Below are 57053 nucleotides of genomic sequence, written 5' to 3' on the forward strand. Positions count from 1 at the left end.
ACATCGACCTGCCGGTGATCGCGTTCACGCCCGCACAGGCGGCGGAGCGGAGACCGGCGCTCGTTCGATGGACCATCGCGCACCAGGGCGCGTTCTTCTACCCGATCCTGCTGCTCGAGGGCCTCTCACTGCACGCGTCGAGCGTGCATCGGGTGCTGCAGCGCGAGCACGTCGCGCGGCGACCCGTCGAGATCGGATTCCTCGCGATTCGCATCATCGGATATCTCACGCTGGTGTTCCTCGTGCTCTCCCCCGGTGTGGCCGCCGTTTTCCTCGCGATCCAGCTCGGGCTCTTCGGCTTCTACATGGGGGTGTCGTTCGCGCCGAACCACAAGGGCATGCCGCTCGTGCCGGCCGGAATGCGGCTCGACTTCCTCCGTCGTCAGGCGCTCATGAGCCGCGACATCCGCGGCAATCGCGCGCTCGACTTCGCCATGGGCGGGCTCAACTACCAGATCGAGCACCACCTCTTCCCGTCGATGCCGCGTCCGCACCTGCGTCGCGCCGCCCCGTTGATCGCGCAGTACCTCCACGAGCACGAGGTGCCGTACACGCAGACGACGCTCTGGCATTCGTACGTCATCGTCTTCCGGTACATCAACCGGGTGGGCCTCGGCGAACGGGACCCGTTCGAGTGCCCGCTGCTCGCGCAACGTCAGAGTCCCGGCACGGAGCTGCGAGCGACGACCGGGCGGGTCATCTGACGAGGGCGAGAAGGATCAGTACAGCTGGAACTGCTTCGTCAGGTCGTCGTTCTCGAAACCGTCGACTGAGACCGACAGGTGGTACGACGCACCGCCCGCCGGAACCGTCTCACGCGCACCCTCGCAGGTGTCGGGCGTCGAGCGCGTGCGGTCCCACACGATGGGCGCGGCCGAGCTCACGGGCGTGCCGGGCGTCAGCGAGACCTCGGCGTCGACCTTGTCGGTCTGGCAGTCAGTGGAGATCCAGTACTGCTCGTCGCCGCTGGTCACCGTGAAGACCTGCGCGGCGGTGCCCGCGTTCAGCACGCAGACGTTGCGACCGATGTTCGTGATCGTGACCGAGAGTTGCGGCTGCTCGCCGGCCTCGTAGACGGTCTTGTCGGTGACCGGCTCGACGGTGATCTGCTCGGGCGCGCAGGGATCGCCGTCGGCCGCGACCGCCTCGGTCGGGATCGTCGTGGCCGGCGGGGTCGTCGGCGCCGAGCTGGTGGGCGCGGGCTTGTCGGTCTCGCCCTGGGCGCCGCCGGGCCGCACGACGATGAGCACGACCGCGACGACCACGGCGAGGAGCCCCAGCAGCACGACCAGGCGTCGCCGACGGTACACCTGCGGCGATTGCCGTCGTGCCGGTGTCTGATTGGTCGACATGGTCACAGGGTACGACCGGGCGACGGATGCCGGTGGCGCGCGCCCGGCGTGCCGAAATGCCCGATCAACGCGCCGTTCAGAGCGCCTTGAGCATGCGCGTGTTGCCGAGCGTGTTCTGCTTCACCCGGGCGAGGTCGAGGAACTCGGCGACACCGTCGTCGTGCGAGCGCACGAGCTCGGCGTAGACCTCGGGGGCGACGGTCTCGGCGCCCATGTCGACGAACCCGTGGCGGGCGAAGAAGTCGACCTCGAAGGTGAGGCAGAACAGCCGGCTGAGGCCGAGTGCGCGGGCGTCGTCGACGAGACGGTCGACGATCGCGTGCCCGACGCCGTGCCCGAGCCACGCATCGGCGACGACGAGCGTGCGCACCTCGCCGAGGTCCTCCCACATGGCGTGCAGTGCCCCCGCGCCGACGACCTCTCCGGTCTCGGCGAGCTCGGCCACCCGGAACTCCTGGATCGCGCCGTAGAGGTCGACGCGCTCCTTGCCGAGCAGGATGCGTCGGGCGACGAGCGGTTCGACGAGCGCGAGGATATGCGGCACATCGCTGGTGCGCGCGGCGCGCACGGTGACGGGGCTGTTCACCATGCAACCCTATCGAGCCGCGGCGACCGCGATCGTTCAGGCCTTCGCGGCCTGCTTCACCCGCTTCTTGGCGCTCTTCTCGACGAGCACGGGCACGAAGTCGCGCACGGGCTTGCCGTCGAGGTCGGCGTACTCGTCGGCGACGATGCGGGCGATCTCATCGCGGTCGACGCCCGGGTACTTCTCGGCGAGACGATCGACGACCTCGGTGACGGCGTGCTGCTCGGTCGCCTTCTTCTGCTCCATGTCTGGAGCCTATGCCAAACCATGGATCGCGACCCTGACCATCTCATGCGGATACGGCGAAGGGGCCGAACCCGAAGGTCCGGCCCCAGCACAGTGCCGATGCATCGGGCGGATGCCGCGGCATCCGCCCGATGGCGGTGATCAGTCCGACGTGACCGCGAGGTCGGGCGTCGCCGGCCCGGTGCCGATCGCAGCACCGGTGTTCACGCCGACGCCGACGGGCAGCGCCCGCTGGGTGGTCGTGAACACGAACTGGCCGTCTTGGAAGTCGACGTGCACGTGGTCGCCCGCGTTGAGCTCGCCGTGCAGGATCTTCTCCGACAGGGCGTCTTCGATCTCGCGCTGCACGGCACGGCGCAGCGGGCGAGCGCCCAGGGCCGGGTCGTAGCCGAGTTCGATGAGGCGCTCCTTCGCCGGAACCGTGAGCTCCACCGTCATGTCGCGGTCGAGCATGCGGTCGCCGAGGCGCTTCAGGAACAGGTCGACGATCTGCAGCAGTTCGGGCTTGGACAGCTGCGGGAACACGATGATCTCGTCGACGCGGTTCAGGAACTCGGGCTTGAAGTGCTTCTTCAGCTCCTCCTTGACCTTGCCGCGCATGAGGTCGTACCCGGTTCGGGTGTCGCCCTCGAGCGCGAAGCCCACGGGGCCGCTCGAGATGTCCTTCGTACCGAGGTTCGTCGTCATGATGATGACGGTGTTCTTGAAGTCGACCACGCGCCCCTGACCGTCGGTCAGTCGACCCTCTTCGAGGATCTGCAGGAGCGAGTTGAAGATGTCGGGGTGCGCCTTCTCGATCTCGTCGAAGAGCACGACGCTGAACGGCTTGCGACGCACCTTCTCGGTGAGCTGGCCGCCCTCTTCGAAGCCGACGAACCCGGGAGGGGCGCCGAACAGGCGGGAGACGGTGTGCTTCTCGCCGTACTCCGACATGTCGAGCGAGATCATCGCGGCCTCGTCGTCGAAGAGGAACTCCGCGAGGGCCTTGGCGAGCTCGGTCTTGCCCACGCCTGTGGGGCCGGCGAAGATGAACGAGCCCGACGGGCGGTGCGGGTCCTTCAGGCCGGCGCGGGTGCGGCGGATCGTCTTCGACAGTGCGGAGATCGCCTCCTCCTGGCCGATGACGCGCTCGTGCAGCGCCTTCTCCATGAAGACGAGTCGCGAGGACTCCTCTTCGGTGAGCTTGAAGACGGGGATGCCGGTGGCCTGCGCGAGCACTTCGGCGATGAGGCCCTCGTCGACGACCGCGGTGGTCTTGACGTCGCCGGCCTTCCACTGCTTCTCGAGGCGCAGACGCTCGCCGAGGAGGTTCTTCTCCTCGTCGCGGAGCGAGGCGGCCTTCTCGAAGTCCTGCTCCTCGATGGCCGTCTCCTTCGCGGCGCGGACGACGGCGATCTTCTCGTCGAACTCGCGCAGCTCGGGCGGCGACGAGAGGATCGACAGACGCAGGCGCGCGCCGGCCTCGTCGATCAGGTCGATGGCCTTGTCGGGCAGGAAGCGGTCGCTGATGTAGCGGTCGGCGAGGTTCGCCGCGGCCACGATCGCGCCGTCGGTGATGGACACCTTGTGGTGCGCCTCGTAGCGGTCGCGCAGCCCCTTGAGGATGTTGATCGCGTGGGGCAGCGAGGGCTCCTGCACCTGGATCGGCTGGAAGCGGCGCTCGAGCGCGGCGTCCTTCTCGAAGTGCTTGCGGTACTCGTCGAGCGTGGTGGCGCCGATGGTCTGCAGCTCGCCACGCGCGAGGAGCGGCTTCAGGATCGAGGCCGCGTCGATCGCGCCCTCGGCGGCACCGGCACCCACGAGGGTGTGGATCTCGTCGATGAAGACGATGATGTCGCCGCGCGTGCGGATCTCCTTGGTGACCTTCTTCAGGCGCTCCTCGAAGTCGCCGCGGTAGCGGGAGCCGGCGATGAGCGAGCCGAGGTCGAGCGAGTAGAGCTGCTTGTCCTTCAGCGTCTCGGGGACCTCGTTCTTCACGATGGCCTGCGCGAGGCCCTCGACGACGGCGGTCTTGCCGACGCCGGGCTCGCCGATGAGGACGGGGTTGTTCTTGGAGCGGCGCGACAGGATCTGCATGACGCGCTCGATCTCCTTCTCGCGCCCGATCACGGGGTCGAGCTTGGACTCGCGAGCGGCCTGCGTGAGGTTGCGGCCGAACTGGTCGAGGATCTGCGATCCGCCCTGCGGCTGCTGCTGGTCGTTCGCCCCGACCTGCACCTGCTCCTTGCCCTGGTAGCCCGAGAGCAGCTGGATGACCTGCTGGCGCACGCGGTTGAGGTCGGCGCCCAGCTTCACGAGCACCTGGGCGGCGACGCCCTCGCCCTCGCGGATCAGGCCGAGCAGGATGTGCTCGGTGCCGATGTAGTTGTGGCCGAGCTGCAGGGCCTCGCGGAGCGACAGCTCGAGCACCTTCTTGGCACGCGGCGTGAACGGGATGTGACCCGTCGGCTGCTGCTGACCCTGGCCGATGATGTCCTGCACCTGCTCGCGCACGGCGTCGAGCGAGATGCCGAGCGATTCGAGCGCCTTGGCGGCGACGCCTTCACCCTCGTGGATGAGACCGAGCAGGATGTGCTCGGTGCCGATGTAGTTGTGGTTGAGCATCTTGGCCTCTTCTTGGGCCAGGACGACGACACGACGGGCTCGGTCGGTGAATCTCTCGAACATGCTCTACTCCTCACGACCCCCTCTGGGCAGGGAGCGCCGATACATCGAGCGTAACCAGCACGAGCGCCCGATATGCGAGTGTTCGCCGTGGGCGCACGACCGGTTGTCGTGGGAGTGCGGGAGCTACTTGATCGGCAGCGTGAAGGACTGGTCGCCGACCTCGACGATCAGCGGCTGCGTCGTGGTGACGAAGACGGGGGTCCAGAAGACGGTGGTGTGGGGCACGAAGTCCATGGTGCACACCTCGTCGGCGGGGCGCTCGGCGACGTCGACCGAGACGCGGTTGCCGTCGGCGGCGGCGTCGACGACGTTGATGCGCGTGCCCACGACGGGGCAGGTCGAGCTGCCCGAGATCGTGATCGCGATCTGGCCGCCCTGGCCGACCCACGCGGCCGAGAGGCCCTCGGTCGCGTCGCCCTCGTCGGTGTGGCCATCGGCGTCGCCCTCGTGGTCGCTCACCGGCAGTCCGTCGAAGTTCTCGATGGCGCGGGGGCTGGGGTTGCATGCGGAGAGCAGGAACACGGATGCCACGGCCACGGCCGCAAGGCCTGCACGACGAAGAGTGAGGGAGGAGTGCATGCGGTAATGGTATCGGTTCGACCGCGTCCGGCGCGCCTCGGGACACGGCGGGCTGGGGCTAGCATGCGGGCATGAGCAATCTCGAGCGTGATCCCGTCGAGCTCGTGTCTCCGCCCGAGGCGTCGAGCGATGCGCTGATCGCGGTGCTCCAGCCGCGGGAGGTCCCGCTCGGTGGTCCGCGCGCGATGAACGTGCGGCGCACGCTCCCCCAGCGCGGGCGCACGACGATCGGCGCCTGGTGCTTCGTCGACCACTACGGGCCCGACGAGGTCGCGACCTCTGGCGGCATGGTCGTGCCGCCGCACCCGCACACCGGCCTGCAGACCGTGAGCTGGCTGTTCGAGGGCGAGATCGAGCACCACGACAGCACGGGCAGCGCGGAGTTCGTGCGCCCGGGCGCCGTGAACCTCATGACCGCCGGGCGGGGCATCGCGCACTCCGAGGTGTCGACGCCCGAGACTGCTCGGCTTCACGGCGTGCAGCTCTGGGTCGCGCTTCCGGATGCCGCGCGCGCCGTCGCCCCGTTCTTCGAGCATTCCGAGACCGTGCCCGTCGAGGTCGACGACGCCGTCGTGCGCGTGTTCGCCGGAGCGCTCCCCGGCGTCGACGCCGAGACCTCCGTCACCGTGTTCTCGCCGCTCGTCGGCGCGCAGATCGAGCTGCCCCCTGGCGGTGAGGCGTGGATCGAGCTCGACCCCGCATTCGAGCACGGCCTGCTCGTCGACCGGGGTCCGGTCACCGCGACGATCGCGGCGCTCGAGAGCGAGCACGACGATGCCTCGCCCGACGCCGACCCGCTCGCCGTCGCCGGCCACACGTCGCACCTCGCGCCGAACGAGCTCGGCTACGTGGCGGTCGGCCACGAGGGCGTGCGCCTCCGCGCCGACGAGCACGCCCCGGCACGCGTCGTCCTCATCGGCGGCGTGCCGTTCGGCGAGGAGATCGTGATGTGGTGGAACTTCATCGGCCGCACGCACGACGAGATCGCCGAGTTCCGGCGCGCGTGGCAGTCCGACGTCATCGCGCGCGGCGACGGCGACGGCCGGTTCGGCACGGTCGACGGGTTCGACGGCGACGCGCTGCCGGCGCCCGAGCTGCCGACCGTGCGGCTGAAGCCGCGGGCGTGAGCCGCGGCATCCGCCCCTGAACCCCGCACGCGGCCGACACGCGGAACGCCGCGGGCGTCGATGCTCGTGCATCGCGCCCGCGGCGCTCCGTCAGGTTCCTCCGACTACTCGGCGGACGCCCCGATCCTGCGTCGTCGTGCGATGAGCACCACCGCGGCGCCGAGCAGCAGCACGCCCGCGCCGATGCCGAGGGGCAGGGCCACCGGGAACCCGGTGTCGGCGAGGCCGTCGCCGGAGCCGCTGCTCGCCGTGCCCGAACCCGAACCCGAACCGGGCGCGGTCGGCTCCTCGGTCTCGATGGGCGTCTCGCCACCCGGCGTCTCGCCGTCGACCGCTTCGGTCACCGTGAAGTCGTCCCAGCCGAAGAGCTCGCCCGACGTGGTGATGACCGCCAGCCGGTGCACGCCGGGTTCGGTGTCGGCCGGGACCGTCACCTCGAACCCGCCGTCGAGCACGGTCTTGGTGCCGAGCTGCACGGGCGTCGAGAACAGCACGGCCTGGAACGCGGTGCCCTCGAGGTCGCCCTCGATGCCCACGCGGACCGTGGCGCCGGCCTCGACCGAGTCGGGCAGGCTCACGCCGCCGCGCGTCTCCTCGGTGAGGTCCTCCTCGATGACGGGCGGTACGACCTCCGCACCCTCGCCGGCGACCCAGTAGAGGCTGCGGGCGATCGCCGGGTACGACCCGACGGGGTGCGTGCGGAAGTTGACCGAGGTGCCGAGCATCGCGAGGCGCGATCCGCCGGCGGCCGTCGCGGTGACGACCGAGGCCTGGCCCGCGGCATCCGTCGTCGATCGACCGGCGCTGTCGGCCCAGTGACCGGCGACGAAGGTCTCGTCGCTCGCGTAGGACTGCTCGACCTCGGCGTTCTCGCCGAGTCCGGTGTACCAGACCGCCGGGTAGACGAAGGCGGTGTCCTGCGCGTAGGTCGACAGCAGGCCGCCGTCGGCGTCGGCGACGTGCACGATGCCGTTGGAGCCGCTCGTGCCGCTGTTGGCCGTGACGGTCGTCAGGCCGAACGCGTTCGCGAAGGCCGCGACGGCCGTGCCCTTGCCCGCAACGCCCTTGCCGGCGGCCAGGAACTCCTGCACCTTCGTCGCGCCGGCGGCGTTCGCCCCGGTGAAGGCGAGGTTGCCGCCGACCCAGAGCACGTCGGCCGTGGCCAGGTCGACCGCACCCGACGTGATGGTCGCGGCGGTCACCAGGCGGATGTCGGTGAGCCCGAGTCGCTGCAGCGTGACGCGGTCGTCCTGCGTGCCCGAGTACGCGACCGTCAGACGGTCGAGGCCGCGGCTCGGCTCCTCGCGGAGACGCAGTCCGTCGGATGCGGTGAAGGCCACGCCGTACGCGTCGGCGACGACCTGCGCCGCGTCGCGCGAGGAGCCGGCGATGATGACGCCGCCGTCCTCGAAGGCGGAGACCGGAACCTCGGCGTCGAGCAGCGCGTTGATCGCCTGGTACTCGGCCGCACCGGCGGTCGCGAGCTCGAGGTAGGCGCCCTCGGCGGGCACGGCACCGGTCGGTGCGGCCTCCTCGACGGCCTCGACGGGCATCGGCAGGTCGGCGTCGGTCGTCGAGCCGACGTCGATCACGTCGGCACCCCAGAGGAGCGCGAGGCTCCAGGCCGAGATGTCGTACATGTCGGGCACGCGCTCGGAGATGTCGGACCCCTCGTCGAGGAGCACGTTCGCCATGCCGCGGAGCGGCTGGTGCATGTCGACGACGTAGCTGCCCGCCGGGTACTCGACGCCGTCGACCGTGAAGGCGGCGGTCGCACGGGACACCTCGACGCCGTTGGCGATGAGCTGGTCGACCAGGCGTGCCGCGTCGGTCGCCGAGCGCTGCGCGGCGCCCATGGGGATCACGTAGCCGCGGGGGAACTCGGCGCGGTACACATCGGTCTCGTCCCAGATGTCGGCCCACTGATCGGGGCCGGGGATCGTCGTCGGGTCGGCGTCGGCCGCGATGGTGCGCAGTTCCTCGCCCGCGTCGCCGCGGCGGAAGATCTCGATCTGGTTCTCGAGCAGGGCTGCGGCGTTGTCGACCACGTAGTCGACCGAGGTCTCGATGACGAGCTCGGCGACCTCGACGTTGACGAGCGTGTTGGCCTGGTTCTGGGCGGCGTTGTTCGTGCGGCCGAGGGGCAGTTCGACGGTGTTCGTGATCGCACCCTGGTAGGCGATGAACTGGGGCGTGAAGATCGGGGGCCAGTCATCCCATCCCGAGCGGATGTCGCGGTAGGGGATCTTGACCTTGCCGGTGTTCTCCGTGGTCGCCCCGCCGTTGGCTGCGAGGTAGGTGTTGCCGGGGATGTTCGCATCGACCACGGCCTCCTCGATCGCCAGCGCTGCCTCGTAGGCGTGCGGCAGGAACAGGTCGTACTCGTAGTTCTCGCCGTGGGGCGGACCGCACGGTTCGATCTGCAGCACGTTGGTGTAGCCGTGCAGGTCGACGTAGAACGTGGGCTGGATGATGCCCGAGAGGTCGCGGATGATGCGCGCCTCGGGGGTGACGCCCGTGATCATGTCGCGGTTGGCGTCGAACCCGTCGCCGTTGGCCCGCTGGCCGAGCGCCCGGCCGTCGGGGTTGTTCGTGACGGTGAAGTAGAGGCGGTATCCGTCGAGGACGTCGGAGACCTCCTCGATCGGCGCGGTCGCGAGGTGCTCGATGTACGGCAGGACGCCGTCGGTGCCCTCCCACTCGTTGCCGTGGATGTTCGCGTTGAACCAGACCGGCACCTTGTAGCCGGACATGAGCTCGTCGTCGGCGGCCGCGCCGGCGGCGTCGTGCTTGATCTCGTCGCGCCAGGCGGCCTGCTGGGCGGTCTCGGCGGCCGTCTCGGGCGACGTGATGGTCACGAGGTGGATGTCGCGGCCGAGCACGGACTGCCCGACCACCTGCACCGAGATGCGGTCGCTCTGCGCCATGAGCGTGTTCAGGCGCGGCGCGATCTCGTCGTAGGGCACGGCGCCTCTGGCGATCGAGGCGTCGGCCGGGTTGTCCTCCGGAACGGCGAGGCTCGGCTGGCTCGGGTACGACGCGGGTGCGTCGACGAGCGAGGAGATCGGATAGCTGATGGGGAGTGCTCCGGGCGTCGGCGTCGCGGCGACGGCCGGTGCGGATGCGGTGACGAGGGTCGCGCCGACGATGGCGGCCACCCCGACACCGGAGAGGACGTGTCTGAACGTCATGGTGCTCCAGTTCGAGTGCGAGGGTCGAAGACACGGCGCTGGATCGCAGGCACGCGGTGGAACCCGCAGACCATCGAGGTGGCAATGATCGTGCGTGGGAACGAGTCAATCACGCATCAAAGGTGCAGATGGTTTCGTTTCCCGCATGATTCTTGCTGATTTGCGCACATCGGCTGCGTTTTGTTGCATGGCTTGTAGCACGCGAGCGCGACGAAGAGATCGCCGTGCGAGGGTGATCCGGCGAGCAACTCCTCAGCACGCTACGGACGCCGTGTTACACGGCGGTGACAGCCGGAATACGACGGAATACGTTTGCTCGACTACTGCAGCGCCGACGTGAGCCGCGCGAGGTTGTCGAGCACGGTCGACCGGATCGGCTGACGCATCCACTCCTCGAGCGTGAGCTCGCGGCTGTCGGCGCGGTAGCCGTCTTCGACGGCCCGCATCTCCTGCACGAACGAGCGGCCGCGCACGAGCAGCGAGACCTCCATGTTCAGCTCGAACGAACGGATGTCCATGTTGGACGAGCCGATGACCGCGACGTCTTCATCGATCGTGAAGTGCTTCGCGTGCAGGATGTACGGCGCCTTGTACATGTAGATCTTCACGCCGGCGCGGAGCAGCGCCTCGTAGTACGAGCGCTGCGCGTGATACACGAGCGCCTGGTCGCCGATCTCGGAGACGAAGAGCTCGACGTGCACGCCGCGCTGCGTCGCGCCGCTGATCGCATAGAGCATCGCCTCGTCGGGCACGAAGTACGGGCTCGTGATGATGAGCTTCTGCTTGGCCGCGTAGAGCAGCGCGAGGAAGAGTTTGAGGTTGTTCTGGTTCGGGAACCCCGGCCCGCTCGGCACGACCTGGCAGTCGAGGTCTTGGGCCTCGCTCGGCTGGTCGAACGCGTCGGGGATGTCGCGCGTGAGCTCCTCGCCCGTCTCGAGGTACCAGTCGGTGCGGAAGATCGCGTCGAGGCCCGAGACGATCGGCCCCTCGAGGCGCGTCACGAGCTCCTTCCACTTGAGCCCGCGACGGATGTTGCCGCGCTTGTTGTAGCTGCGGTCGATGAGGTTCTGCGATCCCATGAACGCGACCTCGCCGTCGACGACGAGGATCTTGCGGTGGTTGCGCAGGTCGGGGCGCTGGTACCGGCCCTTGAGCGGCTGCACCGGGAGCATCAGCTGCCACTTCACGCCGATGGCGTCGAGCCGCCGCAGCGTGCGCCGGTAGCCCTTCGACCGCAGCGAGGCGATGTGGTCGAGCATCACGCGCACCTGCACGCCGCGCTCGACCGCGTCGCCGAGGGCGGCGAAGAACGGCTCGGTCGTCTTGTCGAGCGCGAGGATGTAGAACTCGACGTGCACGTAGCGTTCGGCGCCCGCCACCGCGGCCGTCATCGCGTCGAGCGAGTCCTGGTAGCCGCCGATGAGGCTCGCGCTGTTCGACCCGATGAGCGGCATCGACCCGAGATTGCGGTTCAGGCGAACCACGCCCTCGAACCAGGCCGGCCAGCCGCTCGAGTCGCTGACCCGCTCGACGCCGTGCGTCGACTCGCGGATGAACTCGTCGACCTCGGCCTGCTTCTCGCGCCGCTTCTTCGGCAGCTTCGGATTGCCGATGAGCAGGAAGAACAGCACGCCGATGTACGGGATGAAGAAGATCGCGAGCAGCCACGCCATGCCCGCCGTCGGACGGCGGTTGCGGGGCACGACGATGATCGCGATCACGCGGATCACGAGGTCGATCGCGAGCAGCGTGAAGGTCACGATCGCCGTGACCGTCGCGGTCTGCTCGGAGTTCATCGAGTCAGTCGGCGGGACGCTCGGCGCTGCTGCGCGGGGCGCGAGCGGGCAGGCCGAGCCTGGCGCGTTCCTCGGCCTCGATCTGGGCGTACGCCGCACGCTCGGTGCGGTCGGCGCGCAGGATCGCGCGCATCACGAACCAGAAGATGAGTCCGATGAGCACCGTCGGCGCGAGCGACCAGATCGCATTCGCCCAGAATTCGTCCATAGGTCTTCAGGATACGTGCTTCTCCTGAGAATTCGGATGCCGCGGCGCGCCGCCATCGCTCGGGGGCCGCCCGCGGCATCCGTTCGGGTCAGGTCAGCAGGCCCCAGATGCCCGATCCGAGGAGATAGGCACCGACCGCGCCCACGATGATCCAGATGGCGACGCGCGTGTTCGACGGGCGCTTGGGGTCGGGGTCGGGCTCGAGCTCGCTCTTGGGGAGGTAGTCGTTCATCTGCGGCATCCGCTCGTGGAGATCATGGCCGGCCGACTCACTTGACCAGCGGGAACAGGATGGTCTCTCGGATGCCGAGACCCGTGAGCGCCATGAGCAGGCGGTCGATGCCCATGCCCATGCCGCCGGAGGGCGGCATGCCGAACTCGAGCGCGCGCAGGAACTCCTCGTCGAGGCGCATGGCCTCGGGGTCGCCGTCGGCGGCGAGCTTCGCCTGCTCGATGAAGCGCTCGCGCTGCACGACCGGGTCGACGAGCTCGGAGTAGCCCGTGGCCAGCTCGAAGCCGCGCACGTAGAGGTCCCACTTCTCGACGACGCCGGCGGTGCTGCGGTGCGCGCGCACGAGGGGCGAGGTGTCGAGCGGGAAGTCCATGACGAAGGTGGGGCGCACAAGGCCGCCCTTGATGTGGTGCTCCCACAGCTCCTCGACGTACTTGCCGGGCAGCGGGTGCTCGATCTCGATGCCGGCCTCGTCGGCGAGCTGCTTCAGCCGCTCGATCGGGGTCTCGGCCGTGATCTGCTCGCCGACCGCCTCGGACAACGTGCCGTACATCGAGATGCGGTCCCAGTCGCCGCCGAGGTCGAACTCGGTGCCGTCGGCCCAGGTCACGACGTGCGAGCCGCTCGTCGCGAGCGCGGCGTCCTGGATGAGGCGCTGGGTGAGGTCGGCCATCGTGGTGTAGTCGCCGTAGGCCTCGTAGGCCTCGAGCATCGCGAACTCGGGGCTGTGCGTCGAGTCGGCGCCCTCGTTGCGGAAGTTGCGGTTGATCTCGAACACGCGCTCGATGCCGCCGACCACTGCGCGCTTGAGATAGAGCTCGGGAGCGATGCGCAGGTACAGCTCGGTGTCGAACGCGTTCGAGTGGGTCACGAACGGCCGCGCCGAGGCGCCGCCGTGCATGACCTGCAGCATCGGGGTCTCGACCTCGACGAAGCCGAGGCCCTCGAACGTGCGGCGGAGGCTCGCGTTCGTCTTCGCGCGGTCGAGCACGTTCTTGCGCGCCTGCTCGCGGGCGATGAGGTCGAGGTACCGGCTGCGGACGCGGGTCTCCTCGTTGAGGTCGTTGTGCAGGTTCGGCAGCGGCAGGATCGCCTTCGCCGCGATCTGCCACGAGCTCACCATGATCGAGAGCTCGCCGCGGCGGCTCGTGATGACCTCGCCGGCGACGAACACGTGGTCGCCCAGGTCGACGAGCTCCTTCCAGGCCGCGAGGGACTCCTCGCCGACCTCGGCGAGCGAGACCATGGCCTGGATGCGGCTGCCGTCGCCCGACTGGAGGGTCGCGAAGCACAACTTGCCCGTGTTGCGCGAGAACACGATGCGGCCGGCGATGCCGACCTGCTCGCCCGTCGCGACGTCGGCCTCGAGGTCGGTGAACTGCGCGCGCACCTGCGGAATCGTCGTCGTGATCGGCAGTCGCACCGGGTAGGCACCGCCACCGAGGTCGTCGGATGCCGCGATCAGGCGTTCGCGCTTCGCGAGGCGAACGGCCTTCTGCTCGGAGATCTCGGCCGCAGTGGGCTCATCGGCGGGCAGGGCGGAATCCGTCTGGGTCTCGGCCATCGTTCTCTCTCATCGCGGGGCACGTGCCCGTCAAGCCTACTCAGCCGGGCTGGGGGGAAGCTCCGCGCCGGCATCGGCGGCGGCGTCCGCGCCGGGATCGGCCCCGGTGTCGGTGTCGGCGCCGGCGTCGGTGTCGGCGCCGGCGTCGGTGCCGATCTCGACGAACGCGTTGTCGATCAGGCGGGTCGTTCCGAGGCGGGCGGCGACGAGCACGAGCCCGCGACCGCTGAAGGCGTCGTCGACCGGCAGGAACGTGTCGGGGTCGACGACCACGAAGTAGTCGAGGTCGACGCCGTCGTGGTCGCCGAACGCCGCGACGCCCTCGGCCAGCAGCTCGGACACGCCGTCGACGGCCGAGGTGCGCGCGGCGTCGAGCGACTCGGCCAGCACGAGCGCCGCCACCCGTTCGCGCTCGTCGAGGAAGCGGTTGCGGCTGGAGAGCGCGAGCCCGTCGGCCTCGCGCACCGTCGGCACGACCTCGATGCGCAGGCGCAGGTCGAGATCGGCGACCATGCTCGTCACGAGGAACACCTGCTGGGCGTCCTTCTGGCCGAACACGGCGACGTCGGGCTGCGCGATCGAGAAGAGCTTGGCGACGACCGTCAGCATGCCGTCGAAGTGTCCGGGGCGATGCGCGCCCTCGTAGCGCGAGCCGACCGGGCCCGCGCTCACCTTCGTGCCGGCCGCCGACCCGCTCGGGTACATCTCGGCGACGTCGGGTGCGAACACGACGTCGGCGCCGAGGCCGGCCAGCGCCGCGACATCCGCGTCGAGCGTGCGCGGGTAGCGGTCGAGGTCTTCGGCGGGGCCGAACTGCAGCGGGTTCACGAAGATCGACACGACGACGACGTCGGCGAGTTCGCGGGCCCGGCGCACGAGCGCGAGATGGCCGTCGTGCAGCGCGCCCATGGTCGGCACGAGGGCGACGGATGCCCCGGCACGGCGTCGTTCGTCGAGCACGGCCCGCAGGTCGGCGATGGTGTTCACCGTGCGGGTGCTCGTCGCCACCTCGCTCGTCGCCACCTCGGTCACGTGGCACCTCCCAGAGACCGCTCGTCTGCGGCCCCGTCGATCGTACTCGCACCCTCGGGCCGCGGCCCGGGGTCGTGTCTGGCGAGGGCGTTCTCGACGGCGCTGCGCACGAGCGGCGCGAGCACGGCGCCCGGCCGCGGCATGCCGATGCCCTGCAGGATGCCGCTGGCCTGGTCGACGATCGCGCTCGAGAACGAGATCGCGGTGTCGATCGCCTCGCCGTAGGCTGCGCGGTCGGCCTCGGCGACGACGAACGGTTCGCCGCCCATCTCGACCACGAGCGCCTGGCCGATGGGCAGCACCGGCGTCGGCGCGGTCACCGCGAACCAGGTGCCCGGAAGCCGGGCCAGGTCGATGCTCGTGCCCGTGAAGGTCATGGCGGGGTGCACTGCGAGCGGAATGGCGCCGGCGCGTCGGGCGGGGTCGAGCACCGTGGTGCCGAGGCGGGCGTTCGTGTGCAGCACTAGCTGCCCCGGCTGCCAGACGCCCGCGTCGGCGAGTCCGGCGACGAGCGGGCCGAGCTCGGCCTCGGGCACGGCCAGCAGCACGAGCTCGCTGCGCTCGATGATCTCGGGCACGGACAGCACGGGCACCTGCGGCAGCATCGCGGCCGCGCGCTCGCGGCTCGACTCCGAGACGGCGGAGATGCCGGTGAGGGCGTGTCCGACTCCCGCGAGCGCCGACGCGAGCACGGCGCCCACGCGCCCCGCGCCGATCGTGCCGACGCCGAGCCGGCCTGCGCGGTCGCTCACGAGACGACCTCGGCGGTCGGAGCACCCGAACCGACCGGTGCACCCGGCTCGACCGGTTCACCCGGCTCGACCGGCTCGCCCGCGGCCAGGTGCTCGCGCGCGGCGCCCCAGTGGTGCGACTCGTCGGCTCCGGCCCACACGACGGCATCGCCCGCGAGGCGTTCGAACACGGTCGCGGCCTCGTCGGCGTCGGCCACGGGGAGCTCGACGGTCACCGGGCCCGCAAGGGTGTGCACGCGCACCGAGGCGAGCCGCAGCATCCGCCCCACCGGACCGCGGCCGAGCGCGACCGACTGCACCCGTGCCAGCGGCATGACGGCGAGCGACCGCGTGAGCGCGCCCCTCCGGAAGATCGCGACGCTGCCGATCGTGGCGAAGCCGATGCGCTTCCACGAGAACGGACGCAGCCAGGCCGCGCGGCGCGGGGTCGTCGAGAATCCGCCGGCGGCGCCCCGCCCGGTCAGGCCCGCCCCGAGCACGGGCTCGATCGCCGCCTCGGCATCGGGCAGCAGCAGCGCGAGCACCCGGCGCACGTCGTCGACCCGACCGACGGGGAGCACGATGGTGCGCTGCACGGCCTCGCTCGATGCGCTCAAGGACTGGCCGGCGAGGTTCACCCGCACCGCCCACCAGCCGAACGGCCGCCACAGGATCCACTGCGTGGCCTCGACCGCGTGCACGCGCCCCGGCGGGATCGTCTGGTTCGCCGTCGAGAGCAGGCCGTGGCCGATGCGCACCCCGTCGGGCGTGCCCGCGATCGAGTAGCGCAACGACTTCGTGATGCGCGACCACAGGTAGCCGACGAGACCGATGACGGCCGGGATGAACGAGAGGATCACCCATTCCTGACCCGCGGCGACGCCAGCGACGATGATCGCGACGAAGACGATGATCGAGATCGTCGTGCCGCCGAGCAGCGTCGATCCGACGACGCGCGCCACCGACAGGTGCACGACCGACTCGGGCGCGGCGAGGTTCGGGTCCAGCTCGGGCGCGAGGAACTCGTCGACCCGACGGCCGACGACGGCCGACAGCTGGGCGGATGCCGGTGGCGGGCCGCCCGCGGCCCCGGCCGTCGAGACGGGCAGCGGCGCGCCCGCGGCATCCGTCGCCGGAGCGCTCGGAAGCTCGACCCCGGGAACCGCAACGCCGGGCAATGCAGCACCGGATGCCGCCGGCCCCGCGGTGCGCGACTTCTCGGCGCGAGCACCCGAGGCGAGGCGCAGGATGTCGGCGCGCAGGCCGTCGGCGAGGGCCGAGCCGAGGTACGAGAGCTGCACGTTGCCCGACTCCCCCGCGACCGACACGTCGAGCTTCGCCGCGCCGAACAGACGGGCGAACACGGGGCGGTTGATGTTCACGCCCTGCACGCGGTCGAGTCGCGCCGAACGATGGGAGCGGAACAGGATGCCGCTGCGCACCTCGACCGCCTCCTGCGTGATGCGGAAGGTGTGCATGCGCCACGAGAGCCAGAAGCCGACGATGACGCCGATGACCACGACGGCCACCGCGAGCAGCGCCCAGCCGATCTGGCCGTTCGTGACGATCGCGCCGACCGGGTCATTCGCCCAGTCGTTCTGCCAGTCGCCGTACCGTCCGTCGAACTCGTCGCCGGCGCCGGGAACGAACACGAAGACGAACATGTCGAGCAGCCGCTCGCGCAGGTTCGCGAGCACGAAGCCGAGCACCGCGATGAACACGAGGCCGCCGCGCAGCAGCGGGCTCGCCGGGTGCAGCCGGTGCCACTCGCCGTCGGCGAGCGCGGTGACCGGCGCGACCGGAGCGGTCACAGCCCCGCCCGTCGCGTCTCGGCGAGGGCCACGAGCTCGTCGCGCAGCTGCTCGGCGTCGTCGATCGGCAGGCCGGGCACGGTGACGGCGGTCGCGGCGGCCGCGGTGACGAACTTGAGGTCGGCCAGGCCGAGCGCGCGGGCGACCGGCCCGCGGGTCACGTCGACGAGCTGCATGCGGCCGTACGGCACGGCCACCTGTCGCTGGAACATGATGCCGCGGCGGAACAGCAGGTCGTCGGCGCGCAGCCGGTAGCCGATCGAGCGCACGCGACGCGGCTCGAACGCGATCGCGACGAGCGACACGACGCCGACCGCGACGGCCGCCCAGAGCGCCCACCACCAGCCGAACCAGAAGTACGCGACGAGGAACGCCCCGACGAAGACGACCGTGCCGATGAGCGAGCCGACGACCTCGACGATCACGTACTTCGGCGAGACCCGACGCCAGTCCTCGTCGATCGGCACCGCATGCTCGGGCGCCTCGTGCTCGGGCGCCCCGTGCTCGGGCGCGACCTCGACGACCTCGGGACCGTCGGATGCCGGTGCACCACCGGCATCCGGAACCTGATCGGGTGCGGGCTCGACGTCGGGTGCGGCCGCCGCGTCGACCGTCGCCTCGCGCGCTCGGAGCGCGTCGGGCAGCTCTGCAGCCTCGGGAGCCGCCGCCTCGGGTCGCTCAGGCATGTGCGGGCTCCTCGTGCTCGGGGTCGGTGTCGTCGGGGGGCAGGGTGCAGAAGTGCTCGGCGACGAGGCCGCCGATGAGGAGCACCGCGCCTCCGACGGCCGTGGCGAACCCCGGCCACACCGTGCCGAACGGGGGCATGACGCTGCGGGTGAGCAGGAACGTCGCGACGCCGAGGCCGAACCCGAGCAGGAGCGCTCCGCTCACGGCGCTGGCCTTCGCGAGCACCGCCGTGCGCATCGCCCGGAACGGGTCGAGGTGCTTGGTCGCGCGCTGCTTGACCGCCCTGCGGATCGGCCACGCGAGCGCGACGACGATCGCGGCGACGCCGACGAGCGTGATCGCGAGCGAGATCGGCGGCACGATCGCCTTGCCGCCGGCCGAGACGATGAAGAGATCGACGAGGTAGCCGATCACGATGCCCGCGAGCACGGCGGCGACGATCGCGCTCGGGTGCGTGCGCTTCATCGTCTGGTCACCTCGTCGGTGGCCTGCGCGCGGAGGTCGGCGATGCGACCGCGGCCGGGGAGCACGGCGTCGGGTTCGAGGTCGAGCCACGGCTGCAGCACGAAGGCGCGCTGCCACGCCCGCGGATGGGGCAACTGCAGCCCGGTGTCGTCGATGACGAGTCCGTCGACGTCGATGAGGTCGAGGTCGAGCGTGCGATCGCCCCAGTGCTTCAGCCGCTGACGGCCGTGCGCGGCCTCGATCTCGTGCAGGGCCGCGAGCAGCGCGTGCGGGGTGATCGTGGTCTCGACGACGACCACGCCGTTGAGGTAGCCGGGGGCGTCGCGATCGACGCCGTCGTCGGTGATGGCCGGGGTCTCGTAGACGGGCGAGACGGCCGCGAGCTCGACGCCGGGCACCTCGGCCAGTTCGCGGACGGCGCCGGCGATCGTGGCCTCGCGGTCGCCGAGGTTCGCACCGAACGCGATGACGGCGCGGCTCACGGGCGCTCCCGGACGATCGTCACCGAGACGTCGGCGAACGGCACCGTGATGGGCGCCTGCGGCTTGTGCACGGTGACCTCGACCTGCTCGACCGCCGCCCACGAGAGCGCGACGGCCGCGACGCGCTCGGCGAGGGTCTCGATGAGGTCGACCGGATCGCGCTCGACCGCGGCGACGACCGCCTCGGCGAGCTCGCCGTAGTGCACGGTGCGCGCGAGGTCGTCGCCCGAGGCGGCTGCCCGCAGGTCGACCACGACCGCGACGTCGATGACGAACTCCTGGCCCCGCTCGCGCTCGAAGTCGAAGACCCCGTGATGCGCCGTGACCCGCAGGCCGGTCAGGGTGATCCGATCACCCGGTCGTCGATTGCGCTGCTCAGCCACGGCTTCCACTCTGCCACGCTCCGACGACGTCGAGGGCGCGGCGCGTGGCGCGCACGTCGTGCACGCGGACGCCCCAGGCGCCGGCCTGTGCTGCGAGGGCGCTGACGACCGCCGTGGGCAGGTCGCGTTCGGCCATGTCGGCGCCGTCGGGCAGCAGCGAGCCGATGAACCGCTTGCGCGAGGCGCCGATGAGCACCGGCAGGCCGAGTTCGGCGAGCACGTCGAGGCGCCCGAGCACCTGCCAGTTCTGGTGCCCGGTCTTCGAGAACCCGAGGCCCGGGTCGAGGATGATGCGGTCGGCGGCGACGCCGGCGGCCTCCAACACGTCGACGCGCTGCGCGAGCTCGTCGCGCACCTCGACGGCGATGTCGGCGTAGGTGTTGAGCACGTCCATGCGGTCGGAGTGGCCGCGCCAGTGCATCGCGACGTAGAGCGCACCCGTGTCGGCGACGGCCGGAACCATCGCGGGGTCGGCGAGCCCCGCCGAGACGTCGTTGATGATCTCGGCGCCCGCTTCGACCGCGGCGACCGCGGTGGCGGCGCGCATGGTGTCGACGCTGACGCGGATGCCGCGGCGCGCGAACTCGCGCACGACCGGCACCACGCGACGCAGTTCCTCGTCGGGCGCGACCCGTGCGGCACCCGGGCGCGTGGACTCGCCGCCCACGTCGAGGATGTCGGCGCCCTCGGCGACGAGCTCGAGGCCGTGCGCGATCGCCCGGTCGGCGTCGAACCAGTCGCCGCCGTCGCTGAACGAGTCGGGCGTCACGTTGACGACGCCCATGACGAGCGCGGCCCCGGCGTTCACGCGGCGACGCCCCCGATGAGGGCGATGATCTCGGCGCGGGCCGCGGGATCGGAGAGCGCGCCGCGCGCGACGACCGTGATCGTCGAGCTGCGCTCCTGGCGGGATCCGCGGGTGGTCACGCACCGGTGCTGGGCGTCGAGCACGACGAGCACGCCCTTGGGCTCGAGACCGGTCTCGAGGGCGTCGGCGATCTCTTCGGCGAGCCGCTCCTGCAGTTGCGGGCGGGCGGCGAGCGTGTCGACGACCGCCGGGATGCGGCCGAGGCCGACCACCCGGTCGCCGGGAAGGTAGGCGACGTGCGCCGTGCCGACGAACGGCAGCAGGTGGTGCTCGCACACCGAGCGGAACGCGAGATCGCGAAGCACCACGGCGTCGGAGGTCGCGGGGGCACCGGAGTCGGAGGTGCCGACGGGCACCGCATCGGCCAGGTGGCTCAACGGGTCGACGGCGAGACCGCCGAAGAAGTCCGCGTAGGCCTCGGCGACCCTGGCGGGGGTGCGCCGGAGCCCGGCCCGCTCGGGATCCTCGCCGATCGCGAGGAGGATCTCGAGCACGGCGCGTTCGATGCGCTCGGTGTCGACACCGGCCATGTGCACCCTCTCAGGTCGGCGCGGAGGCCGCGACGGCCTAGGCCGTCGCGGGTCGCGGGTTCTGACGCGGTGCGCGCTTTGAGGCGGGCTCCTCGATCGGGGTGTCCTCGGAGTCCACGCCGCCGTCGACCATGCCCTCGTCGATGGGCAGCTTGTCTTCGGGGAACGTGATCGGCGGGATGTCCGAGACGGGACGCTTGTCGCTCGAGAGCCACAGCGGGCGCTCGGGCAGCTTGCGCACATTCTTGAAGATCTCGGCGATCTGGTTGTGGTCGAGCGTCTCGTGTTCGAGCAGCTCGGCCGCCAGCCGGTCGAGGATGTCGCGGTTGTCGTTCAGCACCTGCCACGCCTCGTCGTGCGCCTGCTCGATGAGCGTGCGCACCTCGCCGTCGACGCGCATCGCGATCTCCTCGGAGTAATCGCGCTGGTGGCCCATGTCGCGGCCGAGGAAGACCTCTCCCTGCGCCTGTCCGAGCTTGACGGCACCGACGGTCGAGCTCATGCCGTACTCGGTGACCATCTTGCGGGCCGTCGACGTGGCCTTCTCGATGTCGTTCGAGGCGCCGGTCGAGGGGTCGTGGAACACGATCTCCTCGGCGACGCGACCGCCCATCGCGTAGGTCAGCTGGTCGAGCAGCTCGTTGCGACTGATCGAGTACTTGTCTTCGAGCGGCAGCACCATCGTGTAGCCGAGTGCGCGACCGCGCGGGAGGATCGTGATCTTCGTCACGGGGTCGGTGTAGTTCATCGCCGCCGCAGCGAGGGCGTGGCCGCCCTCGTGGTAGGCCGTGATGAGCTTCTCCTTGTCCTTCATGACGCGCGAGCGGCGCTGCGGACCGGCGATCACGCGGTCGACGGCCTCGTCGAGGGCGCGGTTGTCGATCAGCTGCGCGTTCGAGCGCGCCGTGAGCAGCGCGGCCTCGTTGAGCACGTTGGCGAGGTCGGCGCCCGTGAAGCCAGGCGTCTTGCGCGCAAGCACCTCGAGGTCGACGCCCTTCGCGAGCGGCTTGCCCTTCGAGTGCACCTCGAGGATCTTCTGCCGGCCCTTGAGGTCGGGCGCGTCGACGCCGATCTGGCGGTCGAAGCGACCGGGGCGCAGCAGCGCGGGGTCGAGGATGTCGGGGCGGTTCGTCGCCGCGATGAGGATGACGTTCGTCTTGGGGTCGAAGCCGTCCATCTCGACGAGCAGCTGGTTCAGCGTCTGCTCGCGCTCGTCGTGGCCGCCGCCCATGCCGGCACCGCGGTGACGACCGACGGCGTCGATCTCGTCGACGAAGATGATGGCCGGCGCGTTCTGCTTGGCCTGGTCGAACAGGTCTCGCACGCGGCTCGCGCCGACGCCCACGAACATCTCGACGAAGTCGGAGCCCGAGATCGAGTAGAAGGGCACGCCGGCCTCGCCCGCGACGGCGCGGGCGAGCAGGGTCTTGCCGGTGCCGGGAGGGCCGTAGAGCAGCACGCCCTTGGGGATGCGGGCACCCACGGCCTGGAACTTCGCGGGATCCTTGAGGAAGTCCTTGATCTCCTCGAGCTCCTCGATGGCCTCGTCGCTGCCGGCGACGTCGTCGAAGGTGACCTTCGGGCTCTCCTTCGTGACGAGCTTCGCCTTGGACTTGCCGAACTGCATGACCTTGCTGCCGCCGCCCTGCATGCCGGAGAGCATGATCCAGAAGAAGAGGCCGATGAGCACCAGCGGCAGGAGGATGCCGAGCATCGAGAGGAACCAGTTCGGCTGCGGCACCTCGTCGTTGAAGCCGTCCTTCGGGTTCGCCTCGTCGATGGCGGCGACCACGTCGGCGCCGCGGGGCGTCACGTAGTAGAACTGCACCTGCTTGCCGAACTCGTCGTCGGCCGTGGTGAGCGTGAGGTCGACGCGGTTCTCGCCGTCGACCATCTTGGCCGAGGCGACCTTGTCGTCCTGCAGGAACTCGAGGCCCTGCTGCGTCGACACCTCTTTGAAACCGGAGGCGGTGATCAGGCTCGTCCCGATCCAGACGGCGACGATCGCCAGCAGGATGTAGATGATCGGCCCGCGCAGGATCTTCTTCATGTTCATGGTCTTGCAAGGCTACCCCGGCGTCACCGACCGTCGGCCGAATGTTCGCTGTGGGCTGGATCAGGCCGCTGCGACAGGCTCGCGCGCCGGGATGTGCTGATGCTTGCGGGCGCCCACCATGTAGGGCAGGCCGCGTCCGACCGCCGAGAACGTGCGGCCGAGTCGTCCGCGCCAGGTCGGGGCGGATGCCGTCGCAACCGGGTAGTCGAGATCGCCGACGTCGACGAACCAGGCGCGCGTCGGCCCGAATCCCTCGAGCTCGGGCGAGACCTCGTGCACGGCCCCGGGAACCGACTGCTCGCCGCTGCGGTAGAGGTCTTCGGAGAGCAGCACGTACTCGGGGATGTCGACGGGGTTCTTCAGCATCCGGTGCACGAGGATCACGTCGATGCCGACGAGCTTCGTCCGATCGCGGATGGTCTGGGTCGCGACGTCGCCCACATGCGCCACGAACTTGAGCTTCAGCCCGTCTGGCCCCTTGCAGCCGCTGCACGGGCAGAGGTTGGCGGCGACGTACCGGCGCTCGAGGTGGAAGGCGCGATGCATCGCGGCCGCGGCCTGCAGGATGTCGGTCATGTCCGCGTCGCCCGCCCCGCTGGATCGCGCCGTGCGCGAGAGGAAGGCGGCGTCGCCCTCGATCTCGATGAGGTCGAATCCGGGGGCCGCATCGATCATGCGGTCGAGCATGCGGGCCGTGTTGACCTCGGCGTGCGCCAGGCTCATGCGGTGCGAGCTCATGTAGTCGGTGTACCCGCCGATGTCGGCGATCAGCAGGACGGCACGGCCGGAGGTCATGCCGTCACCCTCCCACCAACCTGAGACTTTCTCAATCCTCAGTTCGGGGGTTCATCCGGAGCTCGGTTCGGCGGCACCGGCGGAGGCGACGGCGGGCCGTCCGACGGCGCATCGGGCGCGTACCGATGGAGCCGTCCGTCGACGGCCTCGGCGGCCTCGCGCGCACTCGCCGTGTAGCCGAGCACGACGGCGAGGAAGCGCTCCGACCGGAGTGCGCGCAGGTCGAGCGCCGTGCAGGCGCGCACCGAGGCCGTGCGCCGGGTGCTGCGCAGCAGGGCGATCTCGCCGAAGCCCTCCCCCGAGCCCAGCGTCGCCACGACGCGGCCGTCGCCCAGCACCTCGGCCTCGCCCGCCTCGACCACGTAGTAGCGGTCGCCGACCTCGCCCTGCTCGAAGACCGCGGTGCCCGCCTCGACGGAGACGGGCTCGAGGCTCCTGGCCAGCTGCTCGATCGACGGCAGCGGCAACGTGCGGAACATCGGCACCCTGCGCAGCAACGCGACATCCGCATCGAGCACGCCGACCGAGCGGTCGAGCCGGCGCAGCCGCCGCCAGCACATAACGGCGAGCACCGGGCACAGCAGCCCGATGGAGATGAGCGCACCCTGGACGCCGAGCAGGTCGCTCGCCACGGCCGCGACGACCGCACCGATGCCCGTGAACACCGCGACGAGGCTCTCGAGCACGCCGAAGACCCGGGCGAGCACCTCGTCGGGCGCCAGACGAGCGATGAGCGTGAACCCGGCGACGTCGATCAGGGCGTTGCCCACGCCGATGAACGAGAGCATCACGAGCGCCGCGGACTGCTGCGGCACGAGTCCGACGAGCGTCAGCGGCAGCCCCCACAGGCCGACCCCGACCGCGAACCACGCGCCGAGCCGACCGGTGCCGACGAGGAACGACGCGCCGAGCGACCCGAGCACGGCCCCGACGCCGACCGCCGCCATGAGCGCTCCGACGCCCGGCTCTCCGGTGCCCAGCAGTTCGATGGCGACGACGACCGAGAACACGGTCAGCGCGCCGCGCGTCAGGGCCTGCGCCGCCGCGAGCCCGAGGATCAGGAGGAGTCCGCGATGCTGCGCGACCGCGCGAACGCCCTCGACCGCCTCCGCGACGAGGTTGGGCCGGCCGGTCGCAGACGGACGCGGCGGCGCGTCGTACCGCATGCCGACGAGCAGCGCGGCCGCGAGGAACGAGGCGCACGCCGCGACCGCGAAGACGACGTCGACCCCGGTGAACCCGAGCAGCACCGCGGCGATCAGCGGCCCGACGAGCGTCGCGGCCGAGTCGAGCAGCCCGCGCACCATGTTCGCGCTCGCGAGTTCGTGGCCCGTGCTGCAGAGCGAGGGCAGCAGCGCCGAGTGCGCCGGACGGTAGAGGGTCGCCGCGATCGTCGAGAGCACGGCGAGCACGTAGACGACCGAGGTCGGCCCGGAGGCGGCGATCACGACCGCGGCGCCGGCCGTCGCGACGCCGCGCACCACGGACACCAGCACGAGCACGCGCTCGCGGCGCCCGCGATCGGCGAGCGGCGACAGCAGCGGCGCGAGGATCGCCGACGGCAGCATGCGCAGCAGCCCCACGAGTCCGACGGCGGCCGCGCCGCCGTCGCGGTACGCGACGATGCCGAGCCCGACGGTGAACGCCCACTCGGCGGTCCACGCGCCGAGGAAGCTCAGCTGGGCGCGACGCAGGTTCGGGTTGCGCCAGTTGCTCGTGAACGCTGCGACAGCGTCGTGCAGCCTGCCGCGGCGACGACCATCGCCCATGTGGAGAACTCTAGGGCTCGCGCGTCGCCGCGCGCCGGATCAGGAGTAGACGTGCGGCGCGAGGATCGCCACGTCGCGCAGGTTGCGGTAGCGCTCGGCGTAGTCGAGGCCGTAGCCGACGACGAACTGGTTCGGGATGTCGAAGCCGAGGTACTTGACGTCGATCTCGACCTTGGCGGCGTCGGGCTTGCGCAGCAGCGCGCAGATCTCGATCGAGGCCGCGCCGCGCGACTCGAGGTTCTCGAGCAGCCAGGAGAGGGTCAGGCCGGAGTCGATGATGTCCTCGGCGATGAGCACGTGGCGGCCGGTGAGGTCGGTGTCGAGGTCCTTCAGGATCTTCACGACGCCCGACGACTTCGTGCCCGCGCCGTAACTCGAGACCGCCATCCAGTCCATGCTGACGTGCGTGCGGAGTTCGCGCGCGAGGTCGGCCATGACCATGACTGCGCCCTTCAGCACGCCGACGAGCAGCAGGTCCTCGCCTTCGTAGTCGGCCTCGATGCGGCGGGCGAGCTCGGCGAGCTTCGCATGGATCTCGGCTTCGGTGACGAGGACTTCGGTCAGGTCGGCTTCGATCTCGCTCGCGTACATTGGCGCTCCTCCTGGGCGGGGTGTGGTCAGGGGTTCTCGCGCATCGATGGTGTTCGACGAACGGATGCCACGAGCCTAAACCCCCGTTCCTGAAGGCGTCCCCCCTGATCGCGGGCGGGTTCCGCCCGATCGGGCCGGCGAGGCCGCTCGAACCGGCTCAGTGGTCGTGCGGCAGCACCTCGGTCGAACCGGTCGTCGAGAACACGACGTACCGGCCGGCGCGGGTCGCACGCACGCCGCCGGGCAGGTCGAGCGGCCCCTGGCCGTGCCAGTCGGTGACGAGCCGAGCGACCTCGAGCGTCTGCACGCGCGAGAGCGAGACCCCGAACTCGCTGCCGATCACGTGCCGGATGATGCGCTGGCGCAGGGCCGCCGGATTGGCGGCGAGCACGCCGATCGACACGGCGATGCCGGCCTCGGCGGGCTCGCAGATCTCCTCGATGAGCTCCTCGATCTGGGCCTCGAACGCGTCGTCGTCTTCACGCAGCTGCTCGGCGGTGCGCACGAGCGCCTCGGCGATGCCCGGCCCGAGCTCGGCCTCGAGCACGGGCAGCACCCGGTCGCGCACGCGAACGCGCGCATAGGAGGGGTCGGCGTTGTGCGGGTCGTTCCACGGCTCGAGCCCCGCGTCGGCGCACGCCTCGACGGTCGTGGCCCGGCGGACGCCGAGGAGCGGACGGGCGTAGCGTCCCGAGCGGGCGGGCATGCCGGCGAGGCTCGCGGCCCCCGATCCGCGGGCGAGGCCGAGCAGCACGGTCTCGGCCTGGTCGTCGAGCGTGTGCCCGAGCAGCACGCACGCGGCATCCGTCGACCGTGCAGCCTCGTCGAGCGCGGCATAGCGGGCACGGCGGGCGGATGCCTCGGGGCCGCCCGCGCCGTCGACCTCGACGCGCTGCACGAGCACGGGGTCGAGCCCGAGCTCGCGGGCCTGCCCGGCCGCGCGCGCCGCGACCTCGGCGGACCCGACCTGGAGCCCGTGGTCGACGACCACGGCGCCCGCACGCAGGCCCGCGCGCGGCGCCTCGAACGCCGTCGCCGCGGCGAGCGCGAGCGAGTCCGGACCGCCGGAGAGCGCGACCAGCACGAGCGGCGCATCGGGCGGTGTCTCGAGACGCTGCGCTCCTCGACCGGCGTCGGCCTGCGCGGGAGCCAGCGGGTCGAGCACGGCCCGCACCGCCCGTCGGACGTCGGCGATCGGCGGGGTCAGACGCGGGCGACGGCTCGTCGCGGCATCCGTCGACTCGCCCGGTTCGGTGGCAGGAGGCATCGAGTAACCTTATTCCGCCGATCGCGGCCGGGCACCCGAAGCGGGCTCCGGCGAACGTGACACCGAGCTTCCGACATCAAGGAGAACCCACATGGGCGAGTACGCCGCCGTCATCGAGATCCCCAAGGGGAGCCGCAACAAGTTCGAGGTCGACCACGAGACCGGCCGGGTCTTCCTCGACCGCGTGCTCTACACGACCTTCGTGTACCCCACCGACTACGGCTACTTCGAGAACACGCTCGGCCTCGACGGCGACCCCGTCGACGTGCTCGTGCTGCTCGACTACCCGCTGTACCCGGGCGTGGGCGTCAAGGTGCGCCCCGTCGGCGTCTTCAACATGACCGACGACGGCGGCAGCGACGCCAAGGTCATCGCGGTGCCGGCCGGCGACCCCCGCTGGAACCACATCCAGGACGTCGACTCGATCCCCGAGTTCACGCGCAAGGAGATCGAGCACTTCTTCGAGCACTACAAGGACCTCGAGCCCGGCAAGTGGGTCAAGACCGAGGGCTGGGGCGACGCGGCCGAGGCCGACGCCATCATCCAGGCGGGCATCGCCGCCTTCCCCGGTCACTGAGACCGAGCGCGGTCGCAGAGACCGGCGCAGTCGAGCGGATGCCGCGGCATCCGTGAACCCGAAGGGGCGAGCCGTGACGGCTCGCCCCTTCGGCGTTCGCGACGTCGGTCGCTCAACCCGACGGGAGGAGATCGGGCCCATGGGAGGAAGATCCTGCGGAACAGGTCCTCCGCTCGGCGCGGACGCCTCCCGTCGACTCGACGCGAGGCGCGCCGACGTCGGTCTCGAGACGCTCCGCTGCTCGACCGGCCGAGCGGGTCAGCCGGCGGGGCGGGCGGCCGCGGCGGGCGAGCCCCAGATGAAGTACTCGCGCACGGGGACGCCCTCGCGCGGTGCCTCGAGGATGCGTCCGCCGCCGAGGTAGATGGCGACGTGGTAGTAGTCGCCGCCTCCACCCCAGAAGAGCAGGTCGCCGCGCTGGATCTGCGAGAGCGGCACGGCCTTGCCCTGCGCGGCGAGCGTGTAGTACTGGTTCGTCGCCGAGTGGGTGCCGATGCCGATGCCCGCCGAACCGTAGGCCGCCTGGGTCAGTCCCGAGCAGTCCCACACGTCGGGGCCCGCTCCGCCGAGCACGTAGGGCTCGCCGAGCTGCTGGCTCGCGAACCAGATCGCCGTCTCGACGGCACCGGCGTTGGGCGGCCCCGGAGCCGGGTCGACCGAACCGCCGCCGCCCGCGTCGCCACCACCGCCGTCGCCACCGCCGCCGCCGCCGGAGTCTCCTCCGCCACCGCCGTTCGCGGCCTCCTCGGCGGCTGCAGCCGCTGCGGCCTCCGCTGCCGCCCGTGCTGCGGCGGCCGCCGCAGCGGCCTCGCGCGCCTGCCCCTCCGCCCGCTCGCGCTCGAGCTGGGCCGTCGTGCCCTGCAGGCTCGCGAGCTGGGCGTACAACTCCTCCGAGCGCTGCTGCTGCTCGGCCACGGCCGCGTTCGCGGCATCCGCGGCGGCCGCCGCCTCGTCGGCACGGGTCTCGGCGAGGGCGGCGAGCCGCTGGCGCTCGGCCGCGGCATCCGCTGCCTGGGCCCGGAGCGCATCGGCGGTGTTGCGGTCGCTCGTGGCCTGCTCGTAGAGGTCGTTGGCCTGCTCGCCGAGCTTGGACGCCATGCCGAGCTGCTGCAGGAGCTTCGTCGCATCGTCGCCCGACAGCACGAGCTCGGCCGACAGGTCGTTGCCGGCGGTCTTCGCGAGATGCGCGGCGAGCAGGCCCGCGCGCATCTTCGAGATCTCGGCGACCGCATCGGCCTCATCGGCCTGGGCCGCGAGCTTCTGCTCGCGATCGGCCGCCCGGTCGCGCTCGTCGACGGCGACCCGCCACGCCTCGTCGGCGCGCATCGACGCCTCGGCCGCGACATCCGCCGCCGTCTGCAGCCCCGCGAGCAACTCGCCGACGCGATCGATCTCGGCCTGCTTGGTCTGCTCGTTCGCCTTGGCCTGCTCGATGTCGCTCCACGACGGGTAGTCGGGGTCGGCCATGGCCGGGCCTCCGGCAGCGGCGACGGATGCCGCGACCGCGCCGACCGCGACGGTCGAGAACAGGGTCGCCGGCTTCACGCGCGAGAGCGGCCTGGTGCGGTTGTCATCCAAGGCCGACCCCCCTCGCCGCCATGAACGGGACCGGGTCGATCCGGTATCCATCGGTGTAGACCTCGAAGTGCAGGTGGCAGCCGGTCGATGCGCCAGTGGTGCCGCTCGCCGCGATGTTCTGCCCGGCCTCGACCCACTGCCCGTAGCCCACGAAGGTGCCGCCGGGGCGGATGTGCGCGTAGCCGGTCCACACGCCGCCGCCGTGATCGATCTGGATGTAGTTGCCGTACGTGCCGGACCAGCCCGCGAAGCGCACGACGCCGCTGTTCGCCGCGAAGATCGGGGCGTCGCATCCGGTGCCGAGGTCGGTGGCGTAGTGGAAGCTGTTCGAACAGCCGCCCGAGGTGCAGATCGACGATCGCGGCCCGTAGCTGCCCGTGATCGAGCCCCACGCGGGCAGCGCCCAGCCCGAGCTCGCGACCTCGCCGGGCGACCCGTTGGCCAATGCCTCCTGACGCCGCTTCTCCTCGGCCTCGCGACGCTTGCGCCCCTCCTCCTTGCGGATGCGCTCGCCCTCCTCATAGGCGGCGGAGGTCTTCGCCTCGGTGTCCTTGAGGAACTTCAGCTGCTGCTCGAGCTCGATCTTCTTCGCCTCGGACTCGGCGAGCGCGGCCTCGGCCGCGGCCTGCGCCTCCTGCGCGGCGACGAGCGCCGCCTCGGCGGCGAGGCGCAGTTTCTCGCGCTCGCCACGGGCCACGTCGGCCTGCCCTGCGAGGGCCGTCGCCGTGTTCGCAGCCTCGTTCGCCCCGTCGTAGATGGCGGAGGTGCGCTCGACCATCTTCTCCATGCTGCCGAGCTTGCCGAGCAGCGTCTCGGTGGCGACCGAGTCTCCGGCGTCGAGGAACAGCGTGATGCCGACGTCGGTCGTGCCGGCCCGGTACAACTGCGCGGCGACCTGCCCGGCGTTCGCCTCGGCCGTCGCCGCCGCCTGCGCCGCGGCATCCGCCTGCGCCTGGATCTGATCGGCCCGCAGCACCGCGTCGTCGTAGGCCTGCTGCGCGATCAGGAGTTCGTCGGTGCGCTTCTCGGCCTCGGCACGCGTGACCTCGACGTTCGCCTCGAGCTGCGCGATGAGCGACGTGATCTCCTGCACGGCCGCGGCGCCCGCCTCGGTGTTCGCCTTCGCGGCCTGCAGGTCGTCCCACGAGGGGTAGTCGACGGCCCACGCCGACGGCGGCGTCGAGATCGGCTGCACCGCCCCCACGAGCGCGGCGGCGAGCACCGCGAGTCCCGCGATGAAGCGGCGGGTGCGGCCGGTCGACGTGCGTGACGTGGTGTGTTCCATGGATGTCGTGCGGGCGTGCGAGGCCCGTCGCTCCTCAGTTCTCCGTGCAGGGTGGCAGCCTCACCCTAGGCACGCCTCACACGCGATTCGGGCATTTCGACGCGCGTGTGGCGGATGCCGCGGCAGCCCTCTCGGAGGGCCGGAACCACCCCCGTCGCGCTCGTTTTGCCATTCTGCGAAACGTCTCGTATGCTTGCTTCTCGGCGGTCATGCCCCAGGCAAGACCTCCGGCCCCATCGTTTAGTGGCCTAGGACACCGCCCTTTCACGGCGGCAGCACGGGTTCGAATCCCGTTGGGGTCACTGTTGAAGGTCGAAATCTGAAGGTCAAAAGCCACTCAGAACATCAAGTACAATTGAATAGCTCGAGTGCGAAAGCACTTATCGAGGCCCTGTAGCGCAGTTGGTTAGCGTGCCGCCCTGTCACGGCGGAGGTCGCGGGTTCAAGTCCCGTCAGGGTCGCTCAGGCGACAAGCCCTTTCCCTTACGAGAGAAGGGGCTTTCTCCTTATCAGGCTTCTTTTCGAGTCTGAGGCTCTGTAGCTCAGTTGGTAGAGCGCACGACTGAAAATCGTGAGGTCACGGGATCGACGCCCGTCGGAGCCACCACCAGCCCCGTTCGACTCCGGTCGCACGGGGCTTTTTCGTTCCCTCTCGCGGGTGCCCCGCTCCCGGGTGCCCCGGCGCATTACGCCGCGTTGCCGATCCGTCGCGTTCGTGACGGGCGCCCTTCTCCGAGACCGGGTGGTCTGCGAGTCTGCCTCGCATCACACACCTCGCGCCGACTGCGGCGTCATAGGAGAGGAGAACGGACCATGAGCGAGAACCTCATCCTCGCGGTCGCACTCGACGGGGCGGGCTGGCATCCGGCCGCGTGGCGCGATGCGGGCATTGCACGATCGGCCGTGTTCGAGTCGGCGTACTGGGTCGACCAGGTGCGCGTGGCCGAGGAGGCCGGCGTCGACTTCGTCACGTTCGAGGATGCCTTGAGCGTCGCGGCGCCCGAGCGGGCCGGCCGACTCCACGGGCGGCTCGATGCGGTGCAGATCGCGAACTTCGTCGCCCGCCGCACCTCGCGCATCGGACTCGTGCCGACCACGAGCGTGCTCGAGACCGAGCCGTTCCACGCGTCGACCCAGCTCGCCACGCTCGACTTCACCAGCGAGGGTCGCGCCGGCTGGAAGGTGCAGGCGACGCGGCCCGGTGAGAGCGCGAACTTCGGCCGCCGCGACGCCCTCGTGTTCGACCCCGCGGTGCTGTCGACTCCCGAGGGCCAGGCGGAGGTCTCGAGGCTCTTCGACGAGGCGACCGAGTTCGTCACGGTGGTGCGCCAGCTCTGGGACAGCTGGGAGGACGACGCGGTGATCCGGGATGTCGCGACCGGCCGGTTCCTCGACCGCGACAAGCTGCACCACGTGCACTTCGAGGGCGACGCGTTCCGGATCGCCGGGCCCTCCATCACCCCGCGGTCGCCGCAGGGCCAGCCCGTGGTCACGGCGCTCGCGCATTCGGAGATCCCGTACCGCCTCGCGGCGCGCACGGCCGACGTCGTGTTCGTGACGCCGACCGGTGACGTCGATGCGGCGCACATCGTCGAGACCGTCCGAGCGATCGAGGAGGCCGACCGCTTCGAGCCGACGCCCCTGCGCATCGTCGCCGACCTCGTCGTGGCACTCGGCCCGTCGACACGGGCAGCTCGCGATCGGCTCGACGCGTGGGACGCGCTCGACGGCGAGGTGTACCAGAGCGACGCCGCCATCGTGGCCGGCACGGCGCACGAGCTCGCGGACCGCATCCAGTCGCTCCAGGTGGCCGGCATCGAGGGTGTGCGCCTGCGCCCGGCATCCGTGCACCTCGATCTGCCCGCGATCGCGGAGCAGCTCGTGCCCGAACTGCACCGACGCCGAGCGCTGAGCGCCGCACCCGCAACCGGCACCCTGCGCAGTCGGCTCGGCCTCGAGCGCCCCGCCAACCGCTACGCCGCCTGAGAGAGGAAGACCGATGTCACACCCCACCAAGCGCCGCCTGCACCTGGCCGCCGGCGTCCCGGGCGTCAATCACTGGACGATCTGGGGCGCGCCCGGCGCCGGAAGCCAGATCGACTTCTCGACCTTCGAGCATGTCGCCCGCACCGCCGAGCGCGGCTTCTTCGACTACTTCTTCCTCGCCGAGGGGCTCCGGGTGCGCGAGCACAAGGGGCGCCTGCACGAGCTCGACGTCGCCGGACGGCCCGACAACTTCTCGGTGCTCGCGGCCGTCGCGGCCGTGACCGAGCACATCGGGCTCGTCGGCACGGCGAGCGCGACGTTCAACGAACCGTACGACCTCGCCAGGCGCATCGCCTCGCTCGACCACCTCTCCGGAGGCCGGGCCGGCTGGAACATCGTCACCTCGTCGGACGCGTTCACGGGGGCGAACTTCCGTCGGGGCGGGTTCCTCGCGTATCCCGACCGGTACCGCAGGGCGGCCGAGTTCGTCGAGCTCTCGCGCGCGCTCTGGGACAGCTGGAGCGACGGCGAGCCCGCGCGCTACCGCTACGCCGGCGAGTTCTTCGACACCGAGGGCTGGTTCCCGGTGCCGCCCGGACCGCAGGGGCATCCGGTGCTCGTGCAGGCCGGCGACTCGGGCGACGGACGGGACTTCGCCGTCGAGACGGCCGACGTCGTGTTCAGCCGCCACGGCGAGCCCGAGGCCGGACGCGCGTTCCGCACCGACGTCCGCGCGCGGGCGCTCGCGGCCGGCCGCGATCCCGAGAGCATCCTGGTACTGCCGGGCGTGAGCGTCGTGCTCGGCGACACCGAAGCCGAGGCGCAGGAGCGGGCTCGCGACATCCAGTTCCAGCAGGTCACGCCGCAGACGGCGATCCACCTGCTCGAACAGGTCTGGGGCACCGACCTGTCGGCCCACGATCCAGAGGGGCCCGTGCCGACCCCGCCGGAGAACGTGGAGGCGGAACTCACGCAGGGGCAGGCCCGCCGCGTGGACGACCCCTCGGCCGCTGCGCGCGCCTGGCACGCCGAGGCCGTGGAGCGGGAGTGGAGCATCCGCGAGCTCGTCGTCGCGAAGACCACGCGTCACGAGTTCATCGGCACGCCCTCGAGGATCGCCGAGCAGCTCGACGACGCCGTGCAGACCGGGGCGGCCGACGGCTACGTCCTGTCGGGCTCGGTCGTGCCGCACGGCATCGACGAGTTCGTCGACCGGGTCGTGCCGTTGCTCCAGGAGCGCGGCGTGCTGCGCACGTCGTACGAGCACCCGACGCTGCGGGAGAACCTCGGTCTGGGCGATCGGCCGCGGGCGGGCGAACGCCGCGCGGAGCTCGAGGGGGTCGCGTCGTGACCCGCGTGCCGCTCGGCGTGCTCGACCTCGTTCCGGTGCCGAGCCGAGCGACGCCGCGCGAAGCGCTCGAGGCCAGCCTGCGGATCGTGCGCAGCGCCGAGGCCGCCGGGTACGCGCGCTACTGGTTCGCCGAGCACCACTTCAACCCCGGGGTGATCGGCTCCTCCCCCGCCGTGCTCATCGCCCTGGCCGGAGCGGCGACCACCCGCATCCGCCTGGGTTCGGCCGCGGTGCAGCTCAGCCCCCGCCACACCGAGGCCGTGGTCGCCGAGGAGTTCGCGCTGCTCGCCACCGCCTTCCCCGGGCGGATCGACCTCGGCATCGGCCGATCGGCACTCGGCGGCGGCGGCCCGATCGGCCCGGCCGACGCACCGGAGACCGTCACGCCCGACGGGCTGCTCATTCCCGAGCCGTACCACTTCGAGCGGACGTTCGACGCGCCGAAGTTCCGCACGCTCGCCGCGCTGCTCGTGCGGGGCGAGGGCGGCTCGACGTTCGCCGACCAGGTCGAGACGATCCTCGCCCTGCTGGGCGACGGCATCGGCGACGGCGACGGGCGCGTGGACCTCGGCACGGCGCCGGGGGTCTCCGGCCCCGAGCTGCGCCTGTTCGGCAGCGGCACCGTCACCGCGCAGCTCGCCGGTCGACTCGGCCTGCCGTTCGCCGCGAACTACCACAGCGCCCCTTCGGGCGTGCTCGTGTCGATCGACGAGTACCGCGCGGCGTTCCTGCCCTCCGAGCGGCTCGACCGGCCGCACGTCATCGTGTCGGCGGACGTCGTCGCGGGGCCGACGGGCGAGCGCGCCCGGGAGCTCGCCTCTGGGTACCCCGCGTGGGTTCGGAGCATCCGCAACGGCCTCGGCGCGATCGCCTACCCGACGCCCGACGAGGCGGCCGCACTCACCTGGACCGACGCGGACCGACGGCTCGTCGACGACCGCGTGCGCACCCGGTTCGTCGGCACCCCGGCCGACGTCGCCGCCCGCCTCGACACGTTGCAGCGGGCGACCGGGGCCGACGAACTGGTGCTCACGACGATCACGCACGACCCCGAGGACCGCATCGCGAGCTTCGAGTCGATCGCGCGGGAGTGGCACGGCTGAGGCACGACCCCGATCCGGCGAGCGCGACGCGCATCGTCACGCGTTCGCGCTCGCCTCGATCGGGGCCACGACCGGAGCGACGGCGCCTTCGGCATCCACGGCACGCGTGCCGTCCTCGGCACGCGTGCCGTCCGCAGCGCTCTCGACGAGTCCGCGCTCGATCGCGCGCCGCGAGACGAGCCACATCACGATGCCGACCACGAGCACGATGCCCTCGGTGAGGGTCAGCGCCCAGATGATGCCCGCCAGCCCGAACCAGAGGTTGCCGAGGATCACGATCGGGATGAACAGCACTCCCTGCGCGAGCGACATCACGATCGCCGCGCTCGCCCGCCCGGTGGCCTGGAAGAACGAGGTGATGAGCCCCGCGAAGCCGTTCGCGACCATCGCCACGAGCTGCGCCGTGAGGATCGTGGCGCCGAGCGCGAGCACCGAGCGGTCGTCGACGAACACCGAGAACACCTGCTCGCTGAACACGATCAGGGTCGTCGCCGAGATCGCCACGATGCCGCCGACCGTGATCGCCGAGACGCGAAGGGCCGAGCGCAGCCTGGCCCGGTCGCCCTTGCCGTACGCGTAGGCGAGCAGCGGCAGCACGCCGAGCGTGACGCCCATCACGAGGAACTCGGGCACCTGCGCGATGCGCACCGCGACGCCCATGGCCGCGAGCGCGGTGTCGCCGTAGGCGACCGCGAGGTTGTTGAGCACGAGTGCCGTGACGATGAGGAAGCCCGACTGGAGCAGCTCGCCGACGCCCACGCCGAAGACCGGCTTCAGCACGGCGGGCGACAGCGTGAACCACTTCGGCGCGAGACTCAGGTGCGCACTGCGGCGGTGCAGCCAGATCGCGAAGTACGCGACCACGCCGAGGTTCGACAGGCCCATGGCGAGGGCCGCACCGGCGACGCCCCACGGCAGCACCAGGATGAACAGGATGTCGAACACGACGTTCGCGACCGTCGACGCGATGAGCGCGACCATCACCTGACGTGCGGCGCCCTCGGCCCGCACGAGCTGCTCGAGGCAGAACGCGGCGGCGAGCACGGGGACGAACGCGAGCATCACGCCGACGAACGAGCTGGTCGCCGGCACGGCGGCGGCATCCGCACCGAGCAGTGAGACGAGCGGATGCAGCAGCATCAGCCCGAGACCGCCGAGCACGGCGCCCGTGATCACCGAGCCCCAGAGCGCGAACGAGGAGACGCGCCTGATCTCGTCGGCCCTCGCCGGGTCGTGCTCCGAGGCGCCGAGCAGGCGCGAGATGAGCGCGCCGCCGCCGACGCCGAACACGCCGCCGACGCCCATGACGAGGCCGAGCAGCGGGGCGGCGAACGTGATCGCCGCGAGCAGGGTCGCGTCGTGCAGCGAGCCGATGAAGCCCGCGTTGACGACGTTGTAGATCGCGCCCACGATCATCGCGGCGGCCATGGGCACGCAGAGGTGCACGAGGGCGCGCACGATCGGGGCGGATGCGAGGTACCAGCGGTCGGTGCCGGCGACGCCGGCCTCCGTCGTGGCGGGAGCCGGATCGACCGGCGTCTCGAGGTTCGTGGTGCTCATGACTGCTCCCTTCCGGGCAGGTTCGAGCGCGCGCCGACGAGCGCCGGCACGGCGAGGGGAACTGGTGGGTGCGCGGCCGAGCCGGGCTCGGCGACGTGCCGGTCTACGACCGGGTGGGCTGCGGGAGTTCCGCGGTGATCTTCTGGAGGAGTGCGAGCAGTTCTGCCCGCTCGTCTGGGTTCAACGGCGCGAGGATCGTCTCGTCGGCGGCCGCCATGGCGGATTCGAAGCCCGAGATGAGCTCGGCCCCCGCATCCGTCGCGTACACGCGCTTGCTGCGTTCGTTGCCGGCATCGGTTCGACGCTCGACGAGGCCCCGGCGTTCGAGTCCCTGCAGGAGGCTCGTGACGCTCGCCGCACTCGTGCGGGTGATCTGCGCGATGTCGCGCTGGATGGCGCCGGGATTCTGCACCAGGTACCCGAGGACGAAGCTCTGCGCGTGGCTGAGCTCGCGTTCGCGGGTCCAGTCTTCGCCGGCCTTCATCTGCGCCCACCCGATCCAACGGACGAGTTCGAGCGCACTGGTGAGCCGAGGTCCCTGAGCATCCATACTCAAAAGGCTAATTGTTAGATATCTAACTGTCAAGTCTCGAACTCAGAATGCGAACCGGCTGATCGCTTGTCGCCCCGGCGCACGTCCGCGAGAATTCGACGATGACCAACGTCACGATCGGCCGCTCGACCGAGCCCGCCCGCGCCACGAGGGGCCGGGGGCAGCGATCGCGGAGGTCGATCGCCGAGAAGGTGCACGCCGTCGGGCAGAACCGAATCGGCGCGCTGCTCCTGCTGCTGGCCACCGTCGCGGCGATCGTCTGGGCCAACGTGTCGTTCGCCTCGTACGAGAGCTTCTGGGAGACGCATCTCTCGGTCGGCGTCGGCGACCTGACCCTCGACTTCACCCTGCACGCCCTCGTGAACGACGCGCTCATGGCGATCTTCTTCTTCACGGTCGGCCTCGAGGTGCGCCGCGAGTTCGCGATCGGCGAGCTCACGAGCTGGTCGCGCGCGGTCGTTCCGGTCGTCGCCGCCCTCGCGGGCCTCGTGGTGCCGGCGGTGCTGTACGTGCTCATCGCCCGGGGCTCGGGCGAGGAGCACGCGTGGGGTGTCGTCATCTCGACCGACACCGCGTTCCTCGTCGGTGCGCTCGCACTCATCGGGCCGCGCGTGCCCGGCCGCCTGCGCGTGTTCCTGCTCGCGCTCGCGGTCGTCGACGACATCGGCGCCCTCAGCATCATCGCGCTCGTGTACACCGAGGACTTCAACCCGATGCCGCTCATCATCGCGGCGATCGGCCTCGCGGGCGTCTACTTCACGCGCTACCTGCGCGGCGGGCGGGGGCCCGTCTACGCGACGCTGTCGATCATCGTCTGGATGGCGTTCCTCGCGTCGGGCGTGCACCCGACGCTCGCGGGCGTCGCGATCGCCCTGCTCGTGCCCGTGTACCGGCCCAACCGCCGCGACGTCGAGCACGCGCTCGACCTGGCGCGCACATTCCGTCAGTCGCCGAACACCGAGTACGCGCGTGCCGCGGCGAACAGCCTGCGCGAGTCGATCTCGATCAACGAACGGCTCCAGTCCGCGTACGCGCCGTACGTCGCCTACGTGATCCTGCCGTTGTTCGCGCTCGCCAACGCGGGTGTGCAGCTCTCCCCCGCGATCCTGACCGACGCGCTCGGCTCCTCGATCACGTGGGGCATCGTCATCGGGCTCGTGCTCGGCAAGCTCATCGGCGTGTTCGGGTCGACGGCGCTCCTCCGCGTCCTCAAGCTCGGCGAGTTCGGGCCAGGCCTCACGCTCGACCGGATCCTCGGCGGCGCTGCGCTCTGCGGCATCGGCTTCACGATCTCGCTCTTCATCGTCGACCTCGCGATCACCGACGAGGCCGCGCAGAACGAGGCCAGGGTCGGCGTGCTCGCGGCATCCGTCATCGCCTTCGTGCTCGCGACGATCGTCTTCAGGATCTCGGATGCCGCGCGCCCCGACGAGGACACCGGCCAGACGCTCGCGCGCCCCATCGACCCCGCTCGCGATCACGTGTTCGGCCCGGCCGACGCGCCGTACACGATCGTCGAGTACGGCGACTTCCAGTGCCCGTTCTGCCTCAAGGCGTCCGGATCGATCCAGGAGGTCAAGGCCGAGCTCGGCGACCGGCTGCGCTACGTGTGGCGGCACGCGCCGCTCGAGCAGGTGCACCCCAACGCCCTCGCGGGCGCCGAGGCGTCGGAGGCCGCGTCGCTGCAGGGCAAGTTCTTCGAGTTCGAACGCGGCCTCTTCGCCGACCAGGAGAACCAGCGGCCCACCGACATCGTGCGGCTGGCCGGCGATCTCGGGCTCGACGTCGAGAAGTTCGAGCGCGACCTCACCTCCTCGAAGGTCGCGGGGCGCGTGCGCGACGACATGCTCGACGCCGAGGCCATGGGCATCAGCTCGGTGCCGACGCTGTTCGTCAACGGGCGCCGGCACACCGGCCCGTACGACGCGCAGTCGCTGATCCGTGCGCTCGAGGCGAGCGAGCAGGACACGGCAGCCGTTTCCGCCGAGGGCTGAACTTCGGCCCCTGCCGGCGTGGGCCGGGCGGGGCACGTGTAGCTTCGGAGCACCGGCGGCGCACGGCATCCGGTGAGATCCGGCCCCCGCAACCGGGGCCGCGAGCGAAGGAGCACCGTGAGCGACGACCATCTTCCGCGTCGATTCCAGATCGACCTGCCGGCCGACCGCGCGCAGGGCGTGTTCGCCGACTTCGCGCGCGTCTGGCACACGCCGAACGTGTTCGTGATCGACTACGTCGCGCTCACGCAGCCGCCGTCGACCGTCGAGGACCCCGACGGGTCGCGTGCGGTCGCCGTGCCGGGGCAGGTCGTGAGCCGCATCCGCATTCCACCGGAGCAGGTGTTCGAGCTCGCCAAGGCGCTCACCCAGCAGCTCGAGGCGTGGGAGCAGGAGACCGGGCGCAAGCCCCCCGAGCGGCCGCTGTTCGGGCACGGGCACCCCGGCGAGTGATCGCCTGAGCCGTCGGCGCGGTTTCGTGCGATGAGCGGATGCCGCGGCATCCGCTCATCGATCGCAAGCCCTTGTGCCGCGCGCGCCCCGGTGGTGGACTGACGGCATCCACCACGAGAACCAGGGGACCTCATGCCGTATGTGACCGTCGGGACCGAGAACTCAGCACCGATCGAGCTGTACTACGAAGACCACGGAGCCGGCGCGCCGGTCGTGCTCATCCACGGGTACCCGCTCGACGGCGCGTCGTGGGAGAAGCAGGCGCGGGCGCTGCTCGACGCCGGCCACCGCGTGATCACCTACGACCGTCGAGGCTTCGGCGCGTCGAGCAAGCCGACCACCGGGTACGACTACGACACGTTCGCCGCCGACCTGAACACGCTGCTCGAGACCCTCGACCTGCAGGGCGTCACGCTCGTCGGGTTCTCGATGGGCACGGGCGAGGTCGGCCGCTACCTCGGCACCCACGGCAGCGGGCGCGTCGCGAAGGCGGCGTTCCTCGGCAGCCTCGAACCGTACCTGCGCAAGACCGATGAGAACCCGGCGGGGGCAGCGCCCGACTTCGACGACCTGAAGGCCGCCGCGACCGGCGACCGGTTCGCCTGGTACACGGGCTTCTTCGAGAACTTCTACAACCTCGACGAGAACCTCGGCACCCGCATCTCCGAAGACGCCGTGCGCGGCAGCTGGCAGGTCGCGGCCGGTGCATCGTGGTTCGCCGCATCGGCCTGCGTCGACACCTGGCTCACCGACTTCCGCGGCGACATCGAGAAGATCGACGTGCCCGCGCTGATCCTGCACGGCACGGCCGACCGGATCCTGCCGATCGACGCGACGGCCCGCGAGTTCGCCAAGCGGCTGCCCGGTGCGACCGTCGTCGAGATCGAGGGCGCACCGCACGGGCTGCTCTGGACGCACGCCGACGAGGTCAACGCGGCCCTGCTGGAGTTCGTCGACGGCTGATCGCGCACAGAACACGGCACAGGCGCACGACACCGGCATGCGGCGCAGGCATGCGGCGCACGCCATGCATGCGATCGCGCACGCATTGCTGAACCGCGGGCCACTCCCCCGCGCCGCGACCGGTTCCTAGACTCGGGCCTCGGACGGGCTGACAGTCGACCCGTTCGAACAGCCCGTCAAGGAGAACCGCGTGAGCCACACCGTCGCCGCCAACCTCGTGGGCGGTCGATTCACCGCCGAAGCCTCCGGCGACCCCATCGAGGTTCGAAACCCCGCTGACGACCGACTGGTCGGCCGCGTGCCGGCGATGGGTGCCGCCGACGTCGACGTCGTGCTCACGGCCGCCGTCGCGGGCGCCGCCGTCTGGAAGCGCACCGGGCACATCGACCGCGGCCGCGTGCTGCTCGACGCGGCCGCGGGCATCCGCGCGGAGGCGCCGGCACTCACCGAGCTCATCGTGCAGGAGATGGGCAAGACCCGGGCCGAGGCCCGAGGCGAGGTCGGCAAGGCCGCCGAGTTCTTCGAGTACTACGGCGGCATGGGTCGCAGCGCCTACGGCGAGGTCATTCCCGATGCCCGCGCCGGCACGTTCGCGATGCAGGTGCACGAGCCGATCGGCGTCGTGCTGCTCGTGACCCCGTGGAACGACCCGCTGCTGACCCCGGCGCGCAAGATGGCGCCCGCGCTCATCGCCGGCAACGCCGTGGTCGTCAAGCCCGCGACCGAGACCCCGCTCATCACCCTCGAGCTCGCCCGCATCCTGCACGAGGCCGGGCTTCCCGCCGGCGTGCTCGGCACCGTCACGGGCCGCGGCGCCGACATCGGCGACGCACTCACCGCCGACCCCCGCGTCGCCGCCGTGTCCTTCACGGGCTCGACCGCCGTCGGCCTCGGCCTGCAGCGGCGCCTCTCCGGCAGCGGCGTGCGCGTGCAGACCGAGATGGGCGGAAAGAACGCCGCCGTCGTGCTCGCCGACGCCGACCTCGAACTCGCGACGAGCATCGTCGTGGCCGGCGCCTTCGGCCAGGCCGGGCAGCGCTGCACCGCCACGAGCCGCCTCATCGTCGACCGCGCCGTCGCCGCCGAGCTGCGCGACCGCGTCGGCACCGCGCTCTCCGCGCTCACGGTCGGCCCCGGCAGCGCCGACGGCACCCACGTCGGACCCGTCGTGAGCCGCGCGGCGCAGCGCGACATCCGGAGCCGCGTCGAAGCCGGCCTGCACGAGGGCGCGAGCGTCATCGCCCGGGCGCCGCTCGCCGAAGGGCTTGCGGAGCAGGGCGCGTTCGTCGAACCTGTGCTCATGTCGGTCGAGCCCACGAACAGCCTCTGGCGCGAGGAGGTCTTCGGCCCCGTGCTGAGCCTCATCGAGGTCGACGGGCTCGACGAGGCCATCGCGGCCGTGAACGACTCCGCCTACGGGCTCTCGAGCGCGATCTACACGCGCAGCCTCGACGCCGCGTTCCGCTTCATCGACGAGGCCGACACCGGGCAGGTCTCGGTCAACCAGCCGACGAGCGGATGGGACATCCACCAGCCCTTCGGCGGGTTCAAGGACTCGGGGTCGGCGTTCAAGGAGCAGGGCGTCGCCGCCCTCGCGTTCTACACGCGCATCAAGACCGCTGCCGTGAGGAGCCGCTGATGGGCGGGCGCGCCGCCGGCCGCTCCGGCCGCGGCGACCGCATCGGCATCGTCGGCGGCGGCATCGTGGGCATCGCCCTCGCCCGGGCGCTCTCGCAACGGGGCCACGAGGTGACCGTGCTCGAGAAGGAGGCCAGGCTCGCCGAGCACCAGACCGGCCACAACTCGGGCGTCGTGCACGCCGGCCTCTACTACAAGCCCGGATCGCTGAAGGCCGAGCTCTGCGCGGCCGGTCGCGTGCTCACGCGCGACTTCTGCGCCGAGAAGGGGCTGCCCTACCGCGAGGTCGGCAAGCTCGTCGTCGCCGTCGACGAATCCGAGCTCGGCGCCCTCGCCGACATCGAACGCCGCTCGATCGAGAACGGCGTTCCCGACCTCGCCCGCATCGACGACGTCGGGCGCCTGCGCGAGATCGAGCCGCACGTGGCCGGCATCGCCGCCGTGCACTCCCCGCACACCGCCGTGGTCGACTACGCGAGCATCACCGAGTCGATGGCGCAGGACGTGCGCGCCGCAGGCGGCGGCATCCGCCTCGGGCACGAGGTCACCGGCATCCGCCTCGAGCACGGTCGGGTGCGCGTGACGACCCCCGTCTCCGACGACGTGTTCGACCGGCTCATCGTGTGCGCCGGGCTGCAGTCCGACGTCGTCGCGAAGCTCGTCGGCGCCGACCCGTCGCCCAAGATCCTGCCGTTCCGCGGCGAGTACTGGGAGCTCGCGCCCGAGCGCACCGACCTCGTGAAGGGCATGATCTACCCCGTGCCCGATCCGCGGTTCCCGTTCCTCGGCGTACACTTCACGCGCGGCGTCTACGACAACGTGCACGTCGGCCCCAACGCCGTTCCGGCCCTCGCGCGCGAGGGCTACGGCTGGCTCACGATCTCGCCGAAGGACACATGGCAGTCGCTCACCTGGCCCGGTGCGGGCTCGCTCGCGAAGCAGCACTGGCGCATGGGCGTCGACGAGATCAGCGGGTCGCTCATCAAGCCGCTGTACTACGGCAAGGCGCGCCGGTTCATCCCAGAGCTGAGGATGTCGGACCTCGCGCACAAGAGCGCGGCGGGTGTGCGGGCGCAGGCATGGGGTCGCGGCGGCGAGCTGCTCGACGACTTCGCGGTCGACCAGGTCGGGCCCGTGACGCTCGTGCGCAACGCGCCCTCGCCGGCCGCGACGAGCTCGATGGCCATCGCCGAGTACCTCCTCGAACACCATCTCGCCGCGACCACGGCCTGAGCCGATGACCCGGCCCGAGGTGGGCACCGCGGGCATGCTCTGGCGGTTCGCGCCCATGATCTACGGTCCGACGCTGCTCTTCGGACTCGCCGAGGGCGCGCTGCTGCCGGTGCTGCCCGTCATCGCGACCCGGCTCGGCGCCACCGTGCCGCAGGCCGCCCTCATCGCCGCGGCCATCGTCGTCGCGCGCATGATCGGCAACCTTCCGGCCGGATGGCTCGTCGACCGCATCGGCGAGCGGTACACGATGGCCGTCGCGGGCGTCGCGGCCATGGCGGGCGCCGTCGGCATCCTGCTCGCGCCGAACCTCGTGGTGCTCGGCGTCTCGGTGTTCGGCGTCGGCTTCTGCGCGGCGGCGTTCGGGCTCGCCCGGCACGCGTTCATGACGACGCGGGCGCCCCTGGCGTTCCGGGCGCGCGCCCTGTCACTGCTCGGGGGCTCGTTCCGGCTCGGCATGTTCATGGGGCCGTTCGTGGCGGCCGCGCTGCTGACGCTGTTCGACGATCCGCTCGCGACGGCGTGGTTCTTCATCGGATGCCTCGTGGCGCTCGTGCTGCTCGTGCTGCTCGGTCGCGACCCCGAGTCCGAGCTCGACGAGCTCGGCATGCTGCCGCATGCGCAGCCGCACACGGCGTCGACGCCGGTCTCCGCGACGGCCGCGCCCGGCGTCGCCGGGGAACGCGAAGGCGTGTTCGCGACGATGTGGCGGTTCCGCGGCGTACTCGCCCGGCTGGGGCTCGCGGCCGCGACGCTCTCGGGCATCCGCCAGGCGCGCGTCTACCTGCTGCCCATCTGGGGCGTGTCGATCGCACTCGATGCCCAGACGATCTCGCTCATCGTGGGCGTCACGGGCGCGCTCGAGTTCGCGCTCTTCTACTCGAGCGGCCAGATCATGGACCGTTGGGGCCGCCTCTGGGCCTCGATGCCGTCGATGCTCGTCATGGGTGCCTCCTTCTTCGTGCTCGCGTTCACGCACGACCTGCCCGACGCGACCGCCTGGTTCCTCGTGGCCGCGATCGGCGTGGGCATCGGCAACGGCCTCTCGAGCGGCGTGCTCATGACCCTGGGGGCGGATGTCGCGCCGCGGGCGGATCCGGCCGCGTTCCTCGGTTCGTGGCGGCTGCTGACCGACGCCGGTGCGGCCGCGGCGCCCCTGCTCATCGCGGGCGTCTCGGCGATCGCGTCGCTGTCGGTCGCCACCGGACTCATCGGCGTGATCGGGCTGCTCGGCGCCGTGGGGTTCTGGCGCGCGGTGCCGCGGTACGTGCCGCACCGCGCGCGGCGCTGACGCGCGCGGTGCGACCGCCCGACGTCAGGCCCAGAACTCCGTGAGGTGCTCGGCGAGCGCGATGCCCTGCGCGTGACCCGCGCGTGCGGCGGGTTCGCGGAGCGCGGGATTCATCGCGTTCGCGCCGAACAGGTGCTCGGCCGCCTCGTCGGGGACCACCGTCTCGACGACGCTGCCCGCGGCTCGGAGCTCGGCGACCTGCGCCCCGAGATCCAGACGCCATTCCGGTGGGGTCCGGGTTCGGCCGCCGAAGGGCGAGAGCACGAGCACGCGTGCGGATCCGCGGGCCAGGTCGGCATTCTCGGCGTTCGTGCGGAAGCCGCCGTCGAGGTACGCCCGCCCGTGGATCCGGTACGGGAGTCCGCTCGAACAGCTCGCGGCCACGGCATCGACGAGGTCGACGCCGCTGTCGCGATCGAACACCACCGGCTCCCCCGTCTCGGCGTCGATCGCCGTGATGACCACGGCCCGGTCCGGCCAGGGGTGCTCGGCGAACCGCGAGGCGACCGTCGCGCGCCACTGGGTCTGCCACGAGCCGTCCGACGTCGACTCGAGCTCGAGCGCCGATGCGCCCAGCCGACGGCGCAGATCGGCCGGGTCCTCGGCCTCGGCGGTGATGCGCCCGAGGCGTTCGAGGTGGTTCACGACCGGCCGGGCGGGCGCCCGCCCGCCGTCGGATCCGGTCGGTGCTGCGGCCGAAGCCGCAGCCGGCCGCGCCCGGGCGACGACCGGTGCGACGGCCGCCGCGAGGAGTTCCGCGGGGCTCGCGCAGGCCAACTGGGCCGCGGCCGTCGATCCGGCCGAGGTGCCGATCGTCAGGTCGGCGGCCGACACGTCGAGCCCGGCCTCGGACAGGCCGGCGACGACGCCGATCAGCCACGCGTTGCCGGTGGATCCGCCGCCGCCGAGCACCAGGGCCCGCTCGCCCGAGGCGGGAACACGGGAGGTCGCATCGACCTGAGCATGCGCGAGCCCGGGTGCGGGTGCAGGTGCAGGTGCAGGTGCAGGTGCAGGTGCAGGTGCGGCAGAGTGCGCCGGAGCCGGGCGTGAGGAAGAGGGGGAAGAAGATGAGTCGATGTTCATGGGAGTCGCCTTTCGCGAGGTGCCGGTGCGGCGCTCCCGACGGCGACTACCTGGGTCGCACGATCGTGGACGGCGAGGGAGCGCCCACTGCTGATGCTGCGTACATGGGGTCCACCTCCTGTCGAACGATCACGATCGCTGGAACGCTAGCACGCGCACCCGACAGCGGCACGCACTGTGCGCGCGGAACGGCCGGCCCTCGCATGGGGCGAGGACGGGCCGTTCGGAACACACGCAGGGTCGGCATCCGCCCGCCTACAGGGCCGCCTTCGCAGAGTCGCCCTGGCCGCCCACGAGCACCGGCTCGAGCACCGTCACCCGGGTCGGCGCACCTGTGAGGCCGGCGAGCCCGGCACGCAGCACGCCCACGGGCTCCCCCGTGTCATGCGCCTCGAGGTCGGCGCGACTCGTCCACTTCTCGACGATCACGATCGTGCCGTCGGGCGCGACGTGCGGCGCGTACAGCTCGCAGCCGACCTCGGCCCGGATGCCGTCGACCGCCGACGCGACCGCGGCGAGCGCGGCCTCGAGACGGCCGTCGGCAGGCGTGATCACCGCGTGCACGACGACGGCGGCGGCATCCGCGCTCACAGCTCGTTGCCCCAGCACATGCGCGCGAGGGTCTCGACCGTCTCGAGCTTTCGCCGCTGCTGCTCGATCGTCATGGCGGGCGTCTCGAAGGCCGAAAGCTGGAACCCGCGGTGCGGCGCGAGTGCGATGCGATCGAGGTCCTTCAGCTCGAACGCGCGGTCGAGGCGCAGCATGACCTCGTCGACGTCCTCGAGCTCGGGCGCGGTCGCGCTCACGACGCCGAGCGCGATGTCGACCTGCTCGGGCACGAAACGCAGCAGCGCCTCGTCGACGTGCCGCTGCTCGTGGTACGGCAGCAGGTAGCGGTCGTACGGCAGCGAACCGACGATCTGCTCGAACACGCCCTCGTCGATCGGGCCGTCACCGCGACGACCCCAGTCGGGGCAGAGCGCGACGCGCACGTCGTCGGGGCGGTCGAGGCCCTCGAGCACCGACGCGTCGAGCGCGAGCGCGGCCTCGAGCGAGAGCACCGCGTCGCCGCCACGGCCCGTGTAGTACGCCGAGAGGTTCGGGTCGTCGATCTGCACGTACCGGATGCCGGCCTCGATGAGCGCACGCACCTCGTCGCGGATGACGGCGGCGAGCGCCTCGCCGAGCGCCTCGGGGCTCTCGTACGGGCCGACGCCGTCACGGTACGCACGCGCCACGAGGAACGCGGGCGACGGGAGGCTCGCCTTGCCCGGGATCTCGCTCAGCGCCGCCGCGAACAGGGCGTCCTCGACGACGAGGCCGCCGCCCGCACCCTCGACCCGGCTGACGGGGCCGTTCGACACGAAGTCGACCATTCCGCCGCGATCGAGTCCCTCGTCGGCGAACCCGGTGACGGCGCCGAGCACCGCGGCGCGGAAGTCGTCGCGGCGGAACTCGCCGTCGGTCGTGGCGGTGAGGTTGAGCTTGCGCTGCATGCGCACGGCCTCGGTGATCGCGGAGTCCTCGACCTCGCGCAACGCGGCCGCGTCGAGCTCGCCGTCACGATGCGCCTGGCGTGCGGCGACCAGCCCCGCAGGACGGATCAGGCTGCCGTGGTGGTCGATGCGGAAGATGTAGGTGTCAGCCATGTCGCGCCGCGTCCTCCGCTTCGAGTGCGTCCAGTTCGGCCCGCGCACGGCTCGCCGTGGTCTCGGCCGCACCGTACGGGTTGTCGGGCGTGATCAGGCTCGGCGTCGCGGATGCCGCGGCAGCCGTCGCGGCATCCGCACCACCGCCGTTGCCGGCCGACGCGGCCTGCTGCTGCTTCACGAGCGCGAGCTCCTCGAAGTCCTCGTCGAAGCCGAAGCTCTCGACGATCTCGGCGCCGACGTGCTCGTCTTCTTCGGGGCTGCCCCCCGAGATGCCGACCGCGCCGACGATCTCGCCGTCGCGCTTGAGCGTGAGGCCGCCGAGCGTGGCGACGATCGGGTGCATGCCCATGGTCGCGACCTGCGAGAAGAACACGGGGTCGGACTTCGACCAGCCCTTGAGCATGCGCGTCGGGCGCTGCATCACGGCGGCGCTGTACGCCTTGGAGATCGCGATCGACGGGGTCATCGGGCGCGCGCCGTCCATGCGCACGACGCCGAGGATGAAGCCGCCGCCGTCGACGACCGCGATGCTGAGGGCCTTGCCGAGGCGCTCGGCCTCGAACGTGGCGAGGTCGATGATGCGCGCGACCTCGTCTGCGGTGAGCTTCGACATCAGGCGTTCACCTCCGTGGAGGCGCCGGCCGGTGCGAGCGCCGGCGCGAGTTCGGCCGCGAGTTCGGCCGCGAGCTTCGCGACGGCCGCGTTGAAGAGGTCGGGGCGCTCCCAGTACATCGAGTGCGGGGCATCCGGAACCACCTCGAGCAGCGAGCCGGGCACGAGCTCGTGCGCCTTGCGAACGGTCGCGACCCCGAGCACGGCGTCCTTCTCGCCGGCGAGGAACGCGACGCGGATGCCGGCCTCGGCGAGCCGCTCGACGGTCGGGCCGTCGGTCGCGAGGTTGCGCAGGTCCTGCATCTTGGCGACGTTGAAGGTGCCCATCTGACGGAACAGGAACGTCTTCGCGGCCTCCTCCTCCTGGAAGCGCTTGGAGAGCAGGCGGTCGATGACCGGCAGCTTCTCGGCCTCGGCGCGGTCGGCGCGCACGAGATCGACGAGCTCGCCCGAGTCGATGCCGCCGAGCGAGTGCGCGAGGATCACGCCGCGAACCCGTTCGGGCGCCAGCAGGGCGGTCTTCAGGGCCGCGGCCGCGCCGATCGACTGGCCGAGCAGCACGGCATCGGTGAGGTCGGCGTGCTCGAGCACGGCGAGGATGTCGCCGGGGTAGGCGAGGGCGTCGAACACGTCGCCCTCGGAGTCCGAGCGGCCGAAGCCGCGCAGGTCGATCGTGACGACGGTGTGGCGGTCGCGGAGCGCGGCCACCTGCTGCCACCACGCGGCGTGGTTGCCGCCCGAACCGTGCACGAACACGATCGGCGACCCCTCACCGTGGGTCTCGTAGTAGATGGAGGTGCCGTTCGAATCGGCGATGGGCATGAGGGATTCCTTCGGGATGCGGGGTCGTGGAGCGGGTGCGGAGGTCAGTTCGCGTAGCCGGGACGGCTGCCGGGCTCCCGCTGGTCGAGGGGGCGGCGGTCGGCGTGCCAGACGACCTCGATCATGGTGTGGTCGGGGTCGTGGATGTAGCAGAACCACGAGTTGTTCTCGGGGCGCTGCACGGGGCGGGTGTGGCGCACTCCCTGCTGGTCGAGGTGGGCGAGGAAGCCGTCCCAGTCGTCGACCTCGACTGCGAAGTGGTACGGCGCCATGCGGTCCATTTCCTCGGTGGGGGTGAAGTGCATGTCGAAGTTGCCGCGGGTCAGCAGCAGCACGCGCGTGTTGCTCTTCGCGGGCACGTGCTTCAGGCCGAAGACGCGGCCGTACCACTCCTTCGTGCGGTCGACGTCCGTCGTCGGGAAGTTGACGTGGTGGATGAACGAGAGCCGGCCGTTGGGCTCGACGCCCGCGGGCTGGTTGGTGGCGTAGTCCTTGCTGGGTGCTGCGGTGGTGCCGGCTGCGGTGCCGGGTGCTGCCGTGGTGCTCATCGTCGTGCTCCTTCGTGGTCGAGGTGTTCGAGGTGTTCGAGGTGTTCGTCGGGTGTCGCCGCGGGCACCGGGCTCGCGACGTGGTTGGTCAGGGTTCCGATGCCCGAGATCTCGATCTCGATCACGTCGCCGGGGGCCATGGCGGTGTTGCCGTCGGCCCCCATCCAGAGCACGTCGCCCGGGTGCATCGTGATGTACTTCGTGATCTCGACGATGAAGTCGTACGGGTCGAAGATCATGTCGCCGGTCGCGAAGACCGCGTCGACGACGCCGTTGCGGCGCACGGTCGTGGTCGAGGCGAGCGGATCGACGTCGGTCTCGATCCAGGGGCCCATGGGCTTGAACGTGTCGGCGTTCTTCGCGCGCCAGAGGGTGCGGTCGGCGTGCTGCCACTCGCGGGCGCTCACGTCGTTGCCGATCGTCCAGCCGAAGACCCCGGCGACGGCGTCGTCGCGTGTCGCGTTGCGGAGCGTCGAACCGATGACCGCCACGACCTCGGCCTCGGTCTCGAAGCGCCCCGAGACATCCGCCGGTCGCACGATGTCGGCGCCGTCGCCGACGAGCGCGCTCTGGGCCCGGTACCCGACCTCGGGGTGCGGGCCGACCTTGATCGGGTCGTAGCCGAGGTCGGTGTGGTGGCGGTTGTGCGCCCGGTAGTTGAACCCGGCTGCGTAGAACGTGCGCGGCATCACCGGGGGCAGCAGCACGACCGAGGCGAGCGGATGCCGCGGGCCGCGCTCGTGCGCACCGAGCATGGAGCCCGACAGCTCCACGACCTCGTCGTGCTCGACGATCGCGTCGAACTCGCGCCCGTCGACCGCGCATCGTGCGTACCTCATCGTGCGTGCCCCATCGTTCGCCCGCCTGCTTCCGTCTCGGTCGTCTCAGCGCAGCCGGTGGCTGATGCGCTTGGTGACGAGGTAGGCCTGCACGCCCTCCGGCCCGCTCTCGCGGCCGAGGCCCGACTCCTTCACGCCGCCCGACGGCGCCTCGGTGACGGAGCCGCCGCAGTGGTTGATCGAGAGGATGCCGGCCTCGAAGCCGCGCGCGAGGAGGTCGGCGGTCGACGCCGACTCCGTGAAGCCGTAGGCGGCGAGGCCGAACGGCAGCGAGTTCGCGATGCGGATCGCCTCGTCGAGGTCGGTGAAGGTCGTGATCGGCGCGATCGGGCCGAAGGGCTCCTCGGACATGACCTCGGCGTCGAGCGGCACATCGGTGAGGATCGTGGGCGCGTAGAAGAAGCCGGCGGCGCCGATGCGGTGGCCGCCGGACGCGACCTTCGCGCCGTGCGCGACGGCGTCGTCGACGAGGTGGGCGATCGACTCGAGACGCTTGGCGTTGATGAGCGAGCCCATCGTCACCGACTCGTCGAGCGGGTCGCCGACGACGAGCGCCTCGGCCTGGCGCACCATCTCGGCCGTGAACTCGGCGGCGATCGACTCGTGCACGAGGAACCGGCTGGGCGAGGTGCAGACCTGGCCGGCGTTGGCCCACTTCGCCGCCGAGGCGCGACGCGCGGCCTGGATCGGGTCGGCGTCGGCCGCGACGATGACGGGAGCGTGGCCGCCGAGCTCCATGATGGTCGGCTTCATGAGCGCGCCGGCGCGGGCGTTCAGCTCCTTGCCGACGGGCACCGACCCGGTGAAGGCGATGAGCCGCGTCGTCGGCGAGTCGATGAGGTGCTCGGCGGTCTCGGCGCCGCGGCCGAAGACGAGGTTGAGCACGCCCTTCGGCAGCCCGGCGTCGTGGAAGACCTGCGCGAGCGCGCACACCGTCGCCGGGACCTCCTGGGAGGCCTTGATCACGAGCGAGCAGCCGGCCGCGATGGCCGCCGACATCTTGCGCATCGGCGAACCCGCCGGGAAGTTCCACGGCACGATCGCGCCGACGACACCCACCGGCTCGTACCGCACCTCGAGCGAGGTGTCGACGTCGGTCGGGATGATGCGCCCGTAGAGGCGACGGGTCTCCTGCGCGCACCACTCGAGCGTGCCCGAGACGCGCATGACCTCGATCGTGGCGTCCTTCACGGGCTTGCCCTGCTCGATCGCCATGAGGCGGCCGATCTCGGGGGCGCGCTCGCGCAGCAGCGCGACGGCCTTCATGAGCACGCGCGCCTTCTCGAACGCCGAGGTGTCGCGCCACAGCGGGAACGCGCGCTCGGCCGCGGCGAGGGCGTCGTCGAGGTCGGATGCCTCGGCGCGGGCGACATGCCCGACGACCTCCTCGGTCGCGGGGTTGACGACCTCGAACGAGCGCCCGGCCGCGCCGTCGCGCCATTCGCCGTCGATGTAGAGCCCGAGTCGGGCGGTCGCGTAGATCTCGGCCGCGGTGGTGGGAGCCGTCGTCGCAGGGGTGGCGGGGGCCGTGGTGGCGGCTTCGGTGGTGATCGTCATGCGAGGGCCGTTCCTTCCGAGGTGTTGGGGGCTGGGGTGTCGCGGTTCGTCTCGAGCACCCAGATGTGATGCGGCGGGGTCTCGGCGTGCACGTTGGGGCCGTACGTGTCGTCGACGCGGTCCATGTCGGCGGCGAGCTCGACGCGACCGCCGGCGGGGTTGTGGATGAACCGGAACACGTTCGAGCCGACCGTGTGCCGGCCGAGTCGACGCGCTTCGCGCCATCCCTTCGCGATCATGTGGTTGCCGCCCTCGATGACGTCGTCGAAGCCCGAGACCTCGTAGGAGGTGTGGTTCGTACCCGCGCGGTCGGGGCGGTGGCAGAGCAGGAAGTTGTGCTGGTCGTCGTCGCCCTCGATCTGCATGAACACGCCCATGGGCTCGACGATGTCGGTCGCCCGGAAGTTCAGGCGGTCGAGGTAGAAGTCGACGGCCCGCTGTCGGCCCTCCTTCGGGATGTTCAGCGCGACGTGGCAGACCCGGATCGGGACGACGTCGGCGATCGGCGTGTGCGGGTGGTTCCACCGGTCGACGCGGCCCGAGCTGTTGTAGCGGCGCGGGTCGTAGTCGAGGTGTTCGGGGCTGGTGAGCGCGAGCCCGAGGCCGAACCCGGTCTCGTCGACGGTGTGCGCGACGCCGTCGTCGTCGACCTGCACCTCGCGGTCGGTGCGGAGCCCGGCGACGAGCGCGTCGAGCGCCTCCTGCGAGTCGACGCCCCACACGACCTCGCGGATGCCGGAGCCCTCCTCGATCGGCGCGGGCAGACCCGGGTCGTCGAGGTGGCGGAGCACCACGCGCTGGCCGACCTGCGTCGTGAAGACCGCGCGGTCGGGCGTGCGCTCGACGGGCGTCAGCCCGAAGTCGGTGAAGAAGCGGGTGCACTCGTCGAGGTCGGCGACCCCGTAGGTGACGGATTCGATGCGTTCGATTGACATGCTCCAGGCTTTCCAGACGGTTCCGGGCTCGCGCGATCAGTCGGCGACGGCGGATGCCTTCGAGCCTGCGCCCGGCAGCTCGTCGGCGGGAGGGGCGGTTCGGAAGCCATTCGTTGCACGGTCTGCAAGCAGCCCCGCGCGGAGGCGCGACAGTGCCTCGATCGCGGCGTCGGGCGCGGCATCCGAAGCTCCGTCGGAACGCCAGGCGCGCTCGAGGTGACCGGCCCATGCGGTGCGCAGGGTGCCGATGGTGTCGTCGGCGAGCTCGGTCGCGTGGATGCGGATGGCCCGCCCGTCGACGTCGTCACGGCTCGAGGTGATGTAGCCGCGGCCTCGCAGGTCGCGGAGCGCGGTGCTCACGTTCGTGCGCTGCAGGCCGCTGCCGTCGGCGATGTCGGATGCCGAGCAGCCGGGGTTGCGGTGCACGAAGCGCATGACCTGGCCCTGCGTCTGCGTGAGCGGCACGACGGGCGTGGTCAGGGCTGCGCGCAGTTGGATCTCGCGTGCGACGTCGATCACCAGATCGGCGAGCACCCGGAAGTCCGAGTCTTCGACGCTGTCGCGGGGTTCGACGTTCACATGGCCTCCTTGCCTGATTTGATTATCAAAACATAATCATTGAAATCAGGCAAGGAGACGAGCTGCGGATGTCGCGGGTCGACGCCCGCGACCGGACTCAGCGCTGCGTGCTGGCGCGCGCCCGGAACCAGGCCGTCATGAAGTCGAGGAAGATGCGCACGCGCTCGGGCGTCTGCCCGCCGGGGCCGTGCACGGCGTAGAGCGCTCGTGCCGGCGGCTTCAGGTGCGGCAACACCTCGACGAGTTCGCCGCTCTCGAGCCGGGACTCGGCGGGCCGGCGGGGCATGAGGGCGATGCCGCAACCCTGCTCGACGAGCTTCTCGATGACGAGGTACGTGTTCGCGGTCACGGCCGCGTTCTGCACCTTGTGGTGGATCGAGTCGGCGCCCTCGCCGAGCCGCCACACGGGGTCATTGGGGTGCAGCAGGCACTGGTGGTCGGCGAGGTCGGCGACGGTCTGGGGCGTGCCCTTGCGGCGCAGGTAGTCGGCCGAGGCGATGAGCGAGAACGGCAGCTCGGAGACCCGGCGGATGAGCACGTTCGAGTCGCGCAGGTCGCGCGTGTGGAACGCGACGTCGTAGCCGCGGTCGAGGAAGTCGTAGTTGCGGTCGCTCATGCCGCCGAGCTCGAAGCGCAGGCTGATCTTCGGATGCTCGCGCGCGAAGGCCGCGATCGCATCGCCGACGTCGAGCATGCCGACCCACTTGGGGCAGATCACCGAGAGCGTGCCCTCGGGCGAATCCTGCGAATGCGAGAGCTGGCCGTCCTCCTCGTCGATCTCGTCGAGGATGCGGTCGGAGAACTCGGCGTACCGCTGGCCGGCCTCGGTGAGGCTCACCGAGCGCGCCGTGCGGTTCACGAGCCGCACGCCGACCTGGCGTTCGAGGTCGGCGACATGGCGGGAGACGAGCGAGCCCGAGATGCCGAGTTCGCGCGCCGCCCCGCTGAAGCTCGACGACTTGGCGACGGTGACGAATGTCTTCATGACGACCAGACGGTCCATGCGACCCCTCCTCGGGTGGTGCGCGCTGCGGTGCGGCGCATCATTCTAACCACGGCCCCTGTGGCGGGATTCTTTCAGTCGGCTTACACTTCTTCAGTCGTCTGAATATGCGTCGGGTGACCCGCCCGACCGCGACGACGCTCACCGTCGAGGCAAAGGAGCCCGTCCATGTCGTGGGAATTCGTCAGTCTGCAACAGGCCATCGATCAGGCGGGCTCGCCCGTGCGACTGCTCTGGAAGCCCGGCGCAGCACCGTGGAAGCCCCCGATCGTCGACGACGAGTACGCCGGCTGGGCGGCCGAGCAGACGGCCTGGCGCTCGGGCGTGACGATCTCGGACCTCTCGTTCCACATGTCCGACACGTTCCTGAACGGACCGGATGCCGCGCGGCTGCTGAGCGACGTCAGCGCCAACAACATCGAGGTCTTCGCGATCGGCCAGGCGAAGCAGTTCGTGCCCGTCACCGCGAGCGGGAACCTCGTCACCGACGGCATCCTGCTCCGCGACGGCGAGACCTCGTACAAGCTCAGCGGCGTGCCCGCCGCGCAGAACTGGGTCACCCACCACGCCGCGGCCGGCGGCTACGACGTCGAGTTCGAGACCGACCCCGACCGATCGTTCACGCCGGGCGACCCGCGCCTGTTCCGACTGCAGGTGCAGGGCCCGGCCGCGCTCGAGCTCGTCGAGCGGGCGTTCGGCGGGCCGCTTCCCGAGATCAGGTTCTTCCACTCGACGGAGGTCTCGCTCGGCGGCGTCACGTTCCGGGCGCTGCGCCACGGCATGGCCGGTCAGCCCGGCTACGAGTTCATCGGCTCGTACGAGCACCACGACCTCGTCAAGGGCGCACTGCTCGACGCCGGTGCGGAGCTCGGCGTCGTGCACGTCGGCGCCCTCGCCTATGCGACCAACGGCATCGAGAGCGGCTGGATCCCCGCACCGACGCCCGCGATCTACACCGACCCGACGCTCGCCGCCTACCGCGCCGGGCTCGGCCTGTTCACCTACGAGGGCCAGAACCCGCTCTCGGGCAGCTACTACTCCGACGACATCGCCGACTACTACACCTCGCCGTGGGAGCTCGGCTACGGTCGCTCGATCTCGTTCAACCACGACTTCATCGGCCGCGACGCCCTGCAGGCCGCACGCGACGAGGTCCGCCGCACGAAGGTCACGCTCGAATTCGACCGGGCGGATGCCTCCGAGCTGCTCGGCGACGACTCGGCGTACCTGAACGACTACGGCCGCCACCGCATCGAGGTCGACGGCCGCCTGGTCGGCACGACGTTCCAGAGCGCGCGGATCGCGCCGGTGGGAACCGTGCTCGCCCTCGCGCTCGTGGAGCACGCCGCGGCGGAGCCCGGCACGAGGGTCGAGGTCGTCTGGGGCGAGCATCCCGGACACGGCACGCCTGCCGACGCCGACCTCGGGTTCGCGCGCATCGGGGCGACCGTGCGGCCCGCGCCCTACAACGAGTACGCGCGAACCGGCTACCGGCAGGACTGACCGCGCAGGAGGCACGACGGCCCGGGCTGCTGAGGATGTCGGCCCGGGCCGTCGCCGTCCGAGCCGGCCTTCGGGCAGGCCGCGCTCGGGAGGGCGAGCAGACGGATGCGGCGGGGACGAGCCGCACCCGACCCGCTCACGGTTCGATGAGCCCCTCCGCGTGCAGCTTCGCGTAGGCGGTGCGCTGCGCCCGCCGTTCGACGCGCCCCTCGGGGTGCTCGGCCGGGCTCGCGCCGAGCAGGCGCCGCGTGTACGCGTGCTGCGGATGCTCGAACAGGTCGTGCGCCGTCGCGAGCTCGACGAGCCGCCCGGTGCGCATGACCGCGATGCGGTCGGAGATGTGCCGCACGATGCCGAGGTCGTGGGCGATGAACAGGTAGCTCATGCCCAGCTCCTCCTGCAGGTCGGAGAGCAGGTTGATGATCTGGCTCTGGGTCGACAGGTCGAGTGCGCTCACCGCCTCGTCGCAGATCACGAGCTTCGGGTCGAGCACGAGCGCGCGGGCGATCGCGACACGCTGCTGCTGGCCGCCCGAGAGCTCTGCCGGGTACCGGTTGAGGTGCGCGGCCTGGAGCCCGACGAGGTCGAACGCCTCGTGCACCTTCGCGCGACGGCTCGCGGCGTCGCCGATGCCGTGCCGCTTCAGCGCGGCGGTGAGGGCCATGTGCACGGGCTGACGCGGGTTCAGCGACATCGACGGGTCCTGGAACACGGCCTGCACGTCGCGTCGGTACGACAGCGGCGTCGAGCGCCCGAACGACGTGATGTCGACGCCGTCGAACGCGATCGACCCCGCCGCGACGTCGAGCAGCCTGAGCACGGCGCGGCCCGTGGTGCTCTTGCCGGAGCCCGACTCCCCCACAAGGCCGAGCGTCTCGCCCGGGAAGATGTCGAACGTGACGCCCTCGACCACGAGCTTCGGGTTTCGCTTCGAGGCGCCGTACGAGATGCCGAGGTCGCGCACCGAGAGCAGCGGCGAACGGGGCGCGGATGCCTCGGGGCCGGCCTGCTGCGGCGATACCTCGGGCGCTGAACCCGAGACCGACGCCGGCACCGGGGCGGGCGCGGCGGACTCCACCTGCGGGTTCATCGGACCACCAACTCCTTGCTGAGCTCGTCGGCGCGCACGCACCGCACGTCGTCGACGAACGCGACGGACCCCTCGCTGCACGCGTCGGTGGCGAACGCGCACCGGCCGGCGAAGTGGCATCCGGTCGGCCAGCTGCCGGCGAGCGGAACGCGGCCCGGGATCGTCGGCAGGCGGTCGACCTGCGCCTCGGTCGTCGGGTTCGCGGCGAGCAGCGCCGCGGTGTACGGATGCCGAGGCCCGTCGAACATGCGGT

The 57053-nt window shown here is 71.2% G+C and carries 54 protein-coding genes and 3 tRNA genes (2 of these 57 cut by a window edge); 16 read left to right on the forward strand and 41 right to left on the reverse strand.

Translation table 11 applies throughout. The features are described 5' to 3' along the window. Positions 1–704, forward strand: the 3' portion of a protein-coding gene (locus GQR16_RS10035; protein ID WP_157415004.1) for a fatty acid desaturase family protein. The gene continues 433 nt to the left of window position 1, outside the view; only the last 704 of its 1137 coding nucleotides appear in the window; its start codon lies off the left edge, out of view; the stop codon is at positions 702–704. A gap of 15 nt (positions 705–719) precedes the next feature. Here the strand turns inward: GQR16_RS10035 and GQR16_RS10040 are convergent, their stop codons facing one another. The 5 genes from GQR16_RS10040 to GQR16_RS10060 form a co-directional block, all read right to left on the reverse strand. Beyond that, the gene (locus GQR16_RS10040) at positions 720–1352 is read right to left on the reverse strand and encodes a hypothetical protein (RefSeq protein ID WP_157415005.1); all 633 of its coding nucleotides are present in this window, start codon (positions 1350–1352) and stop codon (positions 720–722) included. 76 nt (positions 1353–1428) lie between these two features. Beyond that, positions 1429–1938 carry an amino-acid N-acetyltransferase gene (locus GQR16_RS10045; RefSeq protein ID WP_246200712.1) on the reverse strand — a complete coding sequence of 170 codons (510 nt, stop codon included), beginning with the start codon at positions 1936–1938 and terminating at the stop codon, positions 1429–1431. A gap of 36 nt (positions 1939–1974) precedes the next feature. Beyond that, positions 1975–2184: a three-helix bundle dimerization domain-containing protein gene (locus GQR16_RS10050; RefSeq protein ID WP_157415007.1), complete on the reverse strand. Its 210-nt coding sequence runs from the start codon at positions 2182–2184 to the stop codon at positions 1975–1977. Positions 2185–2325: 141 nt separating this feature from the next. Then, positions 2326–4851, reverse strand: coding sequence for an ATP-dependent Clp protease ATP-binding subunit (locus tag GQR16_RS10055; RefSeq protein WP_157415008.1), 2526 nt, complete (start codon positions 4849–4851; stop codon positions 2326–2328). A 123-nt stretch (positions 4852–4974) separates the two neighbouring features. Continuing rightward, positions 4975–5430, reverse strand: a complete 456-nt coding sequence (locus tag GQR16_RS10060; protein ID WP_157415009.1) for a hypothetical protein — start codon at positions 5428–5430, stop codon at positions 4975–4977. A gap of 71 nt (positions 5431–5501) precedes the next feature. Here GQR16_RS10060 and GQR16_RS10065 point away from each other — a divergent pair, with 71 nt between their 5' ends. After that, positions 5502–6557, forward strand: coding sequence for a pirin family protein (locus tag GQR16_RS10065; protein WP_157415010.1), 1056 nt, complete (start codon positions 5502–5504; stop codon positions 6555–6557). 104 nt (positions 6558–6661) lie between these two features. On the opposite strand, the gene GQR16_RS10070 is transcribed toward GQR16_RS10065, so the two are convergent. From GQR16_RS10070 to tilS, 19 genes are all read right to left on the reverse strand, one after another. Next, positions 6662–9748, reverse strand: coding sequence for a M14 family zinc carboxypeptidase (locus GQR16_RS10070; protein ID WP_211373485.1), 3087 nt, complete (start codon positions 9746–9748; stop codon positions 6662–6664). A 320-nt stretch (positions 9749–10068) separates the two neighbouring features. Next, positions 10069–11544 carry a cardiolipin synthase gene (cls, locus tag GQR16_RS10075; RefSeq protein WP_157415011.1) on the reverse strand — a complete coding sequence of 492 codons (1476 nt, stop codon included), beginning with the start codon at positions 11542–11544 and terminating at the stop codon, positions 10069–10071. A 4-nt stretch (positions 11545–11548) separates the two neighbouring features. Continuing rightward, entirely contained in the window at positions 11549–11752 is a 204-nt protein-coding gene (locus GQR16_RS10080; RefSeq protein WP_157415012.1) for a hypothetical protein, read from the reverse strand. Between the two features lie 88 nt (positions 11753–11840). Then, complete coding sequence (locus GQR16_RS10085) at positions 11841–11984, reverse strand: hypothetical protein (protein WP_157415013.1); 144 nt, start codon at positions 11982–11984, stop codon at positions 11841–11843. A gap of 37 nt (positions 11985–12021) precedes the next feature. After that, entirely contained in the window at positions 12022–13548 is a 1527-nt protein-coding gene (lysS, locus tag GQR16_RS10090; protein ID WP_157415014.1) for a lysine--tRNA ligase, read from the reverse strand. Positions 13549–13584: 36 nt separating this feature from the next. Then, positions 13585–14580: a pantoate--beta-alanine ligase gene (gene panC, locus GQR16_RS10095; protein WP_246200714.1), complete on the reverse strand. Its 996-nt coding sequence runs from the start codon at positions 14578–14580 to the stop codon at positions 13585–13587. Then, entirely contained in the window at positions 14577–15332 is a 756-nt protein-coding gene (locus GQR16_RS10100; RefSeq protein ID WP_157415015.1) for a Rossmann-like and DUF2520 domain-containing protein, read from the reverse strand. Before GQR16_RS10100 ends, panC begins: the two co-directional genes overlap by 4 nt. Further along, complete coding sequence (locus GQR16_RS10105; RefSeq protein ID WP_157415016.1) at positions 15329–17122, reverse strand: PH domain-containing protein; 1794 nt, start codon at positions 17120–17122, stop codon at positions 15329–15331. The genes GQR16_RS10100 and GQR16_RS10105 overlap by 4 nt, the downstream gene beginning before the upstream one ends. Beyond that, positions 17119–17589, reverse strand: coding sequence for a PH domain-containing protein (locus GQR16_RS10110; protein ID WP_425482620.1), 471 nt, complete (start codon positions 17587–17589; stop codon positions 17119–17121). Before GQR16_RS10110 ends, GQR16_RS10105 begins: the two co-directional genes overlap by 4 nt. Positions 17590–17800: 211 nt before the next feature. After that, on the reverse strand, positions 17801–18274 hold the full coding sequence (locus tag GQR16_RS10115) for a DUF3180 domain-containing protein (protein WP_157415018.1): 474 nt from the start codon (positions 18272–18274) through the stop codon (positions 17801–17803). Then, complete coding sequence (gene folK, locus GQR16_RS10120; protein ID WP_211373486.1) at positions 18271–18756, reverse strand: 2-amino-4-hydroxy-6-hydroxymethyldihydropteridine diphosphokinase; 486 nt, start codon at positions 18754–18756, stop codon at positions 18271–18273. The genes GQR16_RS10115 and folK overlap by 4 nt, the downstream gene beginning before the upstream one ends. Next, the gene (gene folB, locus GQR16_RS10125) at positions 18753–19139 is read right to left on the reverse strand and encodes a dihydroneopterin aldolase (protein WP_157415020.1); all 387 of its coding nucleotides are present in this window, start codon (positions 19137–19139) and stop codon (positions 18753–18755) included. Before folB ends, folK begins: the two co-directional genes overlap by 4 nt. Next, the gene (gene folP, locus GQR16_RS10130) at positions 19132–19923 is read right to left on the reverse strand and encodes a dihydropteroate synthase (protein WP_157415205.1); all 792 of its coding nucleotides are present in this window, start codon (positions 19921–19923) and stop codon (positions 19132–19134) included. Before folP ends, folB begins: the two co-directional genes overlap by 8 nt. A 20-nt stretch (positions 19924–19943) precedes the next feature. Further along, the gene (folE, locus tag GQR16_RS10135; RefSeq protein ID WP_157415021.1) at positions 19944–20537 is read right to left on the reverse strand and encodes a GTP cyclohydrolase I; all 594 of its coding nucleotides are present in this window, start codon (positions 20535–20537) and stop codon (positions 19944–19946) included. Positions 20538–20574: 37 nt separating this feature from the next. Next, complete coding sequence (ftsH, locus tag GQR16_RS10140) at positions 20575–22593, reverse strand: ATP-dependent zinc metalloprotease FtsH (protein ID WP_157415022.1); 2019 nt, start codon at positions 22591–22593, stop codon at positions 20575–20577. Between the two features lie 60 nt (positions 22594–22653). After that, positions 22654–23388, reverse strand: a complete 735-nt coding sequence (locus tag GQR16_RS10145; protein WP_157415023.1) for a DUF2652 domain-containing protein — start codon at positions 23386–23388, stop codon at positions 22654–22656. 38 nt (positions 23389–23426) lie between these two features. Next, positions 23427–25157: an MFS transporter gene (locus tag GQR16_RS10150; RefSeq protein ID WP_157415024.1), complete on the reverse strand. Its 1731-nt coding sequence runs from the start codon at positions 25155–25157 to the stop codon at positions 23427–23429. Positions 25158–25196: 39 nt separating this feature from the next. Continuing rightward, the gene (hpt, locus tag GQR16_RS10155) at positions 25197–25748 is read right to left on the reverse strand and encodes a hypoxanthine phosphoribosyltransferase (RefSeq protein ID WP_157415025.1); all 552 of its coding nucleotides are present in this window, start codon (positions 25746–25748) and stop codon (positions 25197–25199) included. Between the two features lie 157 nt (positions 25749–25905). After that, positions 25906–27015: a tRNA lysidine(34) synthetase TilS gene (gene tilS, locus GQR16_RS10160; RefSeq protein ID WP_157415026.1), complete on the reverse strand. Its 1110-nt coding sequence runs from the start codon at positions 27013–27015 to the stop codon at positions 25906–25908. A 91-nt stretch (positions 27016–27106) separates the two neighbouring features. On the opposite strand from tilS, the gene GQR16_RS10165 reads away from it, so the two are divergent. Beyond that, complete coding sequence (locus GQR16_RS10165; RefSeq protein ID WP_157415027.1) at positions 27107–27592, forward strand: inorganic diphosphatase; 486 nt, start codon at positions 27107–27109, stop codon at positions 27590–27592. Between the two features lie 258 nt (positions 27593–27850). On the opposite strand, the gene GQR16_RS10170 is transcribed toward GQR16_RS10165, so the two are convergent. Both GQR16_RS10170 and GQR16_RS10175 read right to left on the reverse strand, forming a co-directional pair. Then, positions 27851–29170, reverse strand: coding sequence for a C40 family peptidase (locus tag GQR16_RS10170; protein ID WP_246200716.1), 1320 nt, complete (start codon positions 29168–29170; stop codon positions 27851–27853). After that, positions 29163–30455: a M23 family metallopeptidase gene (locus tag GQR16_RS10175; protein ID WP_246200718.1), complete on the reverse strand. Its 1293-nt coding sequence runs from the start codon at positions 30453–30455 to the stop codon at positions 29163–29165. Before GQR16_RS10175 ends, GQR16_RS10170 begins: the two co-directional genes overlap by 8 nt. A 229-nt stretch (positions 30456–30684) precedes the next feature. On the opposite strand from GQR16_RS10175, the gene GQR16_RS10180 reads away from it, so the two are divergent. From GQR16_RS10180 to GQR16_RS10205, 6 genes are all read left to right on the forward strand, one after another. Then, positions 30685–30757: transfer RNA gene (locus GQR16_RS10180), tRNA-Glu, on the forward strand. A gap of 85 nt (positions 30758–30842) precedes the next feature. Continuing rightward, positions 30843–30916: transfer RNA gene (locus GQR16_RS10185), tRNA-Asp, on the forward strand. Positions 30917–30986: 70 nt separating this feature from the next. Continuing rightward, positions 30987–31062 (forward strand) — tRNA-Phe (locus GQR16_RS10190). 206 nt (positions 31063–31268) lie between these two features. Beyond that, positions 31269–32441 (forward strand): LLM class flavin-dependent oxidoreductase, encoded by a 1173-nt coding sequence (locus tag GQR16_RS10195; protein WP_157415028.1) that lies wholly within the window; start codon positions 31269–31271, stop codon positions 32439–32441. Positions 32442–32454: 13 nt separating this feature from the next. Continuing rightward, entirely contained in the window at positions 32455–33792 is a 1338-nt protein-coding gene (locus GQR16_RS10200) for an NtaA/DmoA family FMN-dependent monooxygenase (protein WP_157415029.1), read from the forward strand. Next, complete coding sequence (locus GQR16_RS10205; protein ID WP_157415030.1) at positions 33789–34895, forward strand: LLM class flavin-dependent oxidoreductase; 1107 nt, start codon at positions 33789–33791, stop codon at positions 34893–34895. The genes GQR16_RS10200 and GQR16_RS10205 overlap by 4 nt, the downstream gene beginning before the upstream one ends. A gap of 36 nt (positions 34896–34931) precedes the next feature. Here GQR16_RS10205 and GQR16_RS10210 read toward each other — a convergent pair whose 3' ends face one another. Both GQR16_RS10210 and GQR16_RS10215 read right to left on the reverse strand, forming a co-directional pair. Further along, positions 34932–36455: an MATE family efflux transporter gene (locus GQR16_RS10210; RefSeq protein ID WP_157415031.1), complete on the reverse strand. Its 1524-nt coding sequence runs from the start codon at positions 36453–36455 to the stop codon at positions 34932–34934. A 103-nt stretch (positions 36456–36558) separates the two neighbouring features. Further along, positions 36559–37005: a MarR family winged helix-turn-helix transcriptional regulator gene (locus GQR16_RS10215; RefSeq protein ID WP_157415032.1), complete on the reverse strand. Its 447-nt coding sequence runs from the start codon at positions 37003–37005 to the stop codon at positions 36559–36561. 104 nt (positions 37006–37109) lie between these two features. Here GQR16_RS10215 and nhaA point away from each other — a divergent pair, with 104 nt between their 5' ends. The 6 genes from nhaA (at position 37110) to GQR16_RS10245 (ending at position 44577) form a co-directional block, all read left to right on the forward strand. Next, positions 37110–39002 carry a Na+/H+ antiporter NhaA gene (gene nhaA, locus GQR16_RS10220; RefSeq protein WP_157415033.1) on the forward strand — a complete coding sequence of 631 codons (1893 nt, stop codon included), beginning with the start codon at positions 37110–37112 and terminating at the stop codon, positions 39000–39002. Between the two features lie 117 nt (positions 39003–39119). After that, positions 39120–39455 carry a DUF3467 domain-containing protein gene (locus GQR16_RS10225; RefSeq protein ID WP_157415034.1) on the forward strand — a complete coding sequence of 112 codons (336 nt, stop codon included), beginning with the start codon at positions 39120–39122 and terminating at the stop codon, positions 39453–39455. Positions 39456–39587: 132 nt separating this feature from the next. After that, positions 39588–40418 carry an alpha/beta fold hydrolase gene (locus GQR16_RS10230; protein ID WP_157415035.1) on the forward strand — a complete coding sequence of 277 codons (831 nt, stop codon included), beginning with the start codon at positions 39588–39590 and terminating at the stop codon, positions 40416–40418. A gap of 190 nt (positions 40419–40608) precedes the next feature. Further along, a complete protein-coding gene (locus GQR16_RS10235) occupies positions 40609–42057 on the forward strand; it encodes an aldehyde dehydrogenase family protein (protein ID WP_157415036.1) in 1449 nt (482 codons plus the stop codon). Then, positions 42057–43289 carry an L-2-hydroxyglutarate oxidase gene (lhgO, locus tag GQR16_RS10240; RefSeq protein ID WP_157415037.1) on the forward strand — a complete coding sequence of 411 codons (1233 nt, stop codon included), beginning with the start codon at positions 42057–42059 and terminating at the stop codon, positions 43287–43289. Before GQR16_RS10235 ends, lhgO begins: the two co-directional genes overlap by 1 nt. 4 nt (positions 43290–43293) lie before the next feature. Beyond that, entirely contained in the window at positions 43294–44577 is a 1284-nt protein-coding gene (locus tag GQR16_RS10245; protein ID WP_211373487.1) for an MFS transporter, read from the forward strand. Between the two features lie 24 nt (positions 44578–44601). Here the strand turns inward: GQR16_RS10245 and GQR16_RS10250 are convergent, their stop codons facing one another. The 11 genes from GQR16_RS10250 to GQR16_RS10300 all read right to left on the reverse strand — a co-directional run bounded on the left by GQR16_RS10250 (position 44602) and on the right by GQR16_RS10300 (position 54207). Next, positions 44602–45489 (reverse strand): patatin-like phospholipase family protein, encoded by an 888-nt coding sequence (locus tag GQR16_RS10250; protein ID WP_246200720.1) that lies wholly within the window; start codon positions 45487–45489, stop codon positions 44602–44604. 426 nt (positions 45490–45915) lie between these two features. Next, a complete protein-coding gene (locus tag GQR16_RS10255; RefSeq protein ID WP_170298457.1) occupies positions 45916–46251 on the reverse strand; it encodes a putative quinol monooxygenase in 336 nt (111 codons plus the stop codon). After that, entirely contained in the window at positions 46248–47309 is a 1062-nt protein-coding gene (locus GQR16_RS10260) for a methionine synthase II (cobalamin-independent)-like protein (protein ID WP_157415040.1), read from the reverse strand. The genes GQR16_RS10255 and GQR16_RS10260 overlap by 4 nt, the downstream gene beginning before the upstream one ends. After that, a complete protein-coding gene (locus tag GQR16_RS10265; RefSeq protein ID WP_157415041.1) occupies positions 47302–47925 on the reverse strand; it encodes a GlcG/HbpS family heme-binding protein in 624 nt (207 codons plus the stop codon). The genes GQR16_RS10260 and GQR16_RS10265 overlap by 8 nt, the downstream gene beginning before the upstream one ends. Then, the gene (locus GQR16_RS10270) at positions 47925–48746 is read right to left on the reverse strand and encodes an alpha/beta fold hydrolase (RefSeq protein WP_157415042.1); all 822 of its coding nucleotides are present in this window, start codon (positions 48744–48746) and stop codon (positions 47925–47927) included. The genes GQR16_RS10265 and GQR16_RS10270 overlap by 1 nt, the downstream gene beginning before the upstream one ends. Positions 48747–48790: 44 nt before the next feature. Then, positions 48791–49294, reverse strand: coding sequence for a VOC family protein (locus GQR16_RS10275; RefSeq protein WP_157415043.1), 504 nt, complete (start codon positions 49292–49294; stop codon positions 48791–48793). Continuing rightward, on the reverse strand, positions 49291–50133 hold the full coding sequence (locus tag GQR16_RS10280) for a fumarylacetoacetate hydrolase family protein (RefSeq protein WP_157415044.1): 843 nt from the start codon (positions 50131–50133) through the stop codon (positions 49291–49293). The genes GQR16_RS10275 and GQR16_RS10280 overlap by 4 nt, the downstream gene beginning before the upstream one ends. A gap of 45 nt (positions 50134–50178) precedes the next feature. Then, a complete protein-coding gene (locus tag GQR16_RS10285; RefSeq protein WP_157415045.1) occupies positions 50179–51690 on the reverse strand; it encodes an NAD-dependent succinate-semialdehyde dehydrogenase in 1512 nt (503 codons plus the stop codon). Further along, positions 51687–52625, reverse strand: coding sequence for a VOC family protein (locus GQR16_RS10290; protein WP_157415046.1), 939 nt, complete (start codon positions 52623–52625; stop codon positions 51687–51689). Before GQR16_RS10290 ends, GQR16_RS10285 begins: the two co-directional genes overlap by 4 nt. 36 nt (positions 52626–52661) lie before the next feature. Next, on the reverse strand, positions 52662–53204 hold the full coding sequence (locus GQR16_RS10295) for a MarR family winged helix-turn-helix transcriptional regulator (RefSeq protein ID WP_157415047.1): 543 nt from the start codon (positions 53202–53204) through the stop codon (positions 52662–52664). Between the two features lie 97 nt (positions 53205–53301). Next, positions 53302–54207, reverse strand: a complete 906-nt coding sequence (locus GQR16_RS10300; RefSeq protein WP_157415048.1) for a LysR family transcriptional regulator — start codon at positions 54205–54207, stop codon at positions 53302–53304. Between the two features lie 168 nt (positions 54208–54375). Between GQR16_RS10300 and GQR16_RS10305 the strand changes: the two genes are divergently transcribed. Continuing rightward, the gene (locus GQR16_RS10305; protein WP_157415049.1) at positions 54376–55710 is read left to right on the forward strand and encodes an aminomethyl transferase family protein; all 1335 of its coding nucleotides are present in this window, start codon (positions 54376–54378) and stop codon (positions 55708–55710) included. Positions 55711–55846: 136 nt separating this feature from the next. Here the strand turns inward: GQR16_RS10305 and GQR16_RS10310 are convergent, their stop codons facing one another. Then, positions 55847–56800 carry an ATP-binding cassette domain-containing protein gene (locus tag GQR16_RS10310; protein ID WP_157415050.1) on the reverse strand — a complete coding sequence of 318 codons (954 nt, stop codon included), beginning with the start codon at positions 56798–56800 and terminating at the stop codon, positions 55847–55849. After that, positions 56797–57053: the end of a dipeptide/oligopeptide/nickel ABC transporter permease/ATP-binding protein gene (locus GQR16_RS10315; protein ID WP_170298458.1), read on the reverse strand. Its footprint extends 1834 nt past the window's final position; only the last 257 of its 2091 coding nucleotides appear in the window; its start codon lies off the right edge, out of view — the gene reads right to left on this strand; its stop codon occupies positions 56797–56799. Before GQR16_RS10315 ends, GQR16_RS10310 begins: the two co-directional genes overlap by 4 nt.

This window comes from Agromyces allii (assembly GCF_009749385.1).
GTDB classification, from domain to species: domain Bacteria; phylum Actinomycetota; class Actinomycetes; order Actinomycetales; family Microbacteriaceae; genus Agromyces; species Agromyces allii.

Coding starts and splice junctions, on each gene's coding strand:
- GQR16_RS10040 (WP_157415005.1), bottom strand. CDS start 1,352: ATGTCGACCAATCAGACACCGGCACGACGGCAATCGCCGCAGGTGTAC.
- GQR16_RS10165 (WP_157415027.1), top strand. CDS start 27,107: ATGGGCGAGTACGCCGCCGTCATCGAGATCCCCAAGGGGAGCCGCAAC.
- GQR16_RS10285 (WP_157415045.1), bottom strand. CDS start 51,690: ATGACGATCACCACCGAAGCCGCCACCACGGCCCCCGCCACCCCTGCG.
- lhgO (WP_157415037.1), top strand. CDS start 42,057: ATGGGCGGGCGCGCCGCCGGCCGCTCCGGCCGCGGCGACCGCATCGGC.
- GQR16_RS10245 (WP_211373487.1), top strand. CDS start 43,294: ATGACCCGGCCCGAGGTGGGCACCGCGGGCATGCTCTGGCGGTTCGCG.
- GQR16_RS10115 (WP_157415018.1), bottom strand. CDS start 18,274: ATGAAGCGCACGCACCCGAGCGCGATCGTCGCCGCCGTGCTCGCGGGC.
- GQR16_RS10270 (WP_157415042.1), bottom strand. CDS start 48,746: ATGCCCATCGCCGATTCGAACGGCACCTCCATCTACTACGAGACCCAC.
- GQR16_RS10280 (WP_157415044.1), bottom strand. CDS start 50,133: ATGAGGTACGCACGATGCGCGGTCGACGGGCGCGAGTTCGACGCGATC.
- GQR16_RS10290 (WP_157415046.1), bottom strand. CDS start 52,625: ATGTCAATCGAACGCATCGAATCCGTCACCTACGGGGTCGCCGACCTC.
- GQR16_RS10260 (WP_157415040.1), bottom strand. CDS start 47,309: ATGGCTGACACCTACATCTTCCGCATCGACCACCACGGCAGCCTGATC.
- folP (WP_157415205.1), bottom strand. CDS start 19,923: ATGGGCGTCGTCAACGTGACGCCCGACTCGTTCAGCGACGGCGGCGAC.
- ftsH (WP_157415022.1), bottom strand. CDS start 22,593: ATGAACATGAAGAAGATCCTGCGCGGGCCGATCATCTACATCCTGCTG.
- GQR16_RS10310 (WP_157415050.1), bottom strand. CDS start 56,800: ATGAACCCGCAGGTGGAGTCCGCCGCGCCCGCCCCGGTGCCGGCGTCG.
- GQR16_RS10050 (WP_157415007.1), bottom strand. CDS start 2,184: ATGGAGCAGAAGAAGGCGACCGAGCAGCACGCCGTCACCGAGGTCGTC.
- folE (WP_157415021.1), bottom strand. CDS start 20,537: ATGGCCGGTGTCGACACCGAGCGCATCGAACGCGCCGTGCTCGAGATC.
- hpt (WP_157415025.1), bottom strand. CDS start 25,748: ATGTACGCGAGCGAGATCGAAGCCGACCTGACCGAAGTCCTCGTCACC.
- GQR16_RS10210 (WP_157415031.1), bottom strand. CDS start 36,455: ATGAGCACCACGAACCTCGAGACGCCGGTCGATCCGGCTCCCGCCACG.
- GQR16_RS10060 (WP_157415009.1), bottom strand. CDS start 5,430: ATGCACTCCTCCCTCACTCTTCGTCGTGCAGGCCTTGCGGCCGTGGCC.
- GQR16_RS10070 (WP_211373485.1), bottom strand. CDS start 9,748: ATGACGTTCAGACACGTCCTCTCCGGTGTCGGGGTGGCCGCCATCGTC.
- lysS (WP_157415014.1), bottom strand. CDS start 13,548: ATGGCCGAGACCCAGACGGATTCCGCCCTGCCCGCCGATGAGCCCACT.
- tilS (WP_157415026.1), bottom strand. CDS start 27,015: ATGCCTCCTGCCACCGAACCGGGCGAGTCGACGGATGCCGCGACGAGC.
- GQR16_RS10145 (WP_157415023.1), bottom strand. CDS start 23,388: ATGACCTCCGGCCGTGCCGTCCTGCTGATCGCCGACATCGGCGGGTAC.
- GQR16_RS10175 (WP_246200718.1), bottom strand. CDS start 30,455: ATGGAACACACCACGTCACGCACGTCGACCGGCCGCACCCGCCGCTTC.
- GQR16_RS10055 (WP_157415008.1), bottom strand. CDS start 4,851: ATGTTCGAGAGATTCACCGACCGAGCCCGTCGTGTCGTCGTCCTGGCC.
- GQR16_RS10085 (WP_157415013.1), bottom strand. CDS start 11,984: ATGAACGACTACCTCCCCAAGAGCGAGCTCGAGCCCGACCCCGACCCC.
- nhaA (WP_157415033.1), top strand. CDS start 37,110: ATGACCAACGTCACGATCGGCCGCTCGACCGAGCCCGCCCGCGCCACG.
- GQR16_RS10080 (WP_157415012.1), bottom strand. CDS start 11,752: ATGGACGAATTCTGGGCGAATGCGATCTGGTCGCTCGCGCCGACGGTG.
- cls (WP_157415011.1), bottom strand. CDS start 11,544: ATGAACTCCGAGCAGACCGCGACGGTCACGGCGATCGTGACCTTCACG.
- GQR16_RS10195 (WP_157415028.1), top strand. CDS start 31,269: ATGAGCGAGAACCTCATCCTCGCGGTCGCACTCGACGGGGCGGGCTGG.
- GQR16_RS10230 (WP_157415035.1), top strand. CDS start 39,588: ATGCCGTATGTGACCGTCGGGACCGAGAACTCAGCACCGATCGAGCTG.
- GQR16_RS10275 (WP_157415043.1), bottom strand. CDS start 49,294: ATGAGCACCACGGCAGCACCCGGCACCGCAGCCGGCACCACCGCAGCA.
- GQR16_RS10305 (WP_157415049.1), top strand. CDS start 54,376: ATGTCGTGGGAATTCGTCAGTCTGCAACAGGCCATCGATCAGGCGGGC.
- GQR16_RS10200 (WP_157415029.1), top strand. CDS start 32,455: ATGTCACACCCCACCAAGCGCCGCCTGCACCTGGCCGCCGGCGTCCCG.
- GQR16_RS10215 (WP_157415032.1), bottom strand. CDS start 37,005: ATGGATGCTCAGGGACCTCGGCTCACCAGTGCGCTCGAACTCGTCCGT.
- GQR16_RS10065 (WP_157415010.1), top strand. CDS start 5,502: ATGAGCAATCTCGAGCGTGATCCCGTCGAGCTCGTGTCTCCGCCCGAG.
- GQR16_RS10150 (WP_157415024.1), bottom strand. CDS start 25,157: ATGGGCGATGGTCGTCGCCGCGGCAGGCTGCACGACGCTGTCGCAGCG.
- GQR16_RS10265 (WP_157415041.1), bottom strand. CDS start 47,925: ATGTCGAAGCTCACCGCAGACGAGGTCGCGCGCATCATCGACCTCGCC.
- GQR16_RS10300 (WP_157415048.1), bottom strand. CDS start 54,207: ATGGACCGTCTGGTCGTCATGAAGACATTCGTCACCGTCGCCAAGTCG.